The following is a 57,671-nucleotide window of genomic DNA, read 5'->3' as shown; positions in this document are numbered from 1 at the left end:
CGCTGCCGAGGAGCCTGCGGCTGCGGCTGTGGCCTCAGCCGACCTGGCCCTGGCCGAGTGGGTGGCTCAGTGCGTCACCAATCGGTATTTCTCGGCATTCGCCAATGACGATGTGGTCGGCACGGAGTACGGCGGGGTGCTGAAAAACCTGATCGCGCTGGCCGTCGGCATCGTCGCGGGCGTCGGCTACGGCGAGAACACGAAGGCCGCGATCATCACCCGCGGGCTCGAAGAGATCAGTCGGTTCGCCGTGGCCTTCGGCGGTCGCCCTGAGACGCTGGTCGGTCTCGCCGGACTCGGCGATTTGATCGCCACCTGCGAGTCGCCGCTGTCACGCAACCACACCGCCGGGCGTCTACTCGGCCAAGGGCATCCGCTCGACGAAGTCGTGCATCGCATGCAGCAGACGGCCGAAGGCATCGGATCTGTGCGGCCCGTGCTCGATCTGGCCCGTGAGCACGGTGTCGAGATGCCGATCGTCAGCCAAGTGGCTCAGGTGCTCGACGGGCGCATGAATCCGGCCGACCTCACCGTGCACATCACACCCCGTAACGAAGAGGCCCTGGCCGATGCCACGGCCGGAGGAGACAAGATCCGATGACGAAGCAGAGAGTCGCGGTCGTGTTCGGCGGTCGCTCGAGCGAACATGCGATCAGCGTCGCGACGGCAGGCGGCGTGCTCGGCGCGATCGATCGCGAACGCTTCGACGTGGTGCCGGTGGGCATCACTGCCTCAGGGCGTTTCGTGCTGCAGCCCGACGACGCCGAGCGTTTTCAGCTCGTCGACGGCCAGCTGCCCGAACTGGCCCCTTCTGACACGACCGTGATCTGGCCCAGCGGCACAGAGGATCACCACCTGCGTGCCATCGCCCATGACGGCACCGTCACCGACCTCGGCGAGATCGATGTGGTGCTGCCGCTGCTGCATGGCCCGTTCGGCGAAGACGGCACGATTCAGGGGCTGCTCGCGATGGCCGATCTGCCCTATGTCGGGTCGGGGGTGCTCGCATCTGCCGTCGGCACAGACAAGGAGTACACGAAGATCGTGCTCGAGGCCGCCGGCATCGACGTCGGCCGCTACGTGACAGTGCGCCCCGACGAATTTCGCGTCGCACCCGCCGAGGTGCACGGTCGAGCGGCCGGGCTCGGCCTGCCGCTCTTCGTCAAGCCTGCCCGTGCGGGCTCGAGCGTCGGCGTCTCGAAGGTGACCAGCGACACCGAGCTGGATGCGGCGCTTGAGATCGCGTTCGCCGAAGACGACAAAGCACTGATCGAAGCAGGGGTCACCGGTCGCGAGATCGAACTGGGCGTGCTGGGCTCACTGCACGGCTCCGGCACCCGCGTCAGCGCGGTGGCCGGCGAGATCGTCGTCTCAGGCGAGGGGTTCTACGACTTCGAGGCCAAGTACCTGGCCGACAGCCCGGCACGTACGGTGTGCCCGGCAGACGTCACCGACGACGAGCTCGCCGAGCTGCGTCGAGTCGCCAAAGCGGCGTTCGAGGCTCTGGACTGCCACGGCCTGTGTCGTGTCGACGTGTTCCTGACCCCTGACGGGGTCGTGGTCAACGAGGTGAACACCATCCCGGGGTTCACTCCGATTTCGATGTTCCCCCAGCTGTGGCACGCGTCTGGCCTCGATTACGGAGATCTGATCACCGATCTCATCGATCAGGCACTCGAACACGAGCCGCTGCGCTGAGACCTCAGTGGCAGTGCTTCGTCGCAGGAATGCGCTGCACCGCCGGCGAGATTTCGGCGAGCACGCTGTTGCCTGACACCGCAGTCGAGTCGATGACCAGTTCAGTGGCCGGGCTGCGGCCATAGGTGGTGAACCGGTAGGTCGGGTCGTCTGTGTCGTCGACGAGCCAGTCGACGTCGTTCACGGTCACACAGCTCTGGCTGCTGACCTCTGGCTCGACGACCCCGCAGGTCAGCAGAATCGTCGCCGGCTTGCCCCAAGCCCCGGTCGCCTGCGCATTGGTGCGGCGCTTCTGCTGCTCGCCCAGTGTCGGAGGCAGACGAACGATGATCTCTGCGCATGCCGGGTCATCGGCTTTGGGCGCAGGCTCCATCGGAACGGTACCGGTGCATCCGCTCAGCGCGGGCGCGAACGCAGCGACTGCGCCGATCGACGCCAGTGCAGTCATCAAGCGCCGACGACCAGAGCGAGCGTCGGTCACTGTCGGTGCGCCGCGCACGGCTGAACGCTCGCAAGCGGCAACGGACGGATTCTCTCGACGGGCAGACACCCTGTCAGCCTACCCGTGCATCCTCTGACTCGCCGAACCACAGCACCGTCTCGCCATAGCGGCGTGGCGGCTGCCCGACATACCCGGCAGGCCAGCGCAGATCGGGCGTTCGCGAGCTGCGTTCGATCACGACGTCGGCCAGCGGCGAGAGCGCCGGCAGCAGGTCGACGAGCAGCGTCTCGAGCGCGGCGGTGCTGACGTCGTAGGGCGGGTCTACGAAGACGAGATCGAAGTGTGCGGCCGGTGCACCTGACAGCCAGCTCTGCACACGCTGCTCGACCACGGTGATGCGGGCCGGTCGCGCCGAGGCCTGGTCGAGCGCGTCGCCGACGGCCTGTGCGTTGCGACGGGCGACGGATGCGGCGGTGCGGGCCGCCTCGACGGCGACGAGCTCTTCGGCTCCGCGTGAGATCGCTTCGAGGCCCAGCGCCGCCGACCCGGCGTAGAGGTCGAGCACGCGCAGGTCGGTGAAATCGAGCCTCGCGTCGAGACGCGAGAAGAGCGCCTCTCTGGTACGACCTGTGGTGGGGCGGGTGCGCGAATCCGGAGTCGCGAGAGAGAGGCCTCCGGCGACGCCGGCGATCAGACGAGTCATGCGGTCATTGTGCCACGGCGAGTGTCACAGCGTGCCTCTACACTGAGAACATGCCTGCAGACGCGCTCGAGACCCCGCTTGAGCGGGTACTCGGCGCAAAGACCGCGCGAGCGCTCACGCGTGCATACGAGGTGCGCACCGTCGGCGATCTGCTGAGCCTCTTTCCCCGTCGGTACGCGCATCGCGGAGAGCTCACCCCGATTCGGTTTCTGCACCCCAGCGAGCAGGTCACCATCGTGGCCGAGGTGGTCGAAACGCGCGAACGTGAGATGCGGGCACGCCACGGCAAGATCACCGAGGCGCGAATCACCGACGGCCAGGGGTTTCTCACCCTGACCTTCTTCAACCAGCCATGGCGTGCCGCCGAGCTGCAGCCCGGTGCGCGTGGCGTGTTCTCGGGGCGCATCGGAGAATACCGCGGGTCACTGCAGCTTGCGCACCCCGACTACGAGCTGTTCGCCGCTGAACCGGCCGCTGGCACGGATCGCCGGGGGGACACGGCCGATCACGATCTCGGAGACGCCTCAGAGGCCTCAGCTGCACCAGTCGTCGACGAAGCCGTCGACGACCAGGCCGACGCGTGGGCACGTCAGCCGCTGCCGATCTATCCCGCCACGTCGACCCTGCCCAGCTGGAAGACCGCGAACAGCATCGGCATCGTGCTCGACGGTCTCGCAGATCTGCCCGAGCTGCTGCCCGAGGCCGTGCGGCGCCGACATCGTCTGCTCGACCGACGCGCCGCATTCGAAGCGGTGCACCGACCGAAAGACGATGCGCAGCTGCGCGTCGGGCTGCGCTCAGCGCGCTTCGAAGAGGCCTATGTGCTGCAGACCGCACTGCTGCGTCAGCGCGCCGAGCTCGAAGCACAGCACGCCGAGGCGTTTCCGCACGTGCCGGGCGGCATGCTCGACGAGCTCGACCGCAGCCTGCCGTTCGACCTCACCGCCGGTCAGCGGGCCGTCGGCGAGACCATCAGCGCAGAGCTGTCACAGGGATCGCCCATGAATCGGCTGCTGCAGGGCGAGGTGGGCTCGGGCAAGACCCTCGTCGCACTGCGGGCCATGCTGCAGGCGGCTGACGGCGCCGGGCAGGCGGCGCTCATCGCGCCCACCGAAGTGCTCGCCACTCAGCATCTGGCGAGCCTGCACGGCATGCTCGGGCATGAGCTCTGGCAGCAACTGATGCCGCAGCTGATCACCGGCAGTCTGCCCACGGCCCAACGTCGTCACGCGGCTCTGGCAGTGGCCTCTGGCCGTTCACGACTGATCGTCGGCACGCACGCGCTGCTGAGCGACTCCACGCAGTTCGAGAATCTCGCGCTGGTCGTCGTCGACGAGCAGCATCGCTTCGGCGTCGAGCAGCGCGAGGCGTTGAAGGCCAAGGGCGTGCACCATCCACATGTGCTGATGCTCACTGCCACGCCGATTCCGCGCACGGTCGCCATGACCGTCTTCGGCGACCTCGACATCTCGTCGCTGCACGAGCTGCCAGCCGGGCGCCGCCCGGTGGCCAGCTTCGTCGTGCCGCTCGCCGAGAAACCGGCCTGGATCGAGCGCGTCTGGCAGCGTCTGGCCGAAGAAGTCGAGAAGGGCAGACAGGGCTACATCGTCGCGCCGCTCATCGACGACGCCGAGGCAGGCGCTGCGGGCGCAGCCAGTGCATCCAGCGCAGGCGCGGCAACCGGGGCACCGGGCACGTCGGCGCAACGCTGGAGCGTCGATCGCGTGCTGCACGTGCTGGCGGAGCACCCGGCGACCAGGCACCTGCGCGTCGCCGCGCTGCACGGCCGAATGAAGGTCGAAGAACGCGAACAGGTCATGCGCGACTATGTCGAGCGTCGTCTCGACGTGCTGGTGGCCACGACGGTGATCGAAGTCGGCGTGAACGTGCCGAACGCCAGCGCGATGGTGGTCTTCGACGCCGACCGCTTCGGCGTCGCTCAGCTGCATCAGCTGCGTGGGCGCGTCGGACGAGGCGAGCATCCGTCGCTGGCGCTCTTCGTCACGACGGCAGCCGAGGGCACGCCGACCCGAGCGCGGATCGACGCCGTCGCGAACACGACCGACGGATTCGAACTCGCCGAGCTCGATCTGAGCCTGAGACGCGAGGGCGACGTGCTGGGTGCCACACAGTCGGGCTCCCGGTCGCAGCTGCGTGCCCTGCAGGTCACTCGCGACGCCAAGATCATCGAGCAGGCACGCCAGGCCGCTCACGAGCAGCTGCAGACCGGCGAGCCGCTGCCCGAGGCGCTCGAACGCGCGATCCGCGCTGCGGTCGCCGAGACCGACGAGCACTACCTGAGTGCTTCGTAACAGAGCGTCGTGCCTTGCCTCGCGGCCTGTCTCGTGGCGGCGCGATCGGCCTGCAGGCGGTCGTGCCGCGAACCTGAGCGGGGCCAGGGCGCCGGGGCCGACACCGAGACCGTATGTGTCGGTGGTGCAGCGTACGCTGTTGCCATGACTTCGACTGCTGTATGCCCGGGCTCGTTCGATCCGGTGACCCTCGGCCATCTTGACGTGTTCGCCAAGGCAGCGCGCATCTTCGACGATGTCATCGCGCTCGTGGTGCACAACCCCAAGAAGACCCCCGCCTTCTCATTGCGTCAGCGTGTCGAGTTTCTGCGCGCCGCACTCGACGATGCCGGCCTGACGCAGGTACGCGTCGACACTCTCTCTGAAGGGCTGCTCGTCGAATACTGCCACCAGCAGCAGGCCAACGTTCTGGTCAAGGGCATTCGCGGCGATCTCGACGTCAGCTACGAGACGCCGATGGCCATCGTGAACCGCAACCTCGGTGCGGTCGAGACGGTCTTTCTGCTGCCCGAGCCCGAGCACTCGCACGTCTCGAGCTCGTTGGTGCGCACACTCGCCGACTTCGGCGGTGACGTCTCTCCGTACGTGCCCGAGCCGGTCGCGCGCCACTATCGCGAACATTCGAGGCAGCAGTGAGCCGGTTCGAGAGCGCTCGCAGAGATCAACGACCCAGCCGGACGAGCCTGCCTGACCAAGGCCGTCGGTGAGCAGACAGGACGGCTCGCACCGTCGCGTCTCAGACGCGTCGGTCGACGACGGCACCGCACACATTCTGCACATCGACATGGACGCCTTCTTCGCGAGTGTCGAACTGCTCGAACGGCCCGATCTGCACGGCCTTCCGGTGATCGTCGCCCACGATGGGCCGCGATCCATCATCACGACGGCGACCTACGAGGCCCGCCGCTATGGCATCCACTCGGCGATGCCGCTGGCCCGTGCCCGACAGCTCTGCCCACGCGCCGTGCTGATCGAACCGCACTTCGAGAGGTACCGCACCGCGTCGGCCACGGTCATGCAGGTGCTGCAGCGCTTCACCCCGTTGGTCGAGCAGGTCAGCGTCGACGAGGCCTATCTTGACGTGCGAGGTGCTCAGCGGCTGTTCGGGTCGGCTGGCCAGATCGCCGAGCGCATTCGCGGCGAAGTGTTCGCGGCCACCGGGCTGCACTGTTCGGTCGGCGTCGCCACATCGAAGTTCGTCGCGAAGCTCGCCTCTGGCATGGCGAAGCCCGACGGCATGCTCATCGTGCCCGCTGGCCAGACGCTGGCCTTTCTCGCACCGCTCGAGGTCGGCGCGCTGCCTGGTGTGGGCGGTCGCACCGCCGAGAAGCTGCAGCGTCTCGGGCTGATGACGGTCGCCGATCTGGCGCAGGCCCCCGAACAGGTGCTCCTGCGCGCGGTCGGCGTCGCCCAAGGCACGCGTCTGCGCGAGCTCGCCCACGGTCGAGACGGGCGACCGGTCAGTCCCGGCCGCGTCGAGAAGTCGATCGGGCACGAACGCACCTTCGACGACGACATCGACGCGGCGACGAACGAGGGTCGCGACCGGCTGCGATCAGCCGTGCTCGATCTGGCCGAACGCACCTGCGCCCGAGCGCGCAAGCATCACACCGTGGCGCGCACCGTGGCGATCAAGGTGCGCGATGCCGCGTTTCACACGGTGACCCGTTCGCAGACGCTGCGCGAGCCCACGCAGACCGGTCGCACAGTGTTCGAGACCGCTTGGCGTCTCTTCGACGAGTCGGGCATGGCCAACAGCGCCATTCGACTGATCGGCGTGCGGCTCGAACAGCTCGCGCCGGTCGGAGCCGACGGCGCCGAGACCGCGTTGTGGAGTGACGACGACCAGTGGCGTGTCACCGATCAGGCGGTAGACGCCGTGGTCGACCGGTTCGGCCCCGGTGCGGTGCGCCCGGCTCGCCTGATGCGTCGTGACGGGCCGACAGCCGATCACTGAGCGAGCCGGTCGGCAGAACCTCGGTTCTTCGCCAGGCGTGCAGGAATGCATTTCTTCTCGCTGCAACACCGTTCTCACGTGTGGTGCGCTCGGGGTGCTGCGCTAGTCTGACAGCTACCCATCACGGTGTGGTGTCGCGAACCGGATTCGTCTCTGGCGGCAATGGGGCCGTTCGAGGTGAGAGACGAACCGACTTCGGGCACCGCTCGGCACCGTGGAGCGCTCAACGAGGAGGGCCCATGAACGAACCAGCACCAGCGACGGCTCAGATCAACCGCATCTTCATCACCGACCAGCATGGCGTCATCGAAAGCCACCATCTCGATCTCGTCGATCGGTTTCCTCCCAGTCAGGCGTTCGCTGCACAGGCGAACTGCACCGCAGACGTCTACCGGCAGGCCGAGGCCGACCCAGAGGCGTTCTGGGCTGACCGCGCTCGTGCGCTGCACTGGCACAAGCCGTTCGCCCGCACGCTCGACTGGAGCAGCCCGCCCTTTGCGAAATGGTTCGACGACGGCGAGATCAACGCTTCGTACAACGCGCTCGACCGGCACGTGATCGCAGGCAACGGCGACCGAGTCGCGCTGCACTGGGAGGGAGAGCCGGGCGATCGACGAACGATCACCTATGCCCAGCTGCTCGATGAGGTGAAGCGCGCCGCGAACGTGCTCACCGCGCTCGGCATCGGGCAGGGCGATCGGGTCGCAGTGTATCTGCCGATGATTCCCGAGACCGTCGCGACGCTGCTGGCCATCGCCCGCGTCGGCGCCATCCACTCCGTCATCTTCGGCGGGTTCAGCGCCGACAGTCTGCGGGCTCGAATCGACGACTGCGAGGCGCGGCTGGTGGTCACTGCCGACGGCGGCTGGCGCAAGGGGCGGGTCTCGCCGCTGAAACCGACGGTGGATGCCGCGCTCGGCCTGCACCCGGAGCGGCGGCACAGCGTCGAGCACGTGCTCGTCGTGCGTCGAGGCGAGAACGACGTCGACTGGACCGACGGGCGGGATCTCTGGTGGCACGACACCGTCGCCACAGCATCCGCCGAACACGAGGCACAGGGCTTTCCCGCCGAGAACCCGCTCTTCATTCTCTACACGAGCGGCACCACTGGGCGCCCCAAAGGCATTCTGCACACCACGGGCGGCTACCTCACACAGACCTCGTTCACGCATCGGGTCGTCTTCGACCTGAAGCCTGAGACCGACGTGTTCTGGTGTACGGCCGACGTGGGATGGATCACCGGGCACAGCTATCTCGTCTACGGCCCGCTGGTCAACGGGGCCACCCAGGTGATGTACGAGGGCACGCCCGAGACGCCGACCTGGGGTCGCTGGTGGCAGATCGTCGAGCGGTACGGGGTGACCACGCTGTACACCGCGCCGACGGCGATTCGCGCATTCATGCGGGTCGGGCGGCAGGTCGTGCTCGATCATGACCTCAGCAGCATCCGTCTGCTGGGCAGCGTGGGCGAGCCGATCAACCCCGAGGCCTGGCTCTGGTATCGCGAGGTGGTGGGCTCGAACGCGGCGCCGATCGTCGACACCTGGTGGCAGACCGAGACGGGAGCGATCATGGCGTCGCCGCTGCCCGGCGTCACGACGACGAAACCGGGCAGTGCGCAGAGGGCGGTGCCCGGCGTCAGCCTCGGCGTGGTCGACGACAGCGGCGCTCCGGTGGGCAACGGCAACGGCGGGCTGCTCGTCGCCAACCGGCCGTGGCCCTCGATGCTGCGCGGCATCTGGGGTGACGACCGACGCTACGTCGACACCTACTGGGCGACGTTCGGCGACCGGTACTTCGCCGGAGACGGCGCCCGGTACGACGACGACGGCGACATCTGGCTGCTCGGCCGGGTCGACGACGTGATGAACGTCTCGGGGCACCGCCTGTCGACGGCCGAGATCGAGTCAGCGCTGGTGGGTCATCATGCGGTCGCCGAGGCCGGCGTGGTCGGGGTGGCCGACGAGAACACCGGTGAGGCCGTGATCGCCTTCGTGGTGCTCAAACGCAACCAGCAGCTGGTCTCGACGGCAGATGCTCCGGCTGAGCTGCGGCAGCACGTCGCGCAGCAGATCGGCGCGATCGCCCGGCCCAAGCGGGTCTACATCGTGAACGACCTGCCGAAGACGAGGTCGGGAAAGATCATCAGACGAGTGCTGCGAGATCTGGCCGAGGGCCGGTCGATCGGCGACACCACGACCGTGGCCGACCCCAAGGTGATCACCTCGATCGCCGAACAGGTGCAGGCGACGAACGGCTGAACGTCGCAGAGCTGCTGCCTCGCGCTGGTCTAGACTTGGGCACCATGGCGAACCCCTATCTCATCAACGTTCATGACCTGGTCGGCAAACCCGGCGCGATGCGCAGCCTGCAGGTGACGGTGCCGGCAGAGGCCGATCTGGGCGTGGGCCTGGCACGGGTGACCGAAGGGTCGCCCATCGAGGCAGATCTGCGACTCGAGTCGGTGCACGAGGGCATTCTGGTCACCGCCACGATCGATTTCGAGGTGGTGGGGGAGTCTTCGCGCACGCTCGAGCCGCTGTCTTGGCGTGATGAAGTCGAATTCCGTGACCTTTTCGCGTATCCTGATTCAGAAGCAGCTTTAACACGCGATGACGGCGACGGCGAGATCCAGGTTCTGCAGAACGAACATGTCGACCTCAGCCAGAGCATCCGCGATGCGATCGTTCTGAATCTTCCTCTGAAACCAGTGGGAGACGAGCCTGCTGCCGAGATCTACTCCATCGGAGACCCGATCGAGCCTGCTGTCGCAGACGAAATCGATCCACGATGGGCAGATCTGGGTAAACTGGCTCAGTTACCGAACGACGCGTCGTCGTCGCGTGCCGATTCAGAGAAGGAATGATCGATCATGGCAGTGCCAAAGCGCAAGCTCTCACGCAGCAACACCCGTAGCCGCCGCTCACAGTGGAAGGCCGAGGTGCCCAACCTCGTCAAGACCGTCGAGAACGGCAAGGTCGTCTACAGCCTGCCGCACCGCGCGAAGGTCGTCGAAGACTCCGCCGGCACCCCGCTCTACTTCGAGTACAAGGGTCGCAAGGTCGCTGACGCGTAGTCATACGCGGAGCAAGCGGTGAACGAGAGTGACAAAGTCGAGCTGCTGGAGCGGCTCGATGTGCAGATCGACGAGCCCTATCTCACGCGCGCACTGACCCATCGGTCGTACGCATTCGAGAACGGCGGTCTGCCGACCAATGAGCGCTTGGAGTTTCTCGGCGACTCCGTGCTGCAGCTGGTTGCGACAGACCTGCTGTTCCACGAGTTCCCAGACCTCTCTGAGGGGGAGCTCTCGCGGCGTCGTGCTGCGATCGTCAGCACGAATGCGCTCTCGTTCATCGCAGAAGACCGCGGCATCGGCGGCTACCTGCTGCTGGGCCGCGGCGAAGAGCTGACCGGCGGTCACCACAAGGCCTCTCTGCTGGCCGACATGGTCGAGTCGCTGATCGGCGCAACCTACCTGACCGGGGGGCTCGAGAAGGCACGGCCGTTCGTGCTCTGCCTGCTCTCACCGCTGCTGCCGCGCATCGAGACGCTGGCGGCGCGCATGGATCCCAAGACCACTCTGCAGGAATCCGCATCAGAGCACGGTCTGCCATTTCCCGTCTACACCGTCTCGTCGACGGGCCCCGACCATGAGCGTCGCTGGGCCGCGAGCGTGCACTGCGGCGACACGGTGAAGGGCGACGGCGAAGGCACCAGCAAGAAGCAGGCCGAGATGGCCGCGGCCTTCAACGCCTGGAAGTGCATCACCGACGCCGAGCTCAAGAAAGCGGATGCCTGAGCTTCCAGAAGTCGAGACGGTTCGCCTCGGCATCGAGCATCTCTTCGCCGGCCATCGAATCGACGCGGTTCGCGTCTTCGACGAGCGTTCGCTGAAACGCCATCCCGGCGACAGCCAAGACTTCATCCAGACCTTGATCGGCGCGCACCTCGGGCAGCCGCAGCGACGTGGCAAATTCCTCTGGATTCCGCTGGAACTCGCTGACGCATCCTCAGCCGAATCGGCCCCGCCGCCCGCGCTGCTGGCGCACTTGGGCATGAGCGGGCAGCTGCTCGCCCACGACCTGTCTGCTGACGCGCCGCCGCTGCGACATGAGCGCATCCGCATCGACACGGTCGTTGAGTCGGGCCGACGCCGCGAGCTGAGCTTTCACGATCAGCGTCTCTTCGGGTCGCTGGCGGTCGACGTCCTCGTCGCCGACCGGTTCGCGTTGCGTGGTCTCGTGCCGCGGCAGGCCGCGCATATCGCACCCGACCCGCTCGAAGCCGGTTTCGATCGTGCACGGCTGGCGCGCAGCATCCGACGTCACCGGTCGGCTGTGAAGCGCGTGCTGCTCGACCAGACCACCGTCTCGGGAATCGGCAACATCTATGCCGACGAATCGCTCTGGGCAGCGCGGGTGCACCCCGAACAGCCGGCCGACTCGCTGAGTCAGGCGCGTGCGCTGCGTCTGGTGGATGCGGTGGTCGCGGTGCTGCGTCGGGCGGTCGCCGTCGGCGGCACGAGCTTCGACGAGCAGTACAAGCATGTGAACGGGGAGTCGGGGTACTTCGCCATCGAACTGAGCGCCTATGGTCAGACCGGGCAGCCGTGCCCGCGGTGCGGGAGGCCGATCAAGCGCGTGGCGTTCATGAATCGGCATTCGCATCTGTGCACGTACTGCCAGCGGCTGAGGTGAGACCGAGCGGGGAGTGTCAGTACCTGCGGATTTCAGCGCTAGAGTGCCGGTGGTAAGCACTTCTGTGCGGATCAGTCACTCTTGCGCTGCTGCACCTGACCTCGCTGCAGAGCTTCTATAGAAAGAGGAAAGCCATGAACGACAAAGCTGAGAACCACGACCAGGAACACGTGCTGCGCATCGCTGCGATGGTGCTTAACGACAGCGCTGGCCGCACCCTGCTCGTGCGCAAACGAGGCACGACTGGTTTCATGCAGTGCGGCGGCAAACTCGAACCTGGCGAGACGCCACTGCAGGCAGTCGTGCGGGAGGTCGGGGAGGAGCTGGGCCTGACCCTAGACCCCAGTGATCTCGAACATCTTGGGCGATTCGATGCCCCTGCGCTGAACGAGGATCACACGCGTGTCGACGCTGACGCCTACTTCGTTCGAACTCCTTTCGGCGATGCTGCAGCCCTCTGCGCGCATCGAGAGATCGCCGAGGTCGTCTGGGCAGATCCGGCACGGCCGGGTGTGGAGGTTGCTCCGTTGAGCCGCGACGTGCTGTTGCCGATCGCAGCCGAGCGCGCTGGCCAGCGATAGCTCGTCAGTTTTCGGGCCTCGGGCTGGAAGTTGCCGCGGGTGCCAGTGTCGGGCTGGGGCTTGGGCTTGGTGTTGGTGTTGGTGTTTGGTGGTCCTGTGGTGTGGGGTCTGGTGCGGGTGTGGTGGTGGCGCCGCCGTAGTATTCCCATTCTTGTTTGAGGTGTTCTGTTTGTTGTTCGGTGAGTTCGTGTTGGGTGGCGATGGCCGCCCAGGGTGCGTATTTCCCATCGAGATGGGTGACTCCGGGAATCGGGTGCTGCTGATAGTCCCAAGTCGGGTACGGGTACACAGCATCGTCAGACACAGACTGCTTGTCGTAGCAGGGAGAGGCGATTGTGAACTCAATATCGGAGCCGAAATTGACGAACTTGATTAATAACCCGTCTTCGTGCTCCATAAGGCCACTGGCCAAGTCGTCGCCGTCGTGGCTGAGGTCGTCGCCGTTGCCGTCGCGGGTGCCGCGGATGTTGACGGGTCCGTATCCGGCTGCGTCGAGGGCGGCGGCGATGCGGTCGATGATCGCCCATCCGTGTACTGCGGTCGTGTCGCGCATGGAATCCGGGATCTGCTGCGCCCGCACGCCCGACGCGCGCATGACGAATGTTCCTGCTGATGACTCGCATCTGGTCGAATACGGGGTGATAGTGAACGGTGCTTCCCAGGTGTTGACGGGGACGTATCCGACGGCGTCCTGCATCAGGTCGATCAGACGGAACGCTTCGACCTTCGCATCGGCAGGGTCAGCCCAGACCCCTTCAGGCTGGGCATAGGTCTTCGGAGCCGAATACAGCGGCAGCGACGAGCACCCCACCAACAGGGCGCACGCCATGGTGATACTGGTGAGTAGTGATGCTGTGCGAGGGCGTGGCTGTTGGGTGTGGGTCATGGTCTGCGAGGGGTGGATGTTGCCGTGGGCGCCAGTGTCGGGCTGGGGCTTGGGCTTGGTGTTGGTGTTGGTGTTTGGTGGTCTTGTGGTGTGGGGTCTGGTGCGGGTGTGGTGGTGGCGCCGCCGTAGTATTCCCATTCTTGTTTGAGGTGTTCGGTCTGCTGTTCGGTGAGTTCGTGTTGGGTGGCGATGGCCGCCCAGGGTGCGTATTTCCCATCGAGATGGGTGACGCCGGGAATCGGGTGCTGCTGATAGTCCCAAGTCGGGTACGGGTACACAGCATCGTCAGACACAGACTGCTTGTCGTAGCACGGCGAGTAGATTTCAAGCATGACGTAGGCGCTGTAGTTGGTCACGAGGATGAGCAGCCCGTCGTCTCGTTCTGCGATTGCAGCAGCGGTGTCGGCGCCGTCGTGGCTGAGGTTGTCGCCGTTGCCGTCGCGAGCTCCCTGGATTTGCACGGGTCCGTATCCGGCTGCGTCGAGTGCTGCGGCGATGTGATCGATGATCGCCCATCCGTGTACTGCGGTCGTGTCACGCATGGAATCCGGGATCTGTTGCGCACGCACGCCCGATGCGCGCATGACGAATGTTCCTGCTGATGACTCGCATCTGGTCGAATACGGGGTGATAGTGAATGGTGCTTCCCAGGTGTTGACGGGGACGTATCCGACGGCGTCCTGCATCAGGTCGATCAGACGGAACGCTTCGACCTTCGCATCGGCAGGGTCAGCCCAGACCCCTTCAGGCTGCGCATAGGTCTTCGGCGCCGAATACAGCGGCAGCGACGAACACCCCACCAACAGGGCGCACCCTACGAGTGATGCTACTAAGGCGCACAATCGTCTCAGACTGGACATCGAGTTCCTCCTCAAACTTGCAGCGGAAGTCTTCACTCCAAGTCCGGATCGTAGGCATCCCAGGCACGCGCGAGTCGCTGCCGAGTGATCTCTTCCCGAGTCATTACTGTCCCGATCGAATCGTCACCGTCAACGAGGACTTTCGACGCCTCTCGTCTTGAGTTTGCTTCGGGGTCGAGGTAGGCGACTTTTCCGTCCGTGGGTGTCAGATCATGGTCGGTGACGCTTTTGGTGCCTTGTGCAGGGTCTGCTTCGGATGAGAACACTCGAACACCTTCAACGTCTTCGACCGGGTTCTCGCTGTGCGCTCCGGGAGCGGGGCGCCCCCATTCAGCGACATGGTCTTGGTCGGCCTGTGTGGCGTAGACCGTGTCGGCGGCGAGCTGTGTTGTATTCGTCACCCCGTCGGGAAGACCAGCCGAGCCGAGAGATACGAAGTCGTGCACGCGTGTTGTTGAGCCCACCTCATGAAGAAGCTTGAGTGCGAAGGCTGTGACGGTGGTGCCGTAGGAGTGGGCGACGACGTTCAACACTGCAGGTGAACGGCTGTCTGGGGTGGCGGCGGTTCCGGCGCGAGAATATCCATGGTGGAGTTCAGTTAGCCATGCAGCCAGTTGTTCGCCGCCACTCTGCGCATATCCATTCTCCAATACCGTTGCAGGTGTTGGGGACTCATATCCGTTCCACACCACTCCCACATTTCCACGGGCGGCGTTTGTGAACCCGCTCAGTGCGCGAAAGGCGCCTTCGACGCTGCGTACGCTGGAACCCATGCCCTGTACGAGTGTGCTGATGGTCGTTGCGCGATCGAGGTCACCGTTGGCCACAGCGGCCAAGGGGTTCTGCCGGTCGCTGGGGTCGTAGAATGCGACCTGCGCGCTCTGGGATGACGATTCGTCAGTGATCAGATGGTACAGAGCCTCATACTTCGCGAGGCGGTCTGCGACATCGGCCCAATCCGGCTTATCTGGGTCTGAGCTGTTGAGCATGGCCTCGTAGTCGGCTTTGGCCTGTTCGTAGTCTCGTGTGATGCGTGCCCGGTTGGCCACGTCGCGCCATCGGTATTCGACGCCTTCGAGGTTGCCGATCAGGTCGGGGTCGGCGTCGACGAGCGTCTGTTTGGTGTGGTCGTCGAGTGTGTTCCAGTAGCGGGCGACGTCGGCGGGAGCGCCGCTGATCTGTGTGAGATACGCGGTGGCTGCTTGCGTGTCTTCGGCCCAGCCGTAGGTGGCGCGCATGGTGACGAGGCCGTTGCCGTACGGGGTCTGCCCGACCTGGGCGACGAGGTTGATGCCACGAACGCGGGCGGCCATGGTCTGATTGGTTGTGGCACGTTCGGCCTGCAGGTGCTGCCAGGCGGCGATCTCTTGCTGAATGTCGAATTCTACTCGCTGCCATTGAGCGATCACTTTGCGAGCCTGATCTGCCCTGCCGACGGCTTGGTCGTGGGCGCGCTGCTGCTCTATGGTCGCATCCGCTGCGACCCCGGGCACCGGGCTGATCATCGCCGACGCAGGCGCATGCCAGTCACTGCTCGACACCAGCACGCCGCATGCCTGCAACCGGAACGCGCAGGAATCCACTTGGCGCAGCAGATCAGAGACTCGGTCGCGCACGGCGTCACCGCGCGAACGTGCCTGCCGCACACGTTCGCCGTAGTCTCGCAGGGCCACAGCCACAGCATCCGCCGCATCTGCCAGATGCGATGCGAGATCGCGTGGTCGAGTCAACAGCATGCCCAGCCGATCGCACGCTGACGACGACTGCCCATTGAGAGCACCGATCGCCCCGCCGACACGCTCAGACACATCACGCACAGCAGAGCCCTGCGACTGCAGATGTCGTGCCAGACCGTCGATCCCGGCAGCATCACCACGCCCTGGATGATCCCCGGTCAACACCACGTCAACACTGATCACATGCCACCGCCACCGCGAGAAAGCTGGTCGGCAGCCAGCCCTGCTGCCATGTCGGCATCAATGACGCCAGACGAGATTCGAGCCGCCGCAGTGCTGCCATAGCCGGTGCCCTCGTAGACGACGACTGCGGCTTGAGACAGCGCACAGCCGGCGTCTGACAGCGCTGCCTGCACATCTGCGTCACCGTAGTCAACGCCCTCGGCCGTGACGATATGGCGCAGCGCGCTCAGCGCAGGCTCTGCGCTGCAGGCAGACAACCGTGCGCTCACGTCGCTGAGCACGGCATGATCGAGGCGCAGCATCGCAACCGTCATAATGACCCCCCCAGAAACCAACGAACTCGTCTGCGTCGAGCCGCTCAGCCGATCTTCGAGGCGAGATCCTGGTCGACCTGCTCGAGTGCGGCAGCAGTCTGAGTGAGGTACCGGCCGAGGTCGGTCACGAACTGCCAGTTATCCACATCGCCGAAAACCGACGCTCCGCCTCGTCGATAAAGTTGCGAACAGGCTAGCAGATTCGACATCGAGCGGCGCTGAGTCATCGCGACCGAGACCGTCGAAACTGCAGGGGGGGGAAGGGGCCGTCTGTGCGCATCGCATGCACTCTCGATACCGGCACGCAACGCACCGATATCGTCATCACCACCGATACCGCGACACTCATCGGCGAGATCGCCGATCGACTGCGCGGGTATCTTCCGCCGTCACATCCACTGCGCACCATAGGGCCGACAGCCCAGGCACAGGCGACGCTGCGGGTCAGAATCGCCAGCCAGTCGACGCCGCTGATTCTCGACCGGCATCGCACACTGGGCGAGTCTGCGCTGCAGCCGGGCTGCATCGTCTCAGTCGTCGACGATGCAGCGCCCAACAGCGATGCACGGCGCCAGTATCCGCTGGCGGGTCACCTCATCGAGCTCATACCACCCGGGCAGGCGGGCGCGCCGTCGCGCCGCCGTCGCTCTGACACTTCGGGAACGCCACGTGCCTACGGGCTGGTCGTGGGTGAGAATCTGATCGGTCGTGACCCCGCCACAAGGGTTCATCTGACCACGCGCGATGTGTCGCGCCGCCACGCTCAGATCACCATTGCCGATGGCGGCACCGCCTCTGTGCACGATCTCGGCAGTGCCAACGGCATCGAGGTGAATGACGAGATCGTCACGGATGCGCCCCTGCGCAACGGCGACCGGCTGACGCTTGGCACCAGACTGTTTCGTTACGACGCGCTGGCACCGGGGCTCACACAGATGCAGAGCGAGACTGCTCTCGCGCCTCGGGTCGCGGTGATTCCGGCACCCGAGATCGTGCCACGGTTCGAGCCCAGAGATCTTGCGCTGCCAGCGCAGCCGCACCGGCAGCACTCGTCGCGCATGCCCGTGCTCGCGGCGTTGGCACCGCTGCTCGGCGGCATCGCGATGTTCGCGCTCACGAAGTCGCCGTACAGCCTGATTCTCGTCGTGCTCTCTCCGCTGACACTGGCTGCGACCTGGCTCGACAGTCGCTTCGTCTCGGGGCGTGAGTATCGGCGTGAACTCACCGAATACCGGCAGTCGGTGCGCAAACTCGCAGACGAACTCGCCGAGCAGCAGCAGCGTGAGCGAGCGGTGCGTCAACAGGCGAATCCGGGTTCGGGCGCGGCTCTCTGGAACCGACGGCCCGAACACCAGACGTTTCTCGAACTTCGCTTCGGGGCGGGTACTGATCTGAGCCTCACCGCGATTCCGGCCGCTGAACGAGGCGAGCTGCCCGATGACATCTGGGCGCAGATCGTCGATCTGCATGACCGTTTCGAGACGATCAGCGACGTGCCCGTACTCGAGAAGCTGTCGAGCGCCGGTGCGATCGGTGTGACGGGGTCTGCCGGTGTCGCAGAAGAGGCTCTGCGTGCCTTGATCGTTCAGGTCGCCACGTCGCATTCGCCTGCGGATGTCGTGGTGGCGGCGTTCTGCGAGCCACATCAGCTGTCGGGCTGGAGCTGGCTCAAGTGGCTGCCGCACACCGCCTCGCCACATTCGCCGATCTCGGGAGACCATCTGGCCAGCACCGCCGAAGGTGCTCAGCAGCTGACGACGCGACTTGAAGAGGTGCTCGGAGAACGCAGCATGTCGCCGACGCGCGGCCAGGCCCGCTCACACCTGCCGGCGGGGGAGCGCCCGATTCGGCATCATCACGAAGCCGCCGCGCCGCCTGAGCATTCGCCTGTGGTGATCGCCGTCGTGATCGGCAACCCCGGCGTCGACCCCGCCAGGCTTGTGCACATCGCCGAGGCGGGGCCCGATGTCGATATGCATGTGCTCTGGCTGGGCGAGTCGGCGCAGGCTCTGCCAGCGGCATGCCGCACCTGGCTGCACATCGGCGACGACCTCACCGCTGCGCTGCACCGCGTGCGCTCGGCCAGCAGCATTCCCGTCACCAGACTCGACAGACTCGATGCGCACCGCGCCACTCAGATCGCTCGCGCACTTGCTCCGCTGGTCGACAGCGGTGCGCTCGTCGTCGACGAGACCGACCTGCCTGCTCGCGTGCGGCTCAGCGAGATCGGCGACACCGACCTTTCAGAGCCGCTGGCGATCGAAAGGCGTTGGAAGGCCAACGACTCGCTGATGTCCGGGTGGGGCACTGGCGGCACTCGGGCGCAGGCTCTGAACGCCGGCTCCGGGCTGACCGCACGTCTCGGCGTCGGCACGAACGGCCCCTTCGCCCTCGACCTGCGCGAACAGGGGCCGCACGCTTTAGTGGGTGGCACGACGGGGAGTGGCAAGAGCGAATTCCTGCAGACGTGGATCATGGCCATGGCCGCTGAGTACGCACCTGATCGTCTGACGTTTCTGCTCGTCGACTACAAGGGCGGGGCGGCATTCGCCGAGTGTGTCGGTCTGCCGCACACCGTCGGCTTGGTCACCGACCTCGACCCGCACCTCGTGCAGCGCACTCTGATATCGCTGCGTGCAGAGCTCACCCGACGCGAGCACCTGTTCAATGCCGTCGGAGCCAAAGACCTGCGCGGCATGGAGCGTCTGCGCGACCCGCGCACCCCGCCCACGCTCGTGATCGTGGTCGACGAGTTCGCCGCGCTCGTGGCTGACGTGCCCGAGTTCGTCACCGGCATCGTCGACATCGCGGCCCGCGGACGCTCGCTCGGGGTGCACCTGATTCTCGCGACCCAGCGCCCGTCGGGCGTCGTCAACGACAACCTTCGAGCCAATGCGAACCTGCGAGTCGCCCTGCGGATGGCAGACGAGCAGGACAGTACCGATGTGCTGGGCATACCGGACGCCGCGCACTTCTCGGCGAGCACCCCAGGTCGAGCCGCAGTGCGCGTCGGTCCTGGGCGCGTGCAGCACTTTCAGACGGCGTATCTGGGCGCACCGATGATCCTCGGCCGTGAAGCCGCACAGATCACGATCGCCGAGCTGCCCTTTCAGACGGCTCGACAATGGCTGCAGCCCGCAACGCGTGACCGCACTGGTGCGCAGGCGCAGCGTGAGATCGAGGCCATGCGCGACGCGATGCTCGCCGCCGCCGAGGGGCTGCGGCTTGATGCACCGCGTCGCCCGTGGCTCGACGCGCTGCCCAGTCGGCTCGCGCTGCCACTGCCTGAGTCGTCTGAAACCTGTGGGTCGATTGGGCTGTCTGGGCCGTCTGCGAGCACTGAGACAGCCCAGCAACCGCAGAGTGCCCACGAGATCGTGTTGGGGCTGGCCGACGACCCGCAGCATCAGCGGCAGCAGATCTATGCGTGGTCGCCTGCGGCAGACGGGCACCTTCGCGTGATCGGCAGCGCCGGCTCGGGCCGCACGCAGGTGCTGCGCACCCTTGCCTGGCAGCTGAGCGATCGGCCGAGCGGCACTGCGGCCACACACATCTATGTCATCGATGCCGCTGGGGCCGGGCTCGAACAGCTTGACACGCTGCCGACGGTCGGTGCGGTCATCGCCGCAGACGATCGCGAACGCATCCAACGCCTGCTGCGTCAGCTCGACGCCACTGCCACCGAGCGCATCGCGCTGCTGCGACGAGCCAAAGCCTCGGCCATCGACGAACTGCCGACGGCGACAGCCGACGGCCTGCCCCGGGTCTACGTGCTGATCGACGACCTGGCGGCCATGCAAGAGCAGTACGAGTTCGCGCGAGGCTTCGACGTGATCGGCTCGCTTGCCGCGCTGTTCGCGTCCGGGCGCGACGTGGGCATCCACTTCGCATTCACCACGAGTCGACCCAGCGGGCTGCCCGCGACCATCGCGTCCAGCCTGGGGCAGACCCTCGCGCTCAGGATGACGGATGCCGCCCTCGGCGGCCTGCTCGACATCGACACCAGCGTGCTCGATGATGCGCCTCCCGGCCGCGGCATCGTCATCGGCGGCATCTGCGGCGGGCTCGAAACGCAGATCGGGGTGCCACACGGCGCCGTCACCGTGACCGAACAGGCCGCGGTGCTCGCCGAAGTGGCCGCGCGTCTGGCCGACATGGGGTCGGAGCCGACACCGAGCATCCGTCGTCTGCCCGAGACGGTCGCGCTCGATTCGCTGCCGGCCTTCGACGTCGATCAGGCTCCGGTCTTCGCAGTGGCTGACGACACCCTCGCGCCGGTCGGTCTGCCGTCACACGAGCCGTTTCTGGTGCAGGGGCGCTCGAGCGACGAGAACTCCGCGGTGCTCGGTGTGCTCACACGAGCACTCGCGACAACCCGGCCTGCGGCAGAGAGCATCCTCATCACGCCGAAGACGTCACCCCTCGACGCGGCGATCTCATGGTCGCGCGTCGCGAACGACGAAGCCCAGGTGATCACCGTGATCGACGAGATACTGGGGGCGGTTGAGCCCCCGGTTGAACGGCCGAGTCTGGCGCAGTTCGACACCGCCGGCTGGCTTGCCGACGACGACTGGCTGTCTGCCGCCCCCAGACGCACCGACGTGCAGCCGAAGCAGTCGGCCCAGACTTCAGAGCCCACACGGCCAGCGCTCGACAGCGATCAGCTGATGATCGTGATCGACCACACCGCCGACTTCGTGGGCACCCCTGCCGAGTCCCGTCTCGCTGCACTTGTCGCACACTGCCGACGAGAGAGCATCACCTGCCTGGTCGACGTCGACCCAGCCACGCTGCCCGCCGCCTGGGAGCTGCACGGCGCCGTGCGAACCATCAGATGCGGTCTGCTGCTGCGCCCCGAGACCGATGACAGCGACCGCTACCTCAGGGCGAACGTGCCTGCCGACGACACGTCTCGGTGGCCAGCAGGGCGCGGCTATCTCGTTGCCGGCGGGCAGACCCGCCTGGTTCAGGTGGCGAAATAGGGCGGGCGCGCGAGACGGTGAGCGGATGCCATGGTGCAGGCGCCGGGAGCGCACCCGGTAGCCTGTATGCAGCGAGGAAGACCGCCGACCGACCAGGCTGACGGCAGGTGGCCCCAGAGAAAGCGAGCCTTCGACGTGTATGTGAAGAGACTGACCCTGAAAGGGTTCAAGTCGTTCGCGCACGCGACCACGTTCGAGTTCGAGCCTGGAGTCACCGCGGTCGTCGGCCCCAACGGGTCGGGCAAGTCGAACATCGTCGACGCCCTGGCATGGGTCATGGGCGAGCAGGGTGCGAAGACGCTGCGCGGCGGAAAGATGGAAGACGTCATCTTCGCAGGCACTGCCAAGAAGGGGCCGCTCGGCCGCGCCCAGGTCGAACTCACCATCGACAACACCGACGGCGCGCTGCCGATTGAGTACACCGAGGTCACGATCTCGCGAACGCTGTTTCGCAACGGCGGCAGCGAGTACGCGATCAACGGGCAGTCGTGCCGACTGCTCGACGTGCAGGAGCTGCTGAGCGATTCGGGCCTCGGCCGCGAGATGCACGTCATCGTCAGCCAGGGGCAGCTCGATCAGGTGCTGCGCGCGTCGCCGGAAGAGCGCCGCGGCTTCATCGAAGAGGCCGCCGGTATTCTCAAACACCGCCGCCGCAAAGAGCGCACGGTGCGCAAACTCGATGCCATGGAGGCCAACCTGCAGCGGGTGAGCGACCTCACCGCCGAGCTGCGACGCCAGCTGAAGCCCCTCGGCCGCCAGGCCGAGATCGCACGTTCGGCACAGCAGATCCAGGCCGAGGTGCGTGACGCGACCTCTCGGCTGCTCGCCGCCGAGATCGTAGAGCTCGACACCGATCTGGGCACTCTCGCGACCCAGCGACAGGCTCTTGAGAACGAGCAGGGTGTGCTGCGCGAGACCGTCGCGGCGAGCCGCAGCCGTCAGACCGAGCTCGAGGCGACCACGGTCTCAGACGAGCTGGAGCGTTCGCGTGCAGTCGTGCACCGCCTGGAGTCGGCGGCCGAACGCTTTCGCTCGCTGCGATCGATCGCCGAGCAGCGGGTCGCGCTGCTCTCGGTGCGGCCGCAGACCTTCGACCTCGACGTCGCCGCGAAATTCGATCAGGCCGACAGCGCTCGGAGCGCCGCACGAGAGCTCGCCGAGCGTGCGACCGAGCTGTCGACAGCTCTTGACGAGCAGCGGGCGGCCACCCGCGAGGCCTTCGACGCGCTGCAGGCCGTCGACGCACAGATCGCCGAGCAGGCCGCTCTGATCAGCCGCCACGAACTGCGTCGATCGGCGCTCGCGAACGCCGTCGAAGTCGCCGCAGGCAAGGTCGAGGCCGCTGAACGACAGGTCGAGTCGCAGGGCTCGGCGGTGCAGCAGGCGACCGAGCGCCGCGACCAGCGGGCACAGGCGCTCGCCGAGGCCACCGCCGCCGAACAGACGGCAGAGCCGACGCCTGACGGGTCAGACACATCGGGCAGCTCGACCACGGGCCTCGACGCCGCATACCGTGCCGCGACCGACCGGCTCGAAGCCGCCGAACGGGCATTGACGGCAGCACGCGATCTGCAGGCGAAGGCGACCTCTGAGGCAGACTCGCAGCAGGCCCGTGCCGCGGCGCTCGGCATGGCCCTCGAATCGCGCGACGGCTCGGCACAGATCATCCATGCCGAGACCATCGGCGTGCGCGGCCGCGTCGCCGACGCACTGCAGGTGCAGGCAGGCTTCGAGGCGGCCGTCGCCGCGGCGCTCGGCGCGCTGACCGATGCGCTGCTGGTCGACTCCAGCGCAGCTGGCGCAGCCGTTCTGGGTGATGCCCGCGCGGGTGATCTGGGACAGGTCACCGGCGTCGTCGCCGAACCCGCGGCGCCTGAGACCGCAGGCGAACTGAGCGACCGTCCGACGCTGCCGCCCGGGGTGGCATGGGCGCCCGATGTCGCTCAGGGGCCGTCCGGAGTGCTCGCGCGCCTCGCCCACACTGTGATCGTTCGAGAGAAAGAGGTCACCGACAGCGCTGCGACAGTGGTCGACCCGGTCGCCGTGCTCGACGCACTGCCCGCCGGAGACTGGCAGGTCGTCACACCCGAGGGCGACGTGATCGGCCGTGCGCTGGTGCGCGGCGGCGGCGATGCCGGGCAGTCACGACTGCAGCTGCTGGCGCAGCGTGACGAAGCTCTGCGCGCCGCCGATGAGGCCCGTGCCTCGGTCGCGTCGGCGAGCGCGCGCATCGACGTCGCCCGCGACGAGCGGGATGCCCGGCGCGCCGAACGAGATCAGGCGCTCGCCGAGCTGCGTGCGGCGGATGCTCGCGCGGCCGAGACGGCCAAACGGCTCGGATCGCTGCGTGCTCAGGTCGACAGCGCTGAGGCGGAACTCGCGCGTCTCACGACACAGGCCGAGCAGGCGCGAACGCGACTCGACGAGGCGACCGACGCGAGTGAGCAGGCGCACGCGGCGTTGGCATCCTTCGACGCCGAGCCGCAGCCGCTGAGCGAACCCATCGACCGCCAGCCTGCATTCGACGCACTTGAAGCGGCTCGAGCGCACGAGATGGAGGTGCGCGTCTCGGTCGAGACCGCCCGCGAACGCGCGAGGGCCGAACAGCGTCGCGCCGAGACGCTGCAGCGTGACGCCGAGCAGTCGAAGGCGCAGGCCGAGGCACAGGCTCGGGAGCAGGCGATCCGCAGCATCCAGCTGGAGCGCGCCGAGCACGTGCAGGCGCTGCTGCCCGACATCATGGCGCACATCGGCACGTCGCTGCAGCAGGCGAGACTCACCGTCGCCGAGCACGAGGTGGCCCGCAACCAGCAGCACGGACAGCTGCGCGAGCTGCGCGAACGCATCACCGAGCAGCAGCATCAGCTCGAACTGCTCGCCGAACGCGCGCACGGCATCGAGCTGCGCGAGCACGAGCAGCGGGTGCGCCGCGACTCGGCCGCAGAACGCGTGCGCACCGAACTGAACATCGACGTCGACGTGCTGATCGCCGAGAGTGGGCCGCACCTGCCGATTCCGGTGACGGGCGAGTGGGCCGACGCCGACGAGACGGTCGAGACCGTGCCCTACGACCATGAGCAGCAGCGGCTGCGGCTGGTGAAGGCCCAGCGTGCGCTGAGCCGCTTGGGGCGGGTGAACCCGCTCGCGCTCGAAGAGTTCGCCGCGCTCGAAGAGCGGTACAACTACATGAACGACCAGCTCGTCGATCTGCGCAAGACGCGAGCCGATCTGATCGCCATCAGCGACGAGCTCGACGAGAAGATGCAGTCGATCTTCACTGAGGCGTTCGACGACACGCAGCGGGCCTTCGACGAGATCTTCCCGGTGCTGTTTCCCGGCGGGCGCGGGTCGCTGACGCTGACCGACCCAGAGCATCCGCTGACCACCGGCATCGCCGTGCACATCAGGCCGGCGGGCAAGAAGATCGACCGGCTCTCGCTGCTCTCGGGCGGTGAGCGGTCGCTGGCGGCGGTCGCTCTGCTGGTCGCGATCTTCATCGCCCGACCGAGCCCGTTCTACATCATGGACGAAGTCGAGGCCGCGCTCGACGACGCGAACCTGGGGCGTCTGCTCTCGGTGTTCGAACGACTGCGGCGAGACTCCCAGCTCATCGTCATCACCCACCAGAAGCGCACGATGGAGATCGCCGACGCACTGTATGGTGTGTCGATGCGGCAGGATGGTGTGTCGGCCGTGGTGGGACAGCGCATGGAGCACGACGAACACGATGCCGACCACACTGCGGGCGAGGGCGACCGGGCGGCAGACGACGACAGGCGCGATGAGCAAGAGGGTCATGACAGGAGCGGGAAATGAGCAAATGGTCACTGCGAGGCAGTCTGCGCACTCTCTTTCAGGGCACGCGGCCCATCGACGAGAGCAGCTGGGAAGACCTCGAAGACAGCCTCATTCTCGGCGACTTCGGCGCTGAGGCGTCAGAGTCGATCGTCGAGGCGGTGCGTTCGAACGTGGAGCGACTGGCGATCGCCGACGAACGCGAGCTGCGCAACGTGCTGCGTGACGAGCTGGCCGAGCGGCTGAGTGCGAACGACCCGACGTTGCGTCTGACCCGCCCGCAGGATGCTGCCACCGGCCGCCTGCTGCCTGCGGTCGTGCTGGTGGTCGGGGTGAACGGCGTCGGCAAGACGACGACGATCGGCAAGCTCGCACGGTTCATCACGCGGGCGAACAAGCGTGTGGTGATCGGTGCGGCCGATACGTTCCGTGCGGCCGCCGTCGAACAGGTGGCCACCTGGGGCCAGCGGGCCGGCGCCGAGGTGGTGCGGCCGCAGCAGCAGGGGCAGGATCCAGCCTCGGTCGCGTACCAGGCTGTGCAGCACGGCATCGACGTCGACGCCGACGTGGTCATCATCGACACCGCCGGCCGCCTGCAGACCAAAGCCGGTCTGATGGACGAACTCACCAAGATTCGCCGCGTCGTCGAGAAGCTCGCACCGATCGCCGAGGTGCTGCTGGTGCTCGACGCCACGACCGGGCAGAACGGGCTGAGCCAGGCCCAGGCGTTCATCGACCATGCCGGGGTCACCGGCATCGTGCTCTCGAAGATCGATGGCTCGGCCAAGGGCGGTTTCGTCGTGGGCGTGCAGCAGACCACCGGGATCTCGGTCAAACTGATCGGCTTCGGTGAGGGCATCGACGACATCGCAGCCTTCAACGCGAACACCTTCGCCGCCGAGCTGGTGGGGTAGCCGCCGAAGACAGCCTGCGGTGGGCGGACGCGTGCCCTCGGCGACTCAGGGCAGCTGGAACCCGCCATCGTGCGTGCTCTCGACGGCGAGACCGTCGGCGACCAGAGAGGCAAGCGCGCGTTCGGCCTGCGGGCGATCCGGAGCATCCTGCAGCAGTGCGCTGACCGCCACCGGCTCGCGGGCGGCCCGCAGCCGCGCCATGATGCGGCCGCGCGCCTGCCGGTCGCTGCCCTCGAATCGCGCCTGTGTGCGACGCTTCGGCGCCGCTGACGGCGGTGACCCGGCTGCGACCCATGCACACCGCGAACGAATCGGGCAGACTTCGCAACTCGGTGTGCGGGCGGTGCAGACGAGTGCTCCGAGCTCCATGAACGCATAGGTGGCCAGGCGCGCGCGCTCGGCGTCCTGCGGCAGCTGCGCCGACATCGCCGGCAGGTCGTGCGCCGGTCTTGGGGCGCCCGGTTCCGCCTCGCCGTCGACGGCTCGGGCGAGCACACGACGAATGTTCGTGTCGACGACGGGATGCCGCTGGTGAAACGCGAAGACCAGCACGGCGCGGGCGGTGTAGTCGCCGACGCCCTTCAGCGAGAGCAGTGTGTCGAGGTCGTCTGGCACTTCGCCCGCGTGCTCCGCGCAGATCTGCTGGGCGGCAGCGTGCAGCCAGCCCGCCCGACGCGGATACCCGAGCCGATCCCACGCACGAATCGCATCGCCGGCGCTCGCAGCCGCAAGGTCGCAGGGCGTCGGCCACGCCTGCATCCACTCGTGCCAGCGTGGCAGCACACGGTCGACCTGCGTCTGCTGCAGCATGAACTCGCTGACCAGCACGCCCCATGGCGTCGCCTCCTCGGCGCGCCAGGGAAGATCGCGGCGTTCATCGAGATACCAGGCGATCAGGTCGTCGGCGAAGAGAGAAGAGCTGGGGAGCATCGACACCACTGTAGCGTTCGCCGGATGCTCTGGTCGCCACGCGCAGAAGCCTCGGCTCTCCCTGCCCATCCGCCGTCGCAGGGCGAGGCAGCCAACGGCCGGAGAGAGCCCCGAGTGCGGCAGACGGGGCACACGACCGCGGAGAGTAGCATTGTGCGCCGTGAAGAAGACCGACCAGACCGAACCATCACCTGACGCACCTCTGCAGCGCTCCGGCAGCGAAGCATCCGCACAACGGCCGAAGCGTGATCGCAACGCGATTCTCGCCGTGACGGTGTTCCCAGCGATCGTGATCGTCGCCGCAGTGCTGGGCTTCTGCCTGCCTGCGACGTTCACCCCGATCACCCCGATCGTGCCGTATCTGCTGGGGCTGATCATGTTTCTGATGGGCATCACCCTCACCGGCGCCGACTTCAAACGCATCGCCAAACGGCCGCTGGTCGTGCTGCTCGGACTGGTCGCGCACTATGTCATCATGCCGTTGGCCGGGCTGCTCGTGGTGTGGGCGCTGCAGCTGCCCGCCGAACTGGCCGTTGGCGTCATCCTGGTCGGCTGTGCGCCCAGCGGCACCGCCTCGAATGTGATGACGTACCTTGCGAAGGGCGACGTGGCGTTCTCGGTGTCTGTGGCGACCGTCTCGACCCTGGTCGCACCTCTGCTGATGCCGCTGCTGACACTGGCGTTCGCGGGGCAGTACATGTCGATTCCGGTCGAGGCGATGTTTCTCGACATCCTGAAGACGGTGCTGCTGCCGGTGATCGCCGGTGTCATCGTGCGCAGCCTGTTCGGGCGCATCATCGACTACATCAAGCCTGTGCTGCCATGGCTGTCGGCGATCGCGATCGCGACGATCGTCACTGCGGTGATGGGCAAAAGCGCGGCCGCGTTCGCGCAGGCAGGGCTGCTGATCATTCTCGCAGTCGTGCTGCACAACGGCATCGGGCTGCTGCTCGGCTATCTCGCCGGGCGAGCGGTGCACCTCGATCACGCCGCGCGCCGTGCGCTGGCGTTCGAGGTGGGAATGCAGAACTCGGGGCTGGCAGCCTCGCTGGCCACGGTGCACTTCAACCCCGCTGCCGCGCTCGCACCTGCGGTCTTCTCTGTCTGGCACAACATCAGCGGAGCGCTCGTCGCGGCATGGCTCGCGCGCAAGCCGATTCCGACGGAGAGGTGAGCGGCTCCGTTCATAGTGTCGTCATTCTGTGCCGATACGCTGGGTGGTGCACGTCGCAGCAGCCGACGACAGCCGCCGTTCGAAGGGGAGCCACATGGAGACACTGACCGACCCGACCGCTCTGGAACAGATGCCGCGCCGCATCGGCATCCTCACGTCTGGCGGTGACTGCCCCGGGCTCAACGCGGTGATCCGAGGCGCGGTGCTCAAAGGCACCGAGGTCTACGGGCAGGAGTTCGTCGGCTTTCTCGACGGCTGGCGCGGCATGATCGAAGGCGACTACATCACGCTCGATCGCGCTCGGGTGCGCGGGCTCGCCAAAGAGGGCGGCACCATTCTCGGCACCTCGCGCATCGGCCCATACAGAACCGAGGCGGGCCGACCCGAGAACATTCTGCGCACCCTGGCCGAGCACGGTGTGGATGCGGTGATCGCGATCGGCGGAGACGGCACGATGCGAGCGGCGAACCTGCTGCGCAACGACGGCATTCCGATCGTCGGGGTGCCGAAGACGATCGACAACGATCTCGACGGCACCGATTACAGCTTCGGGTTCGACACTGCGGTGTCGATCGCCACCGAGTCGATCGACCGGCTGCGCACGACCGGCAATGCGCACAAGCGCTGCATGGTGCTCGAGGTGATGGGCCGCCACGCCGGATGGATCGCGCTGCACGCGGGCACGGCCGGCGGCGCGCATGCGATTCTGATTCCAGAGCAGGCCGAGAGCCTCGACCAGATCTGCGCGTGGGTGACCTCGGTGCGCGATCGTGGGCGTTCGCCGATGGTCGTCGTCGCTGAGGGGTTCACACTGCCCGACATGGACGAGGCATTCTCTGACAAGGGCCTCGACGGATTCGGACGTGCCCGGCTCGGCGGCATCGGGGAGGTTCTCGCCCCGCTGATCGAGGAGCGCACGGGAATCGAGAGCCGGGCGACGGTTCTCGGCCACATTCAGCGCGGGGGAGTGCCCACCGCGTTCGACCGTGTGCTGGCCACGCGACTGGGCATCGAAGTCGTTGAGCTCGTCGCTCGTCGCCAGTGGGGGCGCATGGTGGCACTGCGCGGCACCGACATCGTCAGCGTGCCTTTCGCCGAGCTGGCTGAGACGAAGCAGGTGCCGTCTGAGCGCTACCGCGAGGTGCGTGCGATCTTCGGGTGAGCCCCCCGGGCTCTCGGTGCGCTTCGGGCCCTGTCGAATCTCAGATTCCGGGCGTCCCGAGCACGCGCTGAGAGCCGACCCCGCGTGATGCGCCCGCGTCGGCTAGAATCGACCCGATATGGCTACTTTCTCGAACCTCTCTGAACGGCTGGTCCAGACCTTTGCGCACCTGCGCACCAAGGGCAAGCTCTCTCCGGCCGATGTCGACGCCACCGTGCGCGAGATCCGCCGCGCCCTGCTCGACGCCGATGTCGCGCTCACCGTGGTCAAAGGTTTCACCGCCAAAGTGCGCGAGCGTGCGCTCTCAGACGAAGTCAACCAGGCGCTAAACCCCGCCCAGCAGGTCGTCAAGATCGTCGACGAAGAGCTCACCAACATCCTCGGTGGCGAGACTCGACGGCTGCAGCTGGCGAAGCAGCCGCCGACGGTCATCATGCTCGCCGGCCTTCAGGGTGCAGGCAAGACCACTTTCGCGGGCAAGCTTGCCAAGTTCCTGGTGAAAGATGGCCATACGCCGATTCTCGTCGCCGCCGACCTGCAGCGTCCCAACGCCGTCGGTCAGCTGCAGGTGGTCGGCGAGCAGGCCGGCGTGCCGGTCTACGCCCCCGAACCCGGCAACGGCATCGGTAACCCGGTCAAAGTCGCCAAGCATTCGATCTCGTACGCTCGCGACAAGCAGTACGACGTGGTCATCGTCGACACGGCCGGCCGAACCGGCGTCGACGCCGAGATGATGAAGCAGGCCAGCGACATTCGTCGGGCGATCGACCCCGACGAAGTGCTCTTCGTGATCGACGCCATGATCGGTCAGGACGCCGTCGCCACGGCTCAGGCCTTCAACGAGGGCGTCGACTTCACCGGTGTCGTGCTCTCGAAGCTCGACGGCGACACCCGCGGCGGCGCCGCCCTCTCTGTCGTGAGCGTCACGGGCAAGCCGATTCTCTTCGCCTCGACCGGTGAGCGTCTCGACGACCTGGAGATCTTCCACCCCGATCGTCAGGCCAAACGCATTCTTGACATGGGCGACGTGCTCACGCTCATCGAAGAGGCTCAGCGCACCTTCGACGAAGAAGAGGCGCGCAAAGTCGCCGAGAAGATCGCCAAAGAGGCGTTCACTCTCGACGACTTTCTGCAGCAGATGCAGCAGATCAAGAAGATGGGCTCGATGAAGAAGCTGCTCGGCATGATGCCCGGAGCAGCAGGCATGCGCCAGCAGCTCGAGCAGTTCGACGAGTCGCAGCTGACCCGCACCGAGGCGATCATCCAGTCGATGACCAAGGCCGAGCGCGAGAATCCCAAGCTGCTCAACGGCTCACGGCGCCTGCGCATCGCGAAGGGCTCGGGCACCACGGTCAGCGAAGTGAACAGCCTCGTGCAGCGCTTCGAACAGGCGGCCAAGATGATGAAGTCGGTGGCCCGCGGCGGTGTGCCGAACCTGCCCGGAATGGGAGCCATGGGGCACGGAGGCTCCAAACGCAAGAACGTCAAAGGCAAAGGCAAGAAGGGTAAGGCTAAGAGCGGCAACCCGGCGAAGCGCGCTCAGCAAGAGGCCGAGCTTCGCGACCAGCAGTCCAAGGCGACCGAACGCTCGCTCACGCAGGCGGCCTCCGCATTCGGAGCAGGCGCTGCGGGCTCGGCATTCGGCGCGGCTGGCGGCCCGGCCGGTGACGAGGGCACGGGAGACTCCGCAGGAGCGCCGCCTCGCATCGATCCGAACGAGGTGCCCGGCCTCGGCGGCCTCTTCAATCGCTGATCGAGCCCTCTGGCCCTGAGTCGTGGCGCTGCCCGAACTGCCGGAGAGGCGGCGCGCAGCGGCTGAGTCTGGTCAGCGGTCGAGCGGCCGCCCGGCCTCGAACTCGGCCATCAGCGCATCGACGACGGCATTCAGGTCATCGCCGTGCCGTGATGCGACGCGCAGCTGTCTCTGGTAGCTCGCACCGCCGCGAATGATGGACTCGACATCCGCGAGCTGTTCGGCGCAGCCCAGCCGCTGTGCGCGAGGCTGCCAGCGATCGAGAAGCTCCAGGGTGTCGTCGATGACACTGCGCTCGTTGAGATCGTGGTCGGCGATGAACACCGTCGGCAGGCCGTAGCGCGCCGCGCGCCACTTGTTCTCTGCGATCGCCCAGTCTGGAATGCGATCGAGCACCATGCCTGCCTCGATCTGCTCGCTGAGCTCGTCGACCGCGCACTGGATGAACGCGGTGAGCGCCCCGACCTCGAACAGTGTCGGCAGCCCGTCGCACACACGGTTCTCGACGGTGCCGAACTTCGGCGCGGGCCGTATGTCCCAGCGAATCTCGTTGAGCTGGTCGATCACTCCAGTCTGCAGGGCGCCGGCCACGAAGGCCTCGAAGTCTTGCCACGTCTCGACATGCGGCGGCAGCCCGGCGGTGGGAAGCTGACGAAACATCATCGCGCGATTCGATGCGTAGCCGGTGTTGACGCCCTCCCACCACGGGCTCGAAGCGCTCAGCGCCTGCAGGTGCGGCAGGTAGCCGAGCAGACCGTTGACCAGCGGCACGGCCTTGCGGCGGTCGTCGACGCCGACGTGCACGTGCACACCGTAGATCGCCATCATGCGACCCCACCACTGCGTGCGGTCGATCAGTTTCTGGTAGCGCTCGTTCGAGGTGTACGGCTGCTGCGTCGCCTTGGCGAACGGGTGCACCCCGGCACAGAGGATTCCCAGGCCGAGCTCGTCGGCTGCCTCGGAGAGCGACGTGCTCACCTGCTCGATCTCACCCAATGCCGAAGGCACGGTGTCATGCACCCCGGTGACGATCTCGACGGTGTTCTCGAGCAGCTCTTGGTCGAGGCGGGCGGCGACCGGCGTGCCCTGCAGCGCGTCGTGGATCTCGGCGGCTCGAGAGGCGGGCTGCCGAGTGCCGCGGTCAATCAGCACGACCTCCCACTCGACGCCGAGCGTCGATGGGCGGGACTGAGCGAAGTCGATGCGCATGGGTAAAGCGTAGTGGTCTGCGCTGTGCGCGCGAAGTCATGGCGCGTCACAACGTCATGTGACACACAAACGCTGCGGAGTGTGGCACAATAGACAGTCGGTAACCCGTGGGTGCGCAGACCCTCTCATCTGCATGCCCTCGATCATCCAGAGCTTTCCGTCGTGAGGCCCCACACCCACGACTGGGTTCGAATCGAATCTGAATTACAGGAGCATTGTGTCTGTCAAAATCCGTCTGAAGCGCTTCGGCAAGGTCCACGCACCCGAGTTTCGCGTCGTGGTCACCGATTCACGAGCCAAGCGCGATGGTCGCGTCATCGAGGAGATCGGCCGTTACGTGCCGACCCGTCACCCTTCGCTGATCGAGATCGACTCAGATCGCGCACAGTACTGGCTTTCAGTTGGCGCACAGCCCTCTGACCAGATGTTCAAGCTGCTCACCCTGACCGGTGACTGGGCGAAGTTCAAGGGCGACAAAGACGCCAAGAGCACGGTGAAGGCACCTGAGCCCAAGGCGAAGTTCGAGCGGGACGCCAGCAAGAAGTCGGTGCTGCTGCCCAAGACCGAGAAGAAGGCCGCTCCTGCCGCAGAGGCCGCAGCCGAGCCTGCCGCTGACGCAGCCGACGAGGCGTGAGCATGCTGCAGCAGACCGTTGATCATCTGGTGCGTGGCATCGTCAGCAGCCCTGACGACGTCACCGTCGACGAGCGGCACACCGCTCGGGCAGAGGTCATCGACGTGCGTGTCGCACCCGATGACCTCGGCCGCGTGATCGGTCGTTCAGGGCGCACGGCACAGGCACTTCGCACTGTGGTCGACGCTCTGGCCGACGGCCGTCACGTGCGGGTCAACATCGTCGACACCGACGCTTAGGTCATGCTGCAGCTTCGCATCGCCCGTCTGACCAAGCCGCACGGGCTCAAAGGTGGCCTCAAGGTAGAGCTGTACACCGATGAGCCCGAGCGGCGACTGGTTCCGGGCGCCACATTCAATCTTCAGGTGCCTGCCGATTCCTCATGGCACGGCCGCACCATCACTCTGCGCGAGCTGCGCTGGTACAACACCAGCCCGGTCGCGTTCTTCGCTGAGATTCCCGATCGTACGGCGGCAGAGAGCATTGCCAAAGCCATTCTGACCATCGATCAGGATGAGACCAAGCTGCCTAATGAGGCCGATGCCTGGTATGACCATCAGCTCGTCGATCTCGTCGTCATGCGCAACGGCGAAGCCGTCGGCACGGTCTCGCGAGTCGACCACCTGCCCGGCCAGGACATCCTCGCGATTCAGACCGAGAGCGACGAGGTGCTGCTGCCCTTCGTCAAACACTTTGTGAGCGGCGTCGATCTCGACGAGCGCACCGTCACCATCACCCCGCCCGGCGGCCTGTTCGAGCCCGCCGACGACGGCGAAGACGAGGCCGACGAGGTGCCGGCTCAAGAGGTGGCGGATGTCGTGGCAGAGCTGACGGCCAAGTCTGCGCCCGGCTCAGACACGGCTGCGCCTGATGCCAAATCCGCCGAGAAGGCGCAGAGTTCCGCATCGAACGATGAGGCTGCGCCTGAAGCCGACCGCACCAACCACGTATGAGCGCCGCTGAGCCTGCGCGCCTGCGCATCGACGTCATCACGATCTTTCCCGAATACCTCGACGCGCTGAAGCTGTCGCTGGTCGGCAAATCGGTCGATCGAGGCATCATCGATCTGCGCGTGCACAGTCTGCGCGAATACACCCACGATGCGCACCGCACGGTCGACGACACTCCATATGGCGGGGGAGCGGGCATGGTCATGCGCCCCGAGCCTTGGGGTGAGGCCTTCGACGACGTGCTGGCCGACGCCGACGATCCCCTGGTGCTGTTCACCACTCCGGCCGGCGCGGTGTTCACCCAGCAGCGTGCGGTCGAGCTTTCTCACGAACGCCACATCGTCTTCTGCTGCGGCCGCTACGAAGGCATCGATCAGCGCGTCGTCGACTACGCCGCAGCGCACTGGCGCACCGGTGAGATCAGCATCGGCGACTACGTGCTCAACGGCGGCGAGGTCGCCGTGCTGGTCGTCGTCGAAGCCGTCGCCCGCCTGCTGCCCGGCGTGATCGGCAATCCCGAGTCGCTGGTCGAAGAGTCGCACAATCGCGGCCTGCTCGAGCACCCGAGCTACACGAAGCCTGCTGAATGGCGCGGCTTTGAAGTGCCCCCGGTTCTGCTCAGCGGCAACCACCGTCTCGTCGCCGAGTGGCAGCACGATCAGAGCGTGACCCGCACTCGGCGTATGAGACCCGACCTGCTGCCCTGACGGGGGCGGCTGAGCGCAGTCTTGGCGCTGGGGCTGAGACGCAGAGGCGGGCGCGGGCGGTGCATCCGGCGCAGTGCGGGCAGACGTTTGCGGCTCACCTCGGCATGTGGCAAGATGAGAGATTGTGTCATCGGCTTGTCTCTGCCGCAGGGGAGCGATCGTCGACACAATCCGAATCGTTACGTATTCACGCTCCTGACCTGCGGCAGGTGCAGAGAGCGAAGAACTCATGAGCAACACACTGGACAAAGTCGACGCAGCATCGCTGAAGAGCGACATCCCAGACTTCCGCGCCGGTGACACCGTCAAGGTGCACGTCAACATCATCGAGGGCAACCGCAGCCGTATCCAGGTGTTCCAGGGCGTCGTGCTCAAGCGCCAGGGTGCCGGTGTGCGCGAGACCTTCACCGTGCGCAAGATCTCGTTCCAGGTCGGCGTCGAGCGTACCTTCCCGGTGCACTCGCCGGTGATCGACAAGATCGAGCTCGTCTCGCGCGGCGACGTTCGTCGCGCAAAGCTGTACTACCTGCGCTCACTGCGCGGCAAGGCAGCCAAGATCCGCGAGAAGCGCTGATCCAATCACGTTCAACGGCCAGCGGATGCGTCGCAGTGCGGCGCCCGCTGGCCGTTGTCGTCATCATGCCGGTCTCGGTCGGCAAATGCAGAGAATGAGAGAGAGGCGAACCGGTGAGCGGCGAAGAGGTGCTTGACTCAGAAGAGTCGCAGACCCCGGGCGACGGGCGATCGGGCGCATCGCGCACGCTGCTCATGCTGCGCGACATCGTCGTGATCATCGTCGTAGCGCTCATACTCTCGACCCTGCTGCGCACGTTCCTGGTGCGCACGTTCTCGATTCCCTCGGGATCGATGGAGCAGACGCTGCAGGTCGGCGACCGTGTGCTGGTCAACCGACTCCAGCCGAAGCCCTTCGGCGTCTCGCGGGGCGACGTCGTGGTCTTTCAGGATCCGGGCGGCTGGCTGGCAGCCCCGTCGGCTGCGGCACAGGGCTGGAGTCTGGGCAAGGGCATCCAGGACGCTCTCACGTTCGTCGGCCTCGGTGACTCTGACAGCCACCAGTATCTAGTCAAGCGCATCATCGGCGTCGAAGGCGACCACCTGGTGTGCGAGCACGTCGGCGGGCCGTTGAGCGTCAATGGCGTGCAGCTCGACGAGTCGTCGTATCTGGCTCCGGGAAACGCCTCGTGCGCGCGCACCTTCGACGTGACCGTGCCCGCGAACTCGCTCTGGATGATGGGCGACAACCGGGGCAACTCGCGCGATTCGAGCGCACACACAGACGAACCCGGCAGAGGGATGGTCGCGGTCGATCAGGTCGTCGGTCGTGCGTTCGTAATCTCATGGCCGTCGTCGCGTTGGCAGGGCATCGACGCACACCATGAGGTGTTCTCAGACGTTCCCGATCAGTCTTCGTCGGCTGAGTGATGGCGGCGGTCGACCCCACTCTCGAACTCGAGACAAGGCTCTTCGCCGACGGTGCCACACTCGTGATCGGCTGCGACGAGGTCGGTCGCGGTGCGCTTGCCGGCCCGGTCACGGTGGGGGCGGTCGCGATATGTGCGGATGCCGGAGTCTGGCCCGCAGGTCTGCGCGACTCCAAGGCGCTCACCGACCGTCGTCGCCATGCCCTGGTCGAGCCGATTCGGGAGTGGGCGGCCGGTTGGACGGTTGCCTCTGTCGATAACACTCGCATCGACGGCGACGGCATCGTGACCTGTCTGCGCGAGGCGGCGTCGAGCGCCGTCGGTGCGCTGCTGGCGGAGCAGCCCCGCGAGGCGCAGGCGGTGGTCATTCTTGACGGCTCGTCTGACTGGCTGACCGCAGGGCTGCAGGCACCGTGCCAGGTGCGTGTGGTGATTCGAGCCAAAGCTGACCGCGACTGCGCGTCCGTGGCGGCCGCGAGCGTGCTCGCCAAGGTCGATCGCGATGACCGCATGGCGGTGTACGCCGAGCAGTACCCCCAGTATTCATGGCAGACCAATCGCGGCTACGGCAGCGCCGTGCACATGGCTGCGATCGCCGAGCACGGACCATCTGTGCTGCACCGCATGACTTGGCTGCACCAGCCTGGCAGCAGAGGCGACAAGAGCAAGAAGGGCAGCTAGAGTGAGAGACGATATGGATCCTCAGGATTTCGACGACTACGAGCGCGAGGCAGAGCTCTCGCTCTACCGCGAGTACCGCGACGTCGTGCACATGTTCAAGTACGTGGTCGAGACCGAACGGCGCTTCTACCTGGCAAATGACGTCAAGCTTGAGCGGCGCGAGGTCGGGCCAGACTTCTACATCGAGCTGAATCTGACCGACGTCTGGGTCTGGGACATCTACCGTTCCGATCGCTTCGCCAAACAGGTGCGGGTGCTCACGTACAAAGATGTGAACGTGGAGGAGCTTGCCGCTCATGATCTTGAGCTGCCGAGCGAACTCTCGCTCGACGAACAGTGATCTCAGTTTTCTGAACGTCTTTCGAGTGCTCACATGGGCACAGCGCCCGACGTTCTGACGCGTCGACGCTCTCTGCACAGCCTGGTGTGCCGCTGGGATCTCTGCACAGTGCCGTGATGGCTCTGGCCGGGGTGATCGCCGCATGCCGAGACTGGTGGCATGACAGCACGCGAGACCACCGAAGGCGCAGCGAAACGACCGGGCACGGCCACCGACTCCCGTCTGTCGCTCGGCAGACGGGGTGAGTCACTCGCTGCGCAGTTTCTGACCGATCTGGGCTACACGATCGTCGACCGCAACTGGCGATCCGGCCGTGCGGGAGAGATCGACATCATCGCTCGTGACGGTGATGCGCTCGCCTTCATCGAGGTGAAGACGCGTTCCGGAGACCAGCACGGCACCCCGTTCGAAGCGATCGACGCCCGCAAGATGCGTCAGCTGCGCACTCTGGTCGGGCGCTGGCTGCAGAGCAACGAGGCATGGCCCGGGCCGGTGCGCATCGACGCCATCGGCGTGCGGATGCGCCGAGACGGTCTGCATCTGGAGCATCGACGAGGTGTGCGATGACCCTCGGCATGTGCAGAGCGGTCTCGCTGACCGGCATCGAAGGCAGCCTCATTGACATCGAGGCCGACGTGAGCGCGGGACTTCCCGCGACCCGCATCGTCGGCCTGGCCGACACCGCCGTCGCACAGGCAGAGCACCGGGTGCGTGTCGCATTGGGCAATACCGGCCAGCCGTATCCGGATACCCGGCTGACCGTCAACCTGGTGCCGGCCGGTGCGCCCAAACATGGCACCGCCTTTGATGCGGCGATCGCCGTGGCGGTCTTGATCGCGCAGGGCATCGTACCCCCGCATCCCTCGCGCGACACCGTGGTGCTCGGCGAGCTGACTCTCGAAGGCCGCATCCGTCCGATTCCCGGGGTGCTGCCGGCACTGCTGGGCGCCGTGCGAGGCGGCGTGACGAAAGCGGTCGTACCGCGCGAGAACCTACCCGAGGCGCGATTCGTCGACGACATCCATGTCGTGGGCGTCGACGATCTGATCGAGCTGATTCGGCTCTTGGGTGCCCAGCCGCACCCACGAGACCGGCCGCCTGCGCCCCCGTCAGGGAGATCGCGACGCGGCGAGTCTGCTGACGAGGCTGATGAGCTGACCACCTCGAACGCCGAGCGTGTGCACACGCCACCCGACCTCAGCGAGATCGTGGGTCAGCATGATGCCGTCGAAGCGCTGATCGTCGCTGCGACCGGCAGGCATCATCTGATGCTCACCGGCAGCCCGGGAGCAGGCAAGTCGATGCTGGCGAACAGTCTGGCGACGCTGCTGCCCCCGCTGAGCAGGCGCGAGCAGCTCGAGGTGACCGCCGTGCGCTCACTCACTTCGAGAACCGGCGTGTGCGAACTGCCGACTCAGCCGCCGTTCGAGGCGCCGCATCACAGCCTCACCATGGCCGGCCTGATCGGGGGAGGCAGCTCACTCAGGCCTGGGCTGGTGTCACTGAGCGCTCACGGAGTGCTTTTTCTCGACGAGGCGCCCGAGTTCCGAACCCATGTGCTCGACTCTCTGCGGCAATGTCTCGAGACGGGCACGCTGACGCTGCACCGGGCCGGGATCGTGGGTCGCCTGCCGGCCGACTTTCAGCTGGTGATGGCGGCGAACCCCTGCCCGTGTGGGTATGCCACCGAGCCAGAGAACACGTGCACCTGCACGCCGTCTCAGCGCAGACGGTATCTGGCCAGGCTGAGCGGCCCGCTGCTCGATCGAGTCGATCTCAGAGTCGGCGTCGGTCGGGTGCGCAGCCACCGCGCTCTGATCGACGACGCCGAGACGCTGACCAGCGCGCAGGCTCGGGTGCAGGTCGAGCGTGCCAGAGCGGCGAGTGCCGAGCGGCTTCGGCCGTTCGGGCACGAGCTGAACAGTCAGGTGTCGGGCGAGACGCTCCGCGGTCGACTGCGGCTCGCGCCACAGGCGACGGCGACGCTCGACCGGGCACTCGATCTCGGCACCATCACGCTGCGCGGATATTTCCGGCTGCTACGCATCGCCTGGACGCTCTGCGATCTCGCCGGCGATCGGTCACCCGACAGCGAGCACATAGCCAGGGCGATGTCGTGGCGGGGAGGAGGAGAACATGATCGGTAACCGGTCACTCGTCGACATCATGGCCGACGTGCATGGGCTCACGTCGTCAGAAACAGCAGCGGTGACGGCCCAGCTGCACGCGCTGCACGAGTCGGGTCGTGCAGAGTCGATCGAACCGGCCCTGGCTGCGGCCTGGTGGTCATCCCTGATCGAGCCGGGAGACGGCGTCGCCGGGAGTCTGGTGCGTCAGCACGGGGCGGTCGATGCGCTGCGTCAGGTCGTCGTCGACATCCGAGCGCAGCATGACTCGAGCCGACCCGGCGCGCAGACTTCGCAGTATCGAGAAGCGCTGCAGCGTTGGAGCCCTCGGCTTGGCGACCGCAGATTTCTCGACTCGCTCTCTTCGGCGGCGAGTCTGCATGCGACGCTGCTGATTCCAGGCGACGCGTCGTGGCCCGCACGGTTCTCAGATCTCGCCGAACACGCGCCGATGTGTCTGTGGGCGCTTGGCCGGCCGGCGCTGCTGACCCGGCCTCGCACGATTTCGATCGTCGGTGCACGATCGGCCAGCAGCTACGGGTTGGAAGCCTGCGCCGAAATCGTGCAGGGGTGTGTGCGACACGGCTTCAGCATGGTCTCAGGCGGCGCCTACGGCATCGATCGGCAGGCGCACCGCGCGGCGCTCAGCCTGCAGGGCGACACTGTGGCGGTGCTCGCCGGGGGCATCGATCGACTGTACCCGGCCGGCAACGAAGAGCTGCTGCGCGAGATCGCCGATCGCGGCTGTCTGATCGCCGAGCAGGCTCCGGGCACTCCGCCGACTCGGTGGAGGTTTCTGCAGCGCAACAGAGTGATCGCTGCGCTCGGAGCGATGACAGTGGTGGTCGAGGCCGGTCGCAGGTCTGGGGCGATCAACACGGTCCATCATGCGGCACAGCTGGGGCGCCATGTCGCAGCCGTGCCGGGGTCGATCTTCTCTGCGATGTCCGCAGGAACGAATCACCTCATCCGCGACGGCCTCGCCTCGCTGGTGACTGGAGCCGACGACTGTCTGACGATGCTCACTGCTCAGCCCGAGCTTGAGATGGCGCAGGTACAGACCGACGGTCTGCGCCCTGAACTGGTGCGTGTGCATGACGCGCTGCACCCGAGACAGGCGCTGGACGTCTTGGGCATCGCACAGCTCTCCGGCATGCCGCTGACGACCGTGAGATCGTGTCTGAACGAGCTGGAGCTGCTGCAGCTGGCCTGCCATCGTGGCGGCGGCGCGTGGCTGCGCGGCTGACCGCGTGGCATTCTGGTGGCATGACTGCTGAGATCTCTGTCGCCGCGGCGATTGACCGCTACCTGAGCGAACTCCGGGTGGTCAGAGGTCTTTCAGCGAACACGGTGAAGGCCTATGGCAACGACTTGAAAGACCTCGCTGCCGATCTCACCGACACGCGGGTGACCCTTATCGGCCAGTTGCGCCTCGATCACCTCAGAGACTGGCTGTGGCACAGTTCGCAGCGCGGTCTCGCCGAGACGAGCCTGGCGCGACGATCCACCGTCGCACGATCGTTCGGGCGCTGGGCGTTCGAACAGGGCATCGTCGACACCGACCCCGCCGCTCGGCTCCAGGTGCCGAAGACCGGTCGCACCCTGCCGGTCGTCCACAGCCGCCAGACGATGCGGGCGCTGCTCGACCATGCCCACGAGGCGGCGGCATCCGGTGACCTGGTGAAAGTACGCGATTGGGCCATGCTCGAAGTGCTCTATGCCTCTGCACTGCGCGTCTCCGAGCTGGTCGGCCTCACCCTAGACGACATCGACCGCGACAACCGGCTGATCACCGTCGTCGGCAAGGGAGACAAGCAGCGTGTCGTACCGATCGGTGACATCGCGCTCGCGGCGATCGACCACTACCTTGAGACGGCGCGAGGTGCACTCTTAGCGCGCGCAGCGCATCCTGATGCGGGGCATCATCTCTTTCTCGGCGCGCGAGGCGGCCAGATCAACGCACGCACGGTGCACGGCGTCGTCACACAGGCACTCACAGCGGTCGGTGCGCGCAATGCCGGCCCGCACTCGTTTCGTCATACCGCTGCGACGCACATGCTCGACGGGGGAGCCGACCTGCGCGCCGTGCAGACCTTGCTCGGGCACTCGAGCATCGGCACGACGCAGATCTACACGCACGTGTCTGTCGAGCAGCTCGCCTCGTCGTACCTGCAGGCGCATCCCCGCGCCTGATCGCAGCCAGATCCATCGCAGCCGGCCCATCGACGCCATGCTCGTCGCAGTCGAAGTGCTCGGAACGAAGCCGAGCGAGACGGTGATGCGACCCGAAGGTCATGGCAGCGGCAGCAGCACCGACGGGTCGGATCCTTCAATCAGCAGAAGGGGAGAGTAGTAGTCATCCACGTGACGGGCTCCGAGGTGCAGGCACCCGACACAGTGACCTCCTGAGGCGACGTGCCCGATGACCTGTCCCCGTACGACGTGGTCGCCCTGCGCCACAGCGGGCAGCACCGGCTCGTGACTCGAACGCCAGGAATGGTCGTGCGTGACCGTTACGACCGGGCGATCGACCACCTGGCCGGCGAACGACACCGTACCGTCGTCGACGGCGAGCACCTCGGTGCCTTCGGCTGCGGCGACGTCGATGCCGCGATGGCCCGCTCCGTATGGATGCGGTGGTGCGCGAAATGGGTTGACCACTGTTCTCGGAGCCGGCAGAGGCCATGACCAGCACGGCAGATCGCTGCAGGGAGTGTGTGCGGGAATCGCTGCACCAGGCCGCAGATCGGCGGCTGCCGGCGTCGAAAGGACGACGCCGACGGTGAACAGCAGGCACAGCGTCATAAGCGTGCCGCGACGACCAGCAGAGCGCAGGCGCATCGACGAGTTTCGAAGGGTTCGGCGAAGCGAGGAACGTCTTCGAAGAAGGGCTCGGCCGTGTGTGCTCGCTTCTGTCTTCATAGAGCGATTCAAACGCTGCTGGCTCAGGCGAAGAAGCACTCCAGCCACCGCTGTGCAGAACGGGAGAGCGCGGCGACAGATGTGCGTACTCGCACGGGCAGGTCGCGTCACGAGGACGCGCTCGCGGGGCAGGCGCGGAAAGGCACGGTCGTGGGCTATGATTGTCGACAGCAGTAGAGCAATCTGCTGACTTCGCGTGCTCGCACAGATGACACAGCCTCAACGGTCCACTTCGGTGGTGAGGTGAGTCATGAGCACCAGGGGCCACCAACCCGGTGACCGCTCAACCGCAAGAGGCGTGTGAACACACGCAGAACAGGAGACACGGCAATGGCCGTCGTTACCATCCGCCAGCTGCTCGACAGCGGCGTGCACTTCGGGCACCAGACCCGCCGCTGGAACCCGAAAGTCAAGCGCTTCATCTTCACCGAGCGCTCGGGCATCTACATCATCGACCTGCAGAAGTCGCTCGGCTATATCGACAAGGCCTACGACTTCGTGAAGCAGACGGTCGCTCACGGCGGCACGATCCTCTTCGTCGGCACCAAGAAGCAGGCCCAGGAGGCCATCGCCGAGCAGGCGACGCGCGTCGGCCAGCCGTACATCAACCACCGCTGGCTCGGTGGTCTGCTGACCAACTTCTCGACCGTGCACAAGCGCCTGCAGCGTCTGAAAGAGCTCGAAGAGATCGACTTCGACGACGTGGCCGGCTCGGGTCGCACCAAGAAAGAGCTGCTCATTCTCAAGCGTGAGAAAGACAAGCTCGAGAAGACCCTGGGCGGCATCCGCAACCTGGACAAGACGCCTTCGGCCCTCTGGATCGTCGACGCCAACAAAGAGCACCTCGCCGTGCAGGAGGCGAAGAAGCTGGGCATCCCGGTCGTCGCCATCCTCGACACCAACATCGACCCCGATGACATCGCCTACCCGATCCCGGGCAACGACGACGCAATCCGGTCGGTCTCACTGCTCACCAAGATCATCGCCGACGCTGCTGCCGCCGGTCTGGTCGCTCGTCACAGCAAAGACGAAGAGGCCGGCGAGGCCGAGCCTCTGGCCGAGTGGGAGCGCGAGCTGCTGAAGCAGGACGAGCAGAAGCCCGCCGAGGCAGCTGCTGAGAAGCCGGCTGAGGCCGCTGCTGAAAAGCAAGCTGAAGCCGCTGAGCAGCCTGCTGCTGAGACCCCTGCTGACAAGTAAGTCTTCGAGACAACCCAACGCGAGAGAGCGAGAGAAACAGGAACATGGCGAATTACACTGCCGCTGATGTGAAAGCCCTGCGCGAGCGCACCGGATCGGGCATGCTCGACTGCAAGAAGGCGCTCGACGAGGCCGAAGGCGACGTCGAGAAGGCTATCGAGCTGCTGCGCGTGAAGGGCCTGAAGGGCGTCGCGAAGCGCGAAGGTCGTACCACGACCAACGGGCTCATCGCCGCCAAGGTCGACGGGCGCCGCGCGTACCTGATCGAGCTGGCATGCGAGACCGACTTCGTGGCCAAGAACGAACGCTTCATCGAGCTTGCCGAGCAGGTGCTCGCCGCGATCGCCGAGGTCGGCGCCGCCGATCTCACCGCTGCACTTGCCGCTCCGGTCGAGGGCAAGAACGTCGAAGAGCTCATCACCGACACCAGCGCCATCATCGGCGAGAAGGTGGAGCTGCGTCGTCTGACTCAGCTCGAGGGCGAGCACTTCGCGGTCTACCTGCACCGCACGAACCCCGATCTGCCTCCGCAGCTCGGCGTGATCGTCGCGTACGACGGTGACGACAGCGAGACCGCGCACTCGATTGCGCAGCACATCTCGTTCGCCGATCCGAAGTACATGACTCGCGAAGAGGTTCCGGCTGAAGACGTCGAGAACGAGCGTCGCATCGCCGAAGAGACCTCGCGCAACGAGGGCAAGCCTGAGAAGGCTCTGCCGCGCATTGTCGAGGGACGCCTCAACGGCTTCTTCAAGACGATCGTGCTGCCCGATCAGGACTACGCACGCGATCACAAGCTGAGCATTGCTCAGGTGCTGAAGGATGCCGGGCTGACGGTCAACTCGTTCGTCCGCTTCCGCGTCGGAGCCTGACGCTTCAAGGGTGGCCCGGCCGAGTGCCGGGCCACCTTCATGTATGCCCCCGCTGACTGGTCTCGGCAGTGTGGGCATCCGCTGTCAGACAGCATCGCCGCCCTCGACGGCGGCAAAACCGGGACCGCCCCCTAGACTTACAGAGCACAGTGACGCGGCCGCCATGACCGGCGTCTCAGTATGAAGGAGCGCATGTGGTGATGGAACGACGTCGACGAGTTCTGCTGAAACTCTCTGGAGAGGCGTTCGGAGCGGGTGCTCTGGGCGTGAACCCCGACGTGGTCGGCTCCATCGCCCACCAGGTCGCCATTGCATCGCGCACCGTCGAGGTCGCGATCGTCGTCGGCGGCGGCAACTTCTTCCGTGGCGCCGAGCTGTCGCTCAGCGGCATGGAGCGTGCCCGGGCCGACTACATGGGCATGCTCGGCACCGTGATGAACGCCTTGGCCCTGCAGGACTTCTTGCAGCAGGCAGGCGTCGACACCCGAGTGCAGTCTGCGATCCAGATGACACAGGTCGCTGAGTCGTACATCCCTCTTCGTGCCATTCGTCACCTTGAGAAAGGCCGTGTCGTCGTCTTCGGCGCAGGTGCCGGTCTGCCGTATTTCTCGACCGACACCGTCTCGGCGCAGCGTGCGCTCGAGATTAAGTGCGACGAGGTGCTCTTCGCCAAGAACGGCGTTGACGGCGTCTACACCGCCGACCCCAAGACACATCCCGACGCCGAGAAGATCGAGGCGATCACCTACAACGACGCACTGGTGCGTGGTCTCAAGGTCGTAGACTCGACCGCGTTCAGCCTGTGCATGGACAACGCCATGCCGATGCGCATCTTCGGCATGGATGACCACGAGAACATCGCACGGGCCATTCAGGGTGTCGAAATCGGCACTCTGGTCAGCGCTGACGCCTGAGCGACTGCACACCCACGAGCATCGGCACAGAGGAGACATCATGATCAAAGACATCATTGACGAGACCAAGCAGCGCATGGCCAAAGCGGTCGAGGTTGCACGAGACGAGTTCGCACAGGTGCGCACAGGGCGCGCGAACCCCGCCCTCTTCGCCAGCATCCCGGTCGACTACTACGGCACGCCCACGCCGCTGCAGCAGCTCGCCTCGCTGCAGAACCCCGAGGCGCGCACTCTGATCATCACGCCGTATGACAAGTCTGCCCTGCACGAGATCGAGAAGGCGATTCGCAACGAGCCCAACCTCGGCGTGAACCCCACCAACGACGGCGATCTCATTCGCGTCGTGCTGCCCGAGCTCACCGAAGAGCGACGCAAAGAGTACGTCAAGCTGGTTCGGCAGAAGGCCGAAGAGGCGCGCGTGGTCGTGCGCAACCTGCGCCGCAAGGCGAAAGACGACTTCGACGCGCTGAAGGGCGAAGTCGGCGATGACGAGATCGCCCGCGGCGAGAAAGACCTCGAAGCTGTGACGAAGCAGCATGTCGAGCAGATCGATCAGTCACTCGAGCGCAAAGAGAACGAGCTGCTCGAGGTCTGACCTCGGAGCACAGCTGGCAGACACCACCGTGAGCACCAACAGAGACCGTCATCAGGCCCAGGCGAAGGCCTTGGTCGAACAGCTCGAGCAGGCGAACCAGCGCCTCGAGCAGAAGGCAGGGCGCAACCTGCCGTTGGCGATCGGCGTTGCTCTGCTCATCGGAGCGGTGGTCCTGGGCAGTCTGCTGCTCAGTCAGCATGCGTTCGTCGTGGTGCTCATGGTCGCGACCGGTCTCGCCGTCGCAGAGACCGCCCAAGCGCTGCTGTTTCGCTCAATCCTGGTCTCGCCATGGATGTTGGGGATCGTCGCCGGGCTCCTGCCGGGCATCGCGTTCCTCCTCGGGGGATGGGCTCTGCTGTGGGCCGGGCTCGCAGCACTGGTGCTGGCCGCCCTCTGGCAGATCGTCACCCACCGCATCCGCGGTCAGTCGCCGTGGACGGCTGTGGGCTGGTCGACTGCGCTGATCGTCTATATCGCGATGAGTCTCTCCGCCGCCGCGCTCCTGGTCACTCATCAAGGCGGCGTGAAGTGGCTGATCTGCACCCTCATCGTGGTCGTGTGCAATGACACCGGCGCCTATGCGAGCGGAGTGCTCTTCGGCCGTCACCCAATGGCACCGCGGATCAGCCCCAAGAAGACTTGGGAGGGGCAGGCCGGCGCGTTGGTGAGTTCGACCGTGGCCGCCATACTCTCGGTCTGGGTGATCGCCGGCATGCCGTGGTGGGTGGGATTGATCGTCGGACCGCTGCTGATGGTCACCGCGACCGTCGGCGACCTCGTCGAATCGTCGCTGAAACGCTGGCTGGGCATCAAAGACATGAGTCGGTGGATCCCCGGCCACGGGGGGTTCATGGACCGCCTGGACGCGATCATTCCGTCTATGCCGATGGCCCTTCTGCTCTTTCTGCTCTTCGCCACGCTTGCCGCCTGAACGCACTTTTGCGTTGTCTTTGGCAGAATGGGGCTGTGACGACTGTTTTCGAGCGAGTACCCAAAGGCAAGCGCGGCTATGACATCGACCAGGTTGACGATCTGCTCGAACGGGCCCGAGCGGCATACGATTCCGGCAGCGCAGATGTGACTTCTGACACGGTTCGAGCCACCGCCTTCGACGTGGTCAAAGACGGCTATGAGCCGGCTCAGGTCGACGCGGCTCTCGACAGACTCGAAGACGCGTTCGCTCAGCGAGAGCGCGACGAGGCACACGCGGCGATGGGCGACGAGGCATGGCAGGACCAAGCGCGGGAGCAGGCTCGAGTCGTCGTAGACAGGATGCTGCGGCCCGAAGGCCATCGGTTCCGTCGCGTCGGTGTCTTCGGAGTCGGATACTCGCGTAAGCAGGTCGATCAGCTCGCCGACCGCATCGTGGCGTATTTTCGGATCGGCACACCTCTCGAGGTCTCAGAGGTGAGAGACGCGGTCTTCGCGCGACAGGGCAACGGCTATGACGAACGCCAGGTTGATGCCGTGCTCGATCGCACTGTCGAGATCATGCTGGCCATTCTCTGAGCTGCCGCTGAGACAGGGCTGTGGGCAGAGTGCTGACGTTGGACGGTACAGAACAGACACGCTAGGGTGGAAATGTATGGTTTCTTTGAAGACTTCCTCAACGCTCATCGCCGGTGCCGTGGCTTTCGCCTTGGTGAGTTCCGGTGCACACAGTGCGGTCACCGATTCCGCCCATGCCTCGACCGTGAACGTCGAGGCGCACGGCGCTGCAGGTGAGCAGAGCGTGGTCCAGGCGAATCTGCCGCAGATCGCCGGTAACCTGCAGCGTCAGGCGTTCGCCGGTTCTGTTCCTGTAGCGCAGGTGACGACGTCGAACATCGACACACCTCAGCAGGTCGTTGCGGCCGAGACCCGTGTGGTCACACCGCCTCCTGTGGCACAGCCGGAGGCCGACAGCACGGATGACAGTTCGGACGCAAACGCTGCGAAGAAGCAGCGCGACGCACAGCCGAAGAGTGCCCCCGCCGCTGCGACGCCGAGTGACGGCAGCGTCTGGGATCGCATGGCGCAGTGCGAGTCAGGCGGCCGCTGGAACATCAACACCGGAAATGGCTACTATGGCGGTCTGCAGTTCTCAAAGCAGACGTGGCAGGCCTCGGGTGGCACTAAGTACGCGCCGACAGCTGACGGCGCCACTCGCGAACAGCAGATCGAGATCGCATCTGGCCTGCAGGCTCGAGCTGGTTGGGGCCAGTGGGGTTGCAGCTCCAAGATTGGCGCACGCTAATGGCAGCCGTGAGCGCATTCATCCGCACCGCATCCGTCGGGGCAGCGGGGGCACTGATGTTCGTTGCAGCCGGTGGGGTCAACACCGCATATGCCGACGAAGTGTCCTCGATCACTGAGACCGCGTCGCAGGAATCCAACACAGCCATCGACACCCAGAGCGTCCAGGCGGCGGTCGCGGTCATTTCGATGCAGTCCGACCTGGTGAAGGCCGAGACACCGGCGCCACCGGCACCGGTCCCAGCCGACACTGCCGCTGCGGCGAGTGACGCTGCGGCGAGTGATGCTGCATCGACGCCTGTGGCCACACCGAACCCGACTGGCGCCCAGGCTGAGGCTTGGGCCCAGGTTCAGGCGCGTGGCTGGGGAGCAGACCAGTTCGTCTGCCTTGTGAGCCTCTGGCAGAAAGAGTCCGGATGGCGTGTCAACGCCACGAACAGCAGCTCGGGAGCCTACGGCATTCCACAGTCGCTGCCGGGCAGCAAGATGGCATCGGCTGGCGCCGACTGGCAGACCAACCCGGCAACACAGATCGAATGGGGGCTGGGCTACATCGCCGGTCGCTACAGCACTCCCTGCGGCGCATGGGGTCACTCGCAGTCGGTCGGCTGGTACTGATACCCGATTTGCCGTTTGTCGGTCGTCCGGCTGACCAGAACGAGGTGCTCCCATGAGCGACATGCAGAAGATCCGCGCCAATACCGAGCTGCCACGACGTTCCGAAGAGATCACGCTGCAGACCGACGACGGTCTCACCCTGGTCGGGGAGCTCTCACTCCCGGCTCATCGCGATCCAGCGGCGACGCTGGTGACGTTTCACCCTCTGCCCACTCAGGGCGGTTTCATGGACTCGCACATCCTGCGCAAGGCCGCTTGGCGGCTGCCTGCAATGGCTGACATCGCCGTGCTGCGATTCAACACCCGCGGAACGTCGAGCCCTCGTGGAACCAGCGAGGGCACGTTCGGCGATGGAATCACCGAGCGGTACGACGTCGCAGCCGCCATGCGATTCGCCGAGCAGCGAGGGCTCCCGCACATCTGGCAGCTGGGGTGGTCGTTCGGCACCGAACTGCTGCTCAAGTACGGTCTGGACTATCCCGCAGACGGCACCATCCTGCTCTCACCGCCGCTGCACCGCACGACTGCATCCGAACTCGCTCGCTGGCACGGCGCCGGCCGGCGGCTCATCGCGGTCATTCCAGAGAACGACGACTTTCTGCGCCCGCCCGAGGCTCGAGAACGGTTCAGCGTCGTGCCCGAGACCGAACTGATCGTGATTCCCGACGGCCGACATCTCTGGATCGGTGAGAAGCAGACTCGGGAGGTGCTGACAGTGATCGTGCGCGCGATGCGTCCGAGCGCGCTCCCGCTGCCGACCGAATGGCCGACGCCCAGCGAGTGAGCGACGCGGTCAGCGCTTGTTCTGCCGCGGCACCCAGAGCTCCTGCACCAACAGGATGACGGATGCTGCCACCGGAATCGACAGCAGCGCCCCGAAGACTCCGAGCAGCGTGCCGCCGAGCAGTGCGGCGATCACCACGATCACGCCCGGAATCGGTACGGCTCGGTTCACGATGTGCGGCGTGAGCACATATGCCTCGAACTGCATGTAGATCAGGTAGTAGATCATGATGAAGAGCGCCGGCCAGAGGTTCACGTTCTCTGGATTCGCCAATACCTGAGTCACGACCGTCATCAGCGTGGTCAGCGTCGCCGCAGTCAGCGAGCCGACCAGCGGCAGCAGGGCGAACAGAAAGATCACGACGGCGAGCACCTCGCGGAAGCGCACCTGGAGTATCGACATCGCGATGTACGCGCAGACCGCGTTGATCAGTGCGATGATCGTCTGCGACATCACATACTTGCCGACGTTGTCGAAGATGCGGTCGCTGAGGCGAGTGAAGCGGCTGCGACGAGAAGCCGGCAGCAGTGAGATGAGCCCCCGTTTCAGGCCCTGCAATGACACCATGAAATAGAGCGTGAGCACGACGATGATGACCGTCGCCGCGATGAAGTTGGCCAGGCCGGTTCCCACCGTCACGAGCCCACCGGCGACCTGCAGCATGTTCTGCGGGTCTGAGGCGAAGCGCTGTGCAGCATCGAGCCATCCCGCGGCAGCACCGTCGACCTGTTGGTTGATGCTCTGAAACCACTCCTGCTGAGTGAGCACGTGCACGAGCACCGGCGTGTTCTGGATGGCTTCGTCGACCTGCGTGTTGATCGCGGGGATCAGCAGGAGCACGACACCGACGACGGCCAGCACGAAGAACAGAAAGACGACCAGCACGGCGACGCCTCGTGGCATCCCGGTGCGACACAGCAGCCGGACGACCGGGTCGAGCCCGAGTGCGAGAAACAGTGCGGCGCCGATGTAGGTGATGACCATGCCGCTGGTCGCGACCATGCCCCCGAGCACCAGAGCGACGAGCACGCCGAGCGTGCCGAGAAAGGCGATGCCGAAGACGTTGTCGGTGCTGAGACGCATGGTGCGGATGCGATGGGGGCTCGGGGCGACGACATCTGTCTCGTGCGTGGCCGGCGGAGCCGTCGGCTCCGGCTTCGGCGCCTCAGTGGTCTGCGCGGCGTCCTCTGGTGTCGAAGCGCTCATCAGCCGTTCCTCTGTTCCTCGTGTTCGTGTGCCGACGCACATCTGTGCTGAAGGTCGCACAGTTCTCTGCCAAGGGTACCCGTGGTTCTCGACCGTGCGTGATCGCGCAGTGAATCGCCATCTGCGACGGGGGAGCTTCGCTCTCAGCGCATCCATAGATGATTTTCAAAGACGAACGCTATGATCTAGGGTCTTATGGGAAGAACTGGAAGGGTCTGAACTTTGCGCTTTTATACCGCCGTCGTGCTTTTCGCCATCGCGGCCCTGGCACTGATCGTCGGCTTCGGCCAGCAGACCATCTGGCGCCCGCCCGCTGAGATCGTCGAATCAGTCGATACCGCCACACAGGGCACCGCCTCTGCACCGGTCGCCGTCATCGATGGTTCAGCCCTCGCACAGCACGACGGCAAGGCCACTGTGGTCGTCACCGGCCCGCAGCGTGTCTTCGCAGCAGCCGGGCCCTCCTCCGACGTGGATGCGTGGGTCGCCGACGCATCGGTCAACCGCATCACCGCAGCGGATCGCGACCTCGGTGTGACCACCGGGGGAACAGAGCAGACTGTGCCGAACCCGGCAGGCTCCGATCTCTGGACGACCGAACAGAGCGCAGACGGCCAGCTTCGACTCGAGGTCGACTCGGTGCAGACGTCCTCGCTGCTGATCGCATCAGACGGAGAGCATCCGGCACCGACCGAGATCAGCATCAGCTGGCCGAACGTGAACCCGACGCCATGGGTGCGGCCATTGCAGATCATCGGCTATGTGCTGCTGCTCGGCGGGTTCGTGCTGCTGCTGATCGATCGCATCGCGAACCGCCGCGGCCCACGTCGCCGCACGCACCGCGGCAAACGTCTCGCTTCGGAAGACACGAAGTCGTTGAAGAGCGGCGTCGTGCCGGGCGATGACTATGAGACCGAGGCGGGCAAGGCTCCCGTCGTGCCGGCCAAGCCGTCGAACGACGGGTCCGCCGCCGCGAAGCCCTCAGACGAGAGCCGACCTGACGCTGCGGCGCCCAAACCGGGAGCCGCCTCCGGAGCGGCGAAAGACGCCACGTCGAAAGAGCCTGACACGGCAGCGAAGGGCGCCAAGAGTCGCTCCAGCCTGGGCCGCTCAAACCGAGGCAAGAGGCCGCTGCGCGGGCTCTTCGTCTTCGGCGTCGCAGGGGTGCTGGCACTGACCGGCTGCACCCAGCCGGATCAGGCATCGCCGAGCTCTGCCGGCTCCGAAGCGCCCGCAGACAACGACCAGTCCGCGACTCCCGTGCTCAAGGCGCACTTCCAGACCATCCTCGACCAGGTTGCGACGACCGCCAGCCAGGCCGATGCCGCCCTCGACCCGAACATGCTGAACGGCAGGTTCACGGGTGAGGCTCTCGCCGCACGACAGGGCTATTACGCGATCAAGTCGAAGTTCGCCGACGAACCGGCGATCGATCCGATCGTCTCGTCGCCCATGAACGTGTTCCTGCCGCAGTCCGGCAAAGACTTCCCTCGCACGGTGCTGGTCGGAGTTCAGGACGATCAGGCAGAGGGGCAGCCCAAGCGGCTGCTGCTGCTGCAGCAGGAGACAGCCCGCGACAACTACAAGCTGAAGACGGTGATCAACAATCCGATCCCGCCGATTCCTGACCTGCCCAGCGAGTTGGTCGGTTCGCAGGTGATTGCGAACGACAGCAGCGACCTCGCGATCGCCCCCGGAGTCGTCGGCGAACACTATGCAGATCTGCTGGCCAACGGCGACTCCAGCCAGTTCGCAGCACAGTTCGACATCGCCAACGACCAGTATCTGCAGCGTCGTCGTGAGAAAGTCACGCAGCAGCGCGAGAACCTCGGCCAGGACGGTCAGCTGAACGTGACCTACCCGCCGGGTGCTTCGGCCCCCGTGGCACTGACCACCGCCGACGGCGACGGTCTCGTGTTCGTCAGCGTCAATGAGACGTGGGAGGTCAAGCCCGCCAAAGAGAACGGCGTGATCAAAGACCTCACGGCAGCAGACAGCGCCGTGATCGGCTCGAACGAGACGAGTAAAGGCCTCCAGCGTGTGTACAGCACGATGCTGGTCTTCCGAGTGCCGAAAGACGCCACGCAGAAGGCGACACTGGTCGGCTACACGTGGCAGCAGGAATCAATCAAGGAGCTGTGACATGAGCGCACATGATGTGCCGAACGCTTCAGCGGGTGTGACGGGAGTTCCCGACGCACACGGAGCCATCGATTTGGGGGCGGCATCGGGCCCGAACGCGACGAATGGTGCCGCTTCGAGCAGCCCAGCCGGATCAGCAGGTGCTGTGCTGGTGACCAGGCTCGACGAGCAGACCTTCGGCGAGAGCGTTCAGCGTTCGACGCGCACACCGCTGCTGCTCGCACTCGTCTCCGGAACACCACAGGATCAGCCGCTGGTCGATACGCTCGCCGAGCTGGTTGTCGCCCAGCAAGGGCGGCTGCTGCTCGGCATCGTCGACGCACAGCAGCATCCGCAGATCGCTCAGGCTCTGCGCGTGCGCACCCTGCCGACCACGCTCGCTCTGATCGCCGGCCAGCCGGTGCCGCTCTTCGAGGGCCTCGCTGATCGCGCCCAGATCGAGCCCGTCATCTCGCAGGTGCTGCAGGTCGCCGAGCAGCAGGGGGTCACCGAGGTCGTCGAAGTTCCGAGCGACGACGACGCAGAGCCTGAAGAGCCGAAGCTGACTCCGCAGCAGGTCGCCGCCCAGCAGGCACTCGACGAGGGCCACCTTGCCGACGCCTCCCATGCGTTCCAGCGCATTCTCGACGAGTCGCCGAAAGACGAGTTCGCTCGCCACGGTCTGCTGCTGTCTCACCTGCGCGCACGTCTCGAACAGGTCGATCAGGGCACCCCCGAAGCGCAGAGCGTCGACGACGCCGAGCTCAGCAGCGCACTTGAGCAGGCAGACCGAGCATGGCTCGCCGGAGATCCCGAGAAGGCCTTCGACGTGCTGCTGCAGCCAGCCCTCTGGGCGAACCCCGACGATCGCACTCCGCTGCAGCAGCGGCTGATCGGGCTGTTCGAGCTGACCGGCAACACCGATCCTCGGGTCAACGCCGCACGCACCAGGCTCGCCAGCCTGCTGTTCTGAACGTGACCGACTCGCACGCCTCGTACCTCGACAACGCAGCAACCGCCCCGATGCTGCCCGCGGCACTCGACGCCTATGTGCATGCGGCGCAGGTGGTGGGCAACGCCTCTGCTGTGCACACCGCCGGCCAGCATTCGCGTGCGCTCGTAGAACAAGGGCGTGCTCGGGTCGCGGCGTCGCTCGGCGCCGACCCCGCCGAGATCGTCTTCACCGCCGGCGGCACCGAGTCGATCAACCAGGCGGTGAAAGGCATCTACTGGTGGCGTGACGCAGACGGGCGCCGTCCGCTCGTGGTCATTGCCGAGGCAGAACACCATGCGACTGAGGCCTCTGCACGCTGGCTTGAGCAGACGCAGGGCGCGCGGGTCAGACGCATCCCGGTCGACCGAGAGGCACGCATCGACCTGACCGTTCTGCGAGAGCTGGTCGATGCTGAGGGTGCACGCGTCGCTCTGATCAGCGTCATCGCCGCGAACAACGAGGTCGGCACGCTGCAGCCACTGGGTGAGATCGCTGAGATCGCCCGTGCACACGACATCCCCGTGCACGTCGATGCGGTGGCCGCCTACGGGCAGGTGCCTCTCGACTTCCACGAACTCGGCATCGCGGCCATGAGCGTTTCGGCGCACAAGATCGGCGGGCCCCTAGGCACTGGAGCGCTCGTGCTGCGCCGCGATGTGACGCCGGTGCCGCTGCTGCACGGGGGCGGTCAGGAACGCCGTCTGCGCAGCGGAACACTGGACACCCCGTCGATCGCCGCCTTCGGAGTCGCCGCCGAGCACGTCGTCGGCCGGCTCTCCGCCCACGCCAGCCGGCTCGCCGAGCTGCGAGACCGACTGATCCTCGGCATCCGCCGCGCAGTGCCCGAGGCGATCGTGACCGGCGCCCGTGGCGATCAGCGGCTGCCCGGCAACGTGCATGCGGTGTTTCCCGGATGCGAAGGAGACTCGCTGCTGTTTCTGCTCGATGCGGCCGGAGTGCGCGCGTCGACGGGATCGGCGTGCACCGCGGGCATACCCCAGCCGAGCCACGTGCTCGAGGCTATGGGGTTCGACGAGCAGGACTCCCGCTCGGCCCTGCGGTTCACCTTGGGCGAAGACACCGGCGAAGATGATGTGGATGCCGTGCTCGAGGTGCTGCCCGAGGTCTATCGGCGAGCGCGTCAGGCCGGCATGAGCGCGAACGCGCCCACAATCTACTGATCTCGCGAAGGCCGAGAGTGCGCGTCTCCAGGCGGATGCGATGTCGGCGCTCGCGGCTACACTGGAACGACGTCAGAGGCCTGCTGACGACACGGAACGATGTCGATCGCACGTGACCCGTGCCGGCAGGCGAATCCCAGACAACGAAGGAGCGAACATGCGGGTACTAGCGGCGATGAGCGGTGGGGTAGATTCCTCGGTCGCGGCCGCGCGCATGGTCGAAGCCGGCCACGACGTGGTCGGCGTGCATCTGGCGCTCTCACGCATGCCGGGCACGCTGCGCACCGGCTCTCGGGGGTGCTGCACCGTCGAAGACGCCACCGATGCGCAGCGGGTGTGCGCACGGCTGGGCATCCCGTTCTATGTGTGGGATTTCTCCGAGAGGTTCAAAGAAGACGTCGTCGACGACTTCATCAGCGAGTACTCGGCAGGGCGCACCCCCAACCCCTGCCTGCGCTGCAACGAGCGCATCAAGTTCGCGGCGCTGCTCGAGAAGGCGCTCGCCCTCGGCTTCGACGCGGTGTGCACGGGGCACTACGCCAAGATCGTGACAGCGGCCGACGGCGGCCGAGAGCTGCACCGTGCGGCCGCCTGGGCCAAAGACCAGTCGTATGTGCTCGGCGTGCTGACCGGCGCCCAGCTCGAGCACGCGCTGTTTCCGCTCGGCGACACTCCGTCCAAAGACCTGGTGCGTGCCGAGGCGGCCCGTCGCGGGCTCGAGACGGCGAGCAAACCCGACAGCTACGACATCTGCTTCATCTCAGACGGTGACACCGCCGGCTGGCTCGAAGACAAGGTCGGCACCGCCCCCGGCGACATCGTCGACCGCTCTGGTGAGGTGCTGGGGCATCACGAAGGTGCGCACACTTTCACGGTGGGGCAGCGTCGCGGTCTGCACATCGGCCGGCCGGCTCCCGACGGTCGCCCACGGTATGTGCTCGAGGTGCGCCCCGTCACGCATGAGGTCGTCGTGGGGCCGCATGAGGCGCTCGCCGTCTGCGAGATCGGCGGACGCCGTCAGTCGTGGGCCGGGGAGCCTCCGGTCGAGGTGCACTCTGGTCTCGACATCATGGTGCAGGTTCGTGCGCACGGCGACCCGGTTCCGGCGCGAGTGCGCATCGTCGACGGTGAGACCGTCGTCACGCTGCGCGACCCGCTGATGGGTGTCGCCCCCGGGCAGTCGGCGGTGCTGTATCTGGGCGAGCGCGTGCTGGGCCAGTTCACCATCGACCGCTCCGTCGCGGCCGATGCCGTCTCACCTGACGGTGCTCAGCTCTCCGACCAGGCACTGGCCTCATGAGCGCCCCGCTCGACGACGCGCAGATCGCCCGGCTGACTCACGAAGACGCAGCACAGCTGGTGCGCGAGCTCACTGATCGCATCCTCGAACTGCGCGACGCCTACTACGAACGCAACACCTCGCTGGTCAGCGACGAAGAGTACGACCAGCTGCAGATCGAGCTGGCCGCTGTTGAACAGCAGTTTCCCGATCTGCAGAGTCAGGATTCCCCGACGCTGACCGTGGGCGGGCGCCCCGACGGGTCGAGCTTCGCCCCAGTCACGCACGCCGAACGCATGCTGAGCCTCGACGACGTGTTCAGCATCGGCGAGCTCGACGAATGGATCATGCGCACCGAGCGGCGTCTGGCCGGGCGTGCCTTTCACTACCTGACCGAACTGAAGATCGACGGTCTCGCCATCAATCTGCGTTACGAGCACGGTCGACTGGTCAGCGCTGCCACGCGCGGCGACGGTGTCGTCGGCGAAGACGTCACCGAGAACGTACGCACGATTGATGCGGTGCCGTTCCAGCTCGCCGGCACGGGGCATCCGCCGCTGGTCGAAGTGCGCGGCGAGGTGTTCTTCCGCGTCGCCGACTTCCATGCGCTCAACGCCAGCCTGGCCGACGCCGGGAAGAAGACTTTCGCGAACCCGCGCAATGCGGCGAGCGGCTCGCTGCGGCAGAAAGACCCACGAGTCACTGCGGCCCGCCCGCTGACCGTGCTCGTGCACGGCCTCGGCGCCTGGCCCGACCCGCCTGTGGCCAGCCAGTCCGAGATCTACGACCTGTTTCGCTCGTGGGGTCTGCCGGTCTCGACGCACAACCGACTGCTCACCTCGATCGACCAGGTGCACGAGTTCATCGCGTTCAACGGGCAGCACCGTGCCGAGATCGAGCACGAGATCGACGGCGTCGTGGTCAAGGTCGACGAGCTCGCACTGCACGACGAACTTGGAGCGACCAGTCGGGCGCCGCGCTGGGCGATCGCCTACAAGTACCCGCCCGAGCAGGTGAACACGAAGCTCGTCGACATTCGTGTGGGCGTCGGACGCACCGGCCGGGTGACGCCCTATGCGGTGGTCGAAGCCGTGCACGTCGCGGGCTCGACGGTGCGTCAGGCGACGCTGCACAACCAAGAGATCGTCAAGGCCAAGGGCGTGCTGATCGGTGACACCGTGGTGCTGCGCAAGGCCGGCGATGTGATTCCCGAGATTCTCGGGCCGGTGGTGGAGCTGCGCACCGGAGATGAACGGGCCTTCGTGATGCCTGAGCACTGTCCGGAGTGCGGTGCGGTGCTGGCCCCGTCGAAGCCCGGCGAGATCGACGTACGCTGCCCGAACACGCAGTCGTGCCCGGCGCAGGTGGCGGGTCGCCTCGAGTATCTCGCATCGCGAGCCGCACTCGACATCGAAGGCCTCGGCGAAGTAGCCTCGATCGCTCTGACGCATCCGCTGGCGCCCACCGCGCCGCCGCTGACGACCGAGGCGAGACTGTTCGATCTGACGCTGGCCGATATCTTTCCGGTGCGTGTCGAGGTGACCGACCCCGAGACGGGACTGCCGAAGCAGACCGATGAAGG

53 protein-coding genes (2 of these 53 only partly in view) are annotated in these 57,671 nt (G+C 66.1%); 43 read left to right on the top strand and 10 right to left on the bottom strand.

Annotation, left to right across the window (positions count from 1 at the left end):
- Nucleotides 1-601, top strand: the 3' portion of a protein-coding gene (locus F8O06_RS09175; RefSeq protein WP_192496901.1) for an NAD(P)H-dependent glycerol-3-phosphate dehydrogenase. Its footprint begins 428 nt before the window's first position; only the last 601 of its 1,029 coding nucleotides appear in the window; its start codon lies off the left edge, out of view; the stop codon is at nt 599-601.
- Nucleotides 598-1,698, top strand: coding sequence for a D-alanine--D-alanine ligase family protein (locus F8O06_RS09170; protein WP_158038316.1), 1,101 nt, complete (start codon nt 598-600; stop codon nt 1,696-1,698). The genes F8O06_RS09175 and F8O06_RS09170 overlap by 4 nt, the downstream gene beginning before the upstream one ends.
- A gap of 4 nt (nt 1,699-1,702) precedes the next feature.
- Here the strand turns inward: F8O06_RS09170 and F8O06_RS09165 are convergent, their stop codons facing one another.
- Both F8O06_RS09165 and F8O06_RS09160 read right to left on the bottom strand, forming a co-directional pair.
- Entirely contained in the window at nt 1,703-2,146 is a 444-nt protein-coding gene (locus F8O06_RS09165; protein WP_158038315.1) for a DUF3515 family protein, read from the bottom strand.
- 106 nt (nt 2,147-2,252) lie between these two features.
- Nucleotides 2,253-2,843: an RsmD family RNA methyltransferase gene (locus F8O06_RS09160; RefSeq protein WP_158038314.1), complete on the bottom strand. Its 591-nt coding sequence runs from the start codon at nt 2,841-2,843 to the stop codon at nt 2,253-2,255.
- Nucleotides 2,844-2,893: 50 nt separating this feature from the next.
- Here F8O06_RS09160 and F8O06_RS09155 point away from each other — a divergent pair, with 50 nt between their 5' ends.
- The 9 genes from F8O06_RS09155 to F8O06_RS09115 all read left to right on the top strand — a co-directional run bounded on the left by F8O06_RS09155 (nt 2,894) and on the right by F8O06_RS09115 (nt 12,393).
- Nucleotides 2,894-5,155 (top strand): ATP-dependent DNA helicase RecG, encoded by a 2,262-nt coding sequence (locus F8O06_RS09155; RefSeq protein WP_158038313.1) that lies wholly within the window; start codon nt 2,894-2,896, stop codon nt 5,153-5,155.
- A 144-nt stretch (nt 5,156-5,299) separates the two neighbouring features.
- Nucleotides 5,300-5,791: a pantetheine-phosphate adenylyltransferase gene (coaD, locus tag F8O06_RS09150; RefSeq protein WP_158031003.1), complete on the top strand. Its 492-nt coding sequence runs from the start codon at nt 5,300-5,302 to the stop codon at nt 5,789-5,791.
- Between the two features lie 67 nt (nt 5,792-5,858).
- Nucleotides 5,859-7,112, top strand: a complete 1,254-nt coding sequence (gene dinB / locus F8O06_RS09145; RefSeq protein ID WP_158038312.1) for a DNA polymerase IV — start codon at nt 5,859-5,861, stop codon at nt 7,110-7,112.
- A gap of 239 nt (nt 7,113-7,351) precedes the next feature.
- On the top strand, nt 7,352-9,373 hold the full coding sequence (acs, locus tag F8O06_RS09140; RefSeq protein WP_158038311.1) for an acetate--CoA ligase: 2,022 nt from the start codon (nt 7,352-7,354) through the stop codon (nt 9,371-9,373).
- A gap of 44 nt (nt 9,374-9,417) precedes the next feature.
- Nucleotides 9,418-9,978 (top strand): YceD family protein, encoded by a 561-nt coding sequence (locus F8O06_RS09135; protein WP_158031006.1) that lies wholly within the window; start codon nt 9,418-9,420, stop codon nt 9,976-9,978.
- A 6-nt stretch (nt 9,979-9,984) separates the two neighbouring features.
- Nucleotides 9,985-10,188 carry a 50S ribosomal protein L32 gene (gene rpmF, locus F8O06_RS09130; protein WP_158031007.1) on the top strand — a complete coding sequence of 68 codons (204 nt, stop codon included), beginning with the start codon at nt 9,985-9,987 and terminating at the stop codon, nt 10,186-10,188.
- Nucleotides 10,189-10,206: 18 nt separating this feature from the next.
- Nucleotides 10,207-10,914, top strand: coding sequence for a ribonuclease III (rnc, locus tag F8O06_RS09125; RefSeq protein WP_158038310.1), 708 nt, complete (start codon nt 10,207-10,209; stop codon nt 10,912-10,914).
- Nucleotides 10,907-11,812, top strand: coding sequence for a bifunctional DNA-formamidopyrimidine glycosylase/DNA-(apurinic or apyrimidinic site) lyase (mutM, locus tag F8O06_RS09120; RefSeq protein ID WP_158038309.1), 906 nt, complete (start codon nt 10,907-10,909; stop codon nt 11,810-11,812). The genes rnc and mutM overlap by 8 nt, the downstream gene beginning before the upstream one ends.
- Before the next feature lie 134 nt (nt 11,813-11,946).
- The gene (locus F8O06_RS09115; RefSeq protein WP_158038308.1) at nt 11,947-12,393 is read left to right on the top strand and encodes an NUDIX hydrolase; all 447 of its coding nucleotides are present in this window, start codon (nt 11,947-11,949) and stop codon (nt 12,391-12,393) included.
- Nucleotides 12,394-12,397: 4 nt separating this feature from the next.
- Here the strand turns inward: F8O06_RS09115 and F8O06_RS09110 are convergent, their stop codons facing one another.
- From F8O06_RS09110 to F8O06_RS09095, 4 genes are all read right to left on the bottom strand, one after another.
- Nucleotides 12,398-13,222 (bottom strand): hypothetical protein, encoded by an 825-nt coding sequence (locus F8O06_RS09110; protein ID WP_158038307.1) that lies wholly within the window; start codon nt 13,220-13,222, stop codon nt 12,398-12,400.
- A gap of 53 nt (nt 13,223-13,275) precedes the next feature.
- The gene (locus F8O06_RS09105) at nt 13,276-14,079 is read right to left on the bottom strand and encodes a hypothetical protein (protein WP_158038306.1); all 804 of its coding nucleotides are present in this window, start codon (nt 14,077-14,079) and stop codon (nt 13,276-13,278) included.
- 92 nt (nt 14,080-14,171) lie between these two features.
- Entirely contained in the window at nt 14,172-15,875 is a 1,704-nt protein-coding gene (locus F8O06_RS09100; protein ID WP_158042502.1) for an alpha/beta hydrolase, read from the bottom strand.
- Between the two features lie 179 nt (nt 15,876-16,054).
- The gene (locus F8O06_RS09095; RefSeq protein ID WP_158038304.1) at nt 16,055-16,372 is read right to left on the bottom strand and encodes a hypothetical protein; all 318 of its coding nucleotides are present in this window, start codon (nt 16,370-16,372) and stop codon (nt 16,055-16,057) included.
- A 272-nt stretch (nt 16,373-16,644) separates the two neighbouring features.
- Here F8O06_RS09095 and F8O06_RS09090 point away from each other — a divergent pair, with 272 nt between their 5' ends.
- The 3 genes from F8O06_RS09090 (at nt 16,645) to ftsY (ending at nt 26,063) form a co-directional block, all read left to right on the top strand.
- Nucleotides 16,645-21,354, top strand: coding sequence for an FtsK/SpoIIIE domain-containing protein (locus F8O06_RS09090; RefSeq protein WP_158038303.1), 4,710 nt, complete (start codon nt 16,645-16,647; stop codon nt 21,352-21,354).
- A 135-nt stretch (nt 21,355-21,489) separates the two neighbouring features.
- Nucleotides 21,490-25,170, top strand: a complete 3,681-nt coding sequence (gene smc / locus F8O06_RS09085; protein WP_158038302.1) for a chromosome segregation protein SMC — start codon at nt 21,490-21,492, stop codon at nt 25,168-25,170.
- A complete protein-coding gene (gene ftsY / locus F8O06_RS09080) occupies nt 25,167-26,063 on the top strand; it encodes a signal recognition particle-docking protein FtsY (RefSeq protein ID WP_158038301.1) in 897 nt (298 codons plus the stop codon). The genes smc and ftsY overlap by 4 nt, the downstream gene beginning before the upstream one ends.
- A gap of 45 nt (nt 26,064-26,108) precedes the next feature.
- On the opposite strand, the gene F8O06_RS09075 is transcribed toward ftsY, so the two are convergent.
- Nucleotides 26,109-26,993 (bottom strand): A/G-specific adenine glycosylase, encoded by an 885-nt coding sequence (locus F8O06_RS09075; protein ID WP_158038300.1) that lies wholly within the window; start codon nt 26,991-26,993, stop codon nt 26,109-26,111.
- Between the two features lie 202 nt (nt 26,994-27,195).
- Between F8O06_RS09075 and F8O06_RS09070 the strand changes: the two genes are divergently transcribed.
- From F8O06_RS09070 to ffh, 3 genes are all read left to right on the top strand, one after another.
- The gene (locus tag F8O06_RS09070; protein WP_225733466.1) at nt 27,196-28,167 is read left to right on the top strand and encodes a bile acid:sodium symporter family protein; all 972 of its coding nucleotides are present in this window, start codon (nt 27,196-27,198) and stop codon (nt 28,165-28,167) included.
- A gap of 94 nt (nt 28,168-28,261) precedes the next feature.
- Nucleotides 28,262-29,329, top strand: coding sequence for a 6-phosphofructokinase (locus F8O06_RS09065; RefSeq protein WP_225733453.1), 1,068 nt, complete (start codon nt 28,262-28,264; stop codon nt 29,327-29,329).
- A 118-nt stretch (nt 29,330-29,447) separates the two neighbouring features.
- Nucleotides 29,448-31,082: a signal recognition particle protein gene (gene ffh / locus F8O06_RS09060; RefSeq protein ID WP_158038298.1), complete on the top strand. Its 1,635-nt coding sequence runs from the start codon at nt 29,448-29,450 to the stop codon at nt 31,080-31,082.
- A 72-nt stretch (nt 31,083-31,154) separates the two neighbouring features.
- On the opposite strand, the gene F8O06_RS09055 is transcribed toward ffh, so the two are convergent.
- Nucleotides 31,155-32,291, bottom strand: a complete 1,137-nt coding sequence (locus F8O06_RS09055; RefSeq protein WP_158038297.1) for a glutamate--cysteine ligase — start codon at nt 32,289-32,291, stop codon at nt 31,155-31,157.
- Between the two features lie 217 nt (nt 32,292-32,508).
- Between F8O06_RS09055 and rpsP the strand changes: the two genes are divergently transcribed.
- The 12 genes from rpsP to F8O06_RS08995 all read left to right on the top strand — a co-directional run bounded on the left by rpsP (nt 32,509) and on the right by F8O06_RS08995 (nt 41,364).
- Nucleotides 32,509-32,925: a 30S ribosomal protein S16 gene (rpsP, locus tag F8O06_RS09050; RefSeq protein WP_158031018.1), complete on the top strand. Its 417-nt coding sequence runs from the start codon at nt 32,509-32,511 to the stop codon at nt 32,923-32,925.
- Between the two features lie 2 nt (nt 32,926-32,927).
- Entirely contained in the window at nt 32,928-33,164 is a 237-nt protein-coding gene (locus F8O06_RS09045; protein ID WP_158038296.1) for an RNA-binding protein, read from the top strand.
- A 3-nt stretch (nt 33,165-33,167) separates the two neighbouring features.
- On the top strand, nt 33,168-33,878 hold the full coding sequence (gene rimM / locus F8O06_RS09040) for a ribosome maturation factor RimM (protein ID WP_158038295.1): 711 nt from the start codon (nt 33,168-33,170) through the stop codon (nt 33,876-33,878).
- Between the two features lie 20 nt (nt 33,879-33,898).
- Nucleotides 33,899-34,582 (top strand): tRNA (guanosine(37)-N1)-methyltransferase TrmD, encoded by a 684-nt coding sequence (trmD, locus tag F8O06_RS09035; RefSeq protein ID WP_158038392.1) that lies wholly within the window; start codon nt 33,899-33,901, stop codon nt 34,580-34,582.
- A gap of 229 nt (nt 34,583-34,811) precedes the next feature.
- Nucleotides 34,812-35,156, top strand: coding sequence for a 50S ribosomal protein L19 (gene rplS, locus F8O06_RS09030; protein ID WP_158031021.1), 345 nt, complete (start codon nt 34,812-34,814; stop codon nt 35,154-35,156).
- A gap of 113 nt (nt 35,157-35,269) precedes the next feature.
- Nucleotides 35,270-36,025, top strand: a complete 756-nt coding sequence (gene lepB, locus F8O06_RS09025) for a signal peptidase I (RefSeq protein WP_225733452.1) — start codon at nt 35,270-35,272, stop codon at nt 36,023-36,025.
- Nucleotides 36,025-36,705, top strand: coding sequence for a ribonuclease HII (locus F8O06_RS09020; RefSeq protein ID WP_158038294.1), 681 nt, complete (start codon nt 36,025-36,027; stop codon nt 36,703-36,705). Before lepB ends, F8O06_RS09020 begins: the two co-directional genes overlap by 1 nt.
- A 13-nt stretch (nt 36,706-36,718) precedes the next feature.
- A complete protein-coding gene (locus F8O06_RS09015) occupies nt 36,719-37,045 on the top strand; it encodes a DUF2469 family protein (protein WP_158031023.1) in 327 nt (108 codons plus the stop codon).
- A 159-nt stretch (nt 37,046-37,204) separates the two neighbouring features.
- A complete protein-coding gene (locus tag F8O06_RS09010; RefSeq protein WP_158038293.1) occupies nt 37,205-37,612 on the top strand; it encodes a YraN family protein in 408 nt (135 codons plus the stop codon).
- Entirely contained in the window at nt 37,609-39,192 is a 1,584-nt protein-coding gene (locus F8O06_RS09005; RefSeq protein ID WP_158038292.1) for a YifB family Mg chelatase-like AAA ATPase, read from the top strand. Before F8O06_RS09010 ends, F8O06_RS09005 begins: the two co-directional genes overlap by 4 nt.
- A complete protein-coding gene (dprA, locus tag F8O06_RS09000; protein WP_158038291.1) occupies nt 39,182-40,417 on the top strand; it encodes a DNA-processing protein DprA in 1,236 nt (411 codons plus the stop codon). Before F8O06_RS09005 ends, dprA begins: the two co-directional genes overlap by 11 nt.
- 20 nt (nt 40,418-40,437) lie before the next feature.
- A complete protein-coding gene (locus tag F8O06_RS08995) occupies nt 40,438-41,364 on the top strand; it encodes a tyrosine recombinase XerC (protein ID WP_158038290.1) in 927 nt (308 codons plus the stop codon).
- A 99-nt stretch (nt 41,365-41,463) separates the two neighbouring features.
- On the opposite strand, the gene F8O06_RS08990 is transcribed toward F8O06_RS08995, so the two are convergent.
- The gene (locus F8O06_RS08990) at nt 41,464-42,012 is read right to left on the bottom strand and encodes a M23 family metallopeptidase (protein WP_192496900.1); all 549 of its coding nucleotides are present in this window, start codon (nt 42,010-42,012) and stop codon (nt 41,464-41,466) included.
- 411 nt (nt 42,013-42,423) lie between these two features.
- Here F8O06_RS08990 and rpsB point away from each other — a divergent pair, with 411 nt between their 5' ends.
- From rpsB to F8O06_RS08945, 9 genes are all read left to right on the top strand, one after another.
- Nucleotides 42,424-43,290, top strand: a complete 867-nt coding sequence (rpsB, locus tag F8O06_RS08985) for a 30S ribosomal protein S2 (RefSeq protein ID WP_158038288.1) — start codon at nt 42,424-42,426, stop codon at nt 43,288-43,290.
- A 44-nt stretch (nt 43,291-43,334) separates the two neighbouring features.
- Complete coding sequence (gene tsf / locus F8O06_RS08980; protein ID WP_158031030.1) at nt 43,335-44,162, top strand: translation elongation factor Ts; 828 nt, start codon at nt 43,335-43,337, stop codon at nt 44,160-44,162.
- A 200-nt stretch (nt 44,163-44,362) separates the two neighbouring features.
- On the top strand, nt 44,363-45,076 hold the full coding sequence (pyrH, locus tag F8O06_RS08975) for a UMP kinase (RefSeq protein ID WP_158038287.1): 714 nt from the start codon (nt 44,363-44,365) through the stop codon (nt 45,074-45,076).
- Between the two features lie 40 nt (nt 45,077-45,116).
- A complete protein-coding gene (gene frr, locus F8O06_RS08970; RefSeq protein WP_158038286.1) occupies nt 45,117-45,671 on the top strand; it encodes a ribosome recycling factor in 555 nt (184 codons plus the stop codon).
- 28 nt (nt 45,672-45,699) lie between these two features.
- Nucleotides 45,700-46,602, top strand: a complete 903-nt coding sequence (locus F8O06_RS08965) for a phosphatidate cytidylyltransferase (RefSeq protein WP_192496899.1) — start codon at nt 45,700-45,702, stop codon at nt 46,600-46,602.
- Between the two features lie 35 nt (nt 46,603-46,637).
- A complete protein-coding gene (locus F8O06_RS08960) occupies nt 46,638-47,180 on the top strand; it encodes a DivIVA domain-containing protein (protein WP_158038284.1) in 543 nt (180 codons plus the stop codon).
- Between the two features lie 85 nt (nt 47,181-47,265).
- The gene (locus F8O06_RS12515) at nt 47,266-47,907 is read left to right on the top strand and encodes a transglycosylase family protein (RefSeq protein ID WP_318655868.1); all 642 of its coding nucleotides are present in this window, start codon (nt 47,266-47,268) and stop codon (nt 47,905-47,907) included.
- A gap of 8 nt (nt 47,908-47,915) precedes the next feature.
- On the top strand, nt 47,916-48,524 hold the full coding sequence (locus tag F8O06_RS12405) for a lytic transglycosylase domain-containing protein (RefSeq protein WP_225733451.1): 609 nt from the start codon (nt 47,916-47,918) through the stop codon (nt 48,522-48,524).
- A 52-nt stretch (nt 48,525-48,576) separates the two neighbouring features.
- The gene (locus F8O06_RS08945; RefSeq protein WP_158038282.1) at nt 48,577-49,308 is read left to right on the top strand and encodes an alpha/beta hydrolase; all 732 of its coding nucleotides are present in this window, start codon (nt 48,577-48,579) and stop codon (nt 49,306-49,308) included.
- Between the two features lie 9 nt (nt 49,309-49,317).
- Here F8O06_RS08945 and F8O06_RS08940 read toward each other — a convergent pair whose 3' ends face one another.
- Nucleotides 49,318-50,514: an AI-2E family transporter gene (locus tag F8O06_RS08940; protein ID WP_192496897.1), complete on the bottom strand. Its 1,197-nt coding sequence runs from the start codon at nt 50,512-50,514 to the stop codon at nt 49,318-49,320.
- Nucleotides 50,515-50,757: 243 nt separating this feature from the next.
- Here F8O06_RS08940 and F8O06_RS08935 point away from each other — a divergent pair, with 243 nt between their 5' ends.
- The 5 genes from F8O06_RS08935 to ligA form a co-directional block, all read left to right on the top strand.
- Nucleotides 50,758-52,656, top strand: coding sequence for a hypothetical protein (locus tag F8O06_RS08935; RefSeq protein WP_158038280.1), 1,899 nt, complete (start codon nt 50,758-50,760; stop codon nt 52,654-52,656).
- A 1-nt stretch (nt 52,657) separates the two neighbouring features.
- Nucleotides 52,658-53,608 (top strand): tetratricopeptide repeat protein, encoded by a 951-nt coding sequence (locus F8O06_RS08930; RefSeq protein ID WP_158038279.1) that lies wholly within the window; start codon nt 52,658-52,660, stop codon nt 53,606-53,608.
- 2 nt (nt 53,609-53,610) lie between these two features.
- Nucleotides 53,611-54,810: a cysteine desulfurase family protein gene (locus F8O06_RS08925; protein ID WP_225733450.1), complete on the top strand. Its 1,200-nt coding sequence runs from the start codon at nt 53,611-53,613 to the stop codon at nt 54,808-54,810.
- 157 nt (nt 54,811-54,967) lie between these two features.
- Nucleotides 54,968-56,110: a tRNA 2-thiouridine(34) synthase MnmA gene (gene mnmA, locus F8O06_RS08920; RefSeq protein ID WP_158038278.1), complete on the top strand. Its 1,143-nt coding sequence runs from the start codon at nt 54,968-54,970 to the stop codon at nt 56,108-56,110.
- Nucleotides 56,107-57,671 carry the 5' portion of an NAD-dependent DNA ligase LigA gene (gene ligA / locus F8O06_RS08915; RefSeq protein WP_158038277.1) on the top strand. Its footprint extends 811 nt past the window's final position, so the window shows 1,565 of its 2,376 coding nt (coding positions 1-1,565); its start codon is at nt 56,107-56,109; the stop codon falls past the right edge of the window. The genes mnmA and ligA overlap by 4 nt, the downstream gene beginning before the upstream one ends.

The organism is Pseudoclavibacter sp. CFCC 14310 (genome assembly GCF_008831165.1).
In the GTDB taxonomy this organism is placed as follows: domain Bacteria; phylum Actinomycetota; class Actinomycetes; order Actinomycetales; family Microbacteriaceae; genus Pseudoclavibacter_A.
Note: the sequence above shows the minus strand (reverse complement) of the source record. Positions and strands in the feature narration are given on the sequence as shown.

Bases quoted from the DNA above. Each gene is read 5' to 3' on its own strand.
- F8O06_RS09170 (WP_158038316.1), top strand. From the start codon at position 598: ATGACGAAGCAGAGAGTCGCGGTCGTGTTCGGCGGTCGCTCGAGCGAA.
- F8O06_RS09165 (WP_158038315.1), bottom strand. From the start codon at position 2,146: ATGACTGCACTGGCGTCGATCGGCGCAGTCGCTGCGTTCGCGCCCGCG.
- F8O06_RS09160 (WP_158038314.1), bottom strand. From the start codon at position 2,843: ATGACTCGTCTGATCGCCGGCGTCGCCGGAGGCCTCTCTCTCGCGACT.
- F8O06_RS09155 (WP_158038313.1), top strand. From the start codon at position 2,894: ATGCCTGCAGACGCGCTCGAGACCCCGCTTGAGCGGGTACTCGGCGCA.
- coaD (WP_158031003.1), top strand. From the start codon at position 5,300: ATGACTTCGACTGCTGTATGCCCGGGCTCGTTCGATCCGGTGACCCTC.
- acs (WP_158038311.1), top strand. From the start codon at position 7,352: ATGAACGAACCAGCACCAGCGACGGCTCAGATCAACCGCATCTTCATC.
- F8O06_RS09135 (WP_158031006.1), top strand. From the start codon at position 9,418: ATGGCGAACCCCTATCTCATCAACGTTCATGACCTGGTCGGCAAACCC.
- rpmF (WP_158031007.1), top strand. From the start codon at position 9,985: ATGGCAGTGCCAAAGCGCAAGCTCTCACGCAGCAACACCCGTAGCCGC.
- mutM (WP_158038309.1), top strand. From the start codon at position 10,907: ATGCCTGAGCTTCCAGAAGTCGAGACGGTTCGCCTCGGCATCGAGCAT.
- F8O06_RS09115 (WP_158038308.1), top strand. From the start codon at position 11,947: ATGAACGACAAAGCTGAGAACCACGACCAGGAACACGTGCTGCGCATC.
- F8O06_RS09110 (WP_158038307.1), bottom strand. From the start codon at position 13,222: ATGGCGTGCGCCCTGTTGGTGGGGTGCTCGTCGCTGCCGCTGTATTCG.
- F8O06_RS09100 (WP_158042502.1), bottom strand. From the start codon at position 15,875: ATGCTGTTGACTCGACCACGCGATCTCGCATCGCATCTGGCAGATGCG.
- F8O06_RS09095 (WP_158038304.1), bottom strand. From the start codon at position 16,372: ATGACGGTTGCGATGCTGCGCCTCGATCATGCCGTGCTCAGCGACGTG.
- ftsY (WP_158038301.1), top strand. From the start codon at position 25,167: ATGAGCAAATGGTCACTGCGAGGCAGTCTGCGCACTCTCTTTCAGGGC.
- F8O06_RS09075 (WP_158038300.1), bottom strand. From the start codon at position 26,993: ATGCTCCCCAGCTCTTCTCTCTTCGCCGACGACCTGATCGCCTGGTAT.
- F8O06_RS09065 (WP_225733453.1), top strand. From the start codon at position 28,262: ATGGAGACACTGACCGACCCGACCGCTCTGGAACAGATGCCGCGCCGC.
- ffh (WP_158038298.1), top strand. From the start codon at position 29,448: ATGGCTACTTTCTCGAACCTCTCTGAACGGCTGGTCCAGACCTTTGCG.
- F8O06_RS09055 (WP_158038297.1), bottom strand. From the start codon at position 32,291: ATGCGCATCGACTTCGCTCAGTCCCGCCCATCGACGCTCGGCGTCGAG.
- F8O06_RS09045 (WP_158038296.1), top strand. From the start codon at position 32,928: ATGCTGCAGCAGACCGTTGATCATCTGGTGCGTGGCATCGTCAGCAGC.
- rimM (WP_158038295.1), top strand. From the start codon at position 33,168: ATGCTGCAGCTTCGCATCGCCCGTCTGACCAAGCCGCACGGGCTCAAA.
- rplS (WP_158031021.1), top strand. From the start codon at position 34,812: ATGAGCAACACACTGGACAAAGTCGACGCAGCATCGCTGAAGAGCGAC.
- F8O06_RS09020 (WP_158038294.1), top strand. From the start codon at position 36,025: ATGGCGGCGGTCGACCCCACTCTCGAACTCGAGACAAGGCTCTTCGCC.
- F8O06_RS09015 (WP_158031023.1), top strand. From the start codon at position 36,719: ATGGATCCTCAGGATTTCGACGACTACGAGCGCGAGGCAGAGCTCTCG.
- F8O06_RS09010 (WP_158038293.1), top strand. From the start codon at position 37,205: ATGACAGCACGCGAGACCACCGAAGGCGCAGCGAAACGACCGGGCACG.
- F8O06_RS09005 (WP_158038292.1), top strand. From the start codon at position 37,609: ATGACCCTCGGCATGTGCAGAGCGGTCTCGCTGACCGGCATCGAAGGC.
- dprA (WP_158038291.1), top strand. From the start codon at position 39,182: ATGATCGGTAACCGGTCACTCGTCGACATCATGGCCGACGTGCATGGG.
- F8O06_RS08995 (WP_158038290.1), top strand. From the start codon at position 40,438: ATGACTGCTGAGATCTCTGTCGCCGCGGCGATTGACCGCTACCTGAGC.
- F8O06_RS08990 (WP_192496900.1), bottom strand. From the start codon at position 42,012: ATGCGCCTGCGCTCTGCTGGTCGTCGCGGCACGCTTATGACGCTGTGC.
- rpsB (WP_158038288.1), top strand. From the start codon at position 42,424: ATGGCCGTCGTTACCATCCGCCAGCTGCTCGACAGCGGCGTGCACTTC.
- tsf (WP_158031030.1), top strand. From the start codon at position 43,335: ATGGCGAATTACACTGCCGCTGATGTGAAAGCCCTGCGCGAGCGCACC.
- pyrH (WP_158038287.1), top strand. From the start codon at position 44,363: ATGGAACGACGTCGACGAGTTCTGCTGAAACTCTCTGGAGAGGCGTTC.
- frr (WP_158038286.1), top strand. From the start codon at position 45,117: ATGATCAAAGACATCATTGACGAGACCAAGCAGCGCATGGCCAAAGCG.
- F8O06_RS08945 (WP_158038282.1), top strand. From the start codon at position 48,577: ATGAGCGACATGCAGAAGATCCGCGCCAATACCGAGCTGCCACGACGT.
- F8O06_RS08940 (WP_192496897.1), bottom strand. From the start codon at position 50,514: ATGAGCGCTTCGACACCAGAGGACGCCGCGCAGACCACTGAGGCGCCG.
- F8O06_RS08930 (WP_158038279.1), top strand. From the start codon at position 52,658: ATGAGCGCACATGATGTGCCGAACGCTTCAGCGGGTGTGACGGGAGTT.
- mnmA (WP_158038278.1), top strand. From the start codon at position 54,968: ATGCGGGTACTAGCGGCGATGAGCGGTGGGGTAGATTCCTCGGTCGCG.